Genomic DNA, 57,671 nt, shown 5'->3' with positions numbered 1-57,671 from the left:
GCGATTGCGACACGGGGTTCATGACGCGAAAGTACGGCGCGGCGTCGTAGCCGAGCGAGGAGCACCAGAGCCAGCCGCCGCGGTTCTGCGCATTGTCGTAATCGCTCAGATGCAGCCGGAAGTGCTGCTCGCCCAGCGTGAACGGGCATAGCAGGTTTTTCGTCAAAAACATCGCGACGATCATCCGCAGCCGGTTCGGCAGCTCGCCGGTCCGGTTCAGCTGCGTCATGGCCGCGTCGATAAGCGGAATGCCGGTCGAGCCGCTTGCCCACGCCTCGAAGTGGACGTCCGAGAGCGGCGAGAGATCCGTCAGATGCTCATAGCGGAAGAAATCCTCGTGATAGATCGCCTGGTAGAGGAAGAAGTCGCGCCACGCCAGCTGGCGAAGCCAATTCTCCGCACCAGGCAGTCCCTGCGTCGCCTCGTAGGCTTGCCGGACCGAGATCGAGCCGGCGTTCATAAATCGGGCCAGGCCGCTCGTAGCGTCCTCGGCGTAATTGTCCCGGTTGTAGGCGTAAGCGGCCAGCCGCTCGCGAATGAAGCGGTCGAGCTTCGCCGACGGCTTCGCGGTTCCTTCGACGCCGGAGCTCGCGCCGAGCGCGCAGGCGACCGGCTCGGGCAGAGCGAACGCCGCCGCGACGGCGGGATCGATCTCCCGGACGGTGGCGAGATCGTCGACGGCAATGTCGCTGGCCGGGCCGTAATGCTCTGCTATGTAGCGGTTCCACTTCCGGTAGAAGGGGGTGAATACTTTATAGGGCACGGAACCCGAACGACGGGCATAGGCCGGAAACGCCGTCATGTCGGCAAGCGGAGCGTCGGCGACGGGCGTCCAGCTCCGTCCGAGCTTGCGCGCAAGCTCGCGGAGCCGCTCGTCGCGGAGCCGGGCGTACGGCGTATAATCGTCGTGAACGACGACTTCCTCGATCGGATGCGCTTGCAGGAGCGCTTCGGTTACGCGCTCGGGCTCGCCGTACAGCACGTGCAGCTCTTTGCCGGCATCGGCGTAGCTCAGCAGCAGGGATGCGGCCTGGCCGATGAAGCTGCGACCGCTGTGGCTGGTGAGGCGGCCGCCGCCGACGAGGGCGGGATCCAGGATGAGCAGATGGATGCCGGCGTCATCCTTGCTTCGCAAGTAATCGAACGCTCGCATATCGGTCGTGCGCAAATCTTTGCGATGAATAAATAAATACATCGTAGTAGGCTCCTTTCCCAAAACGCGGCATTAACCCGTTTTCCTACAAGTCCGGCATGGAAACAGCAAAGCCGCATGCGGTTTGTCGAATGGCGGACAAACAACTGCGGCTTTGCCGGTTGAGCTTGCTCTTGCAGCCGCTCCCGTTCGGAGGCAGGCATCGGCGATGCTCTATTGTTCTTCAGCGAACTGTGTGAAAGCTTCCGAGTCCAGCACGCGACGCGAGGTCACGTAGCGTTTCTCGTAGTAGGAGGAGTTCAGTTTGTCCGTAACGACGCCCCTGCTGGAGGATGCGTGAGCAAACTTGCCGTCTCCGATGTAAATGCCTACGTGGGATACCGAGCCGTTGTTGCCGCCGGCCGTGTCGAAAAACACGAGATCTCCCGGGATCAGGTCGGCTTTCGCGACCTTCGTTCCTGCCTTTGCTTGCGATGCGGATGTACGCGGAAGGTCAATGCCCATTTTATCGAACACATAGGTCGTAAAACCGGAGCAATCAAAGCCTCTTGCCGTCGTTCCGCCGCTTTTGTACGGACTGCCGATGACGCCATCGATGAATCCGTTCAGTTTGGAATCCGCGAAAACGCTTCCCGCTTGAAAAGCGAGCATAATCGTCAGACCCAAAAGCAATGCGGTAACCTTTTTCAACTGAGTGGAACTCCTTCCAATGCCGACGAGGTTAGCTGTGGGGTTCGGTTGAAGGTCCCCTATGATTCCTCTGGCGCCGGCCGCGAGGCAGACGTCGGAATCAATTCACCCAAAGATGGTTCCCCCGTTTTCCGCTAGGAAATTAGGCAGTTTTTTCTTGCTTTAAAATACGGATTCGATTTTATTCACGGATCTCCTTCTTTAATTGGCAAATTCTAATAATTCTCATGTAACCTTTTGGCTAATTGATGCGTTTAACCGTTTTTTCTGTAATAATAACCGACTTTCATGTTGCTTTCTGCCTGAAATCTCGACTTAATTTCATTAATTATGTGCATGCGTTATAAAATATGCCGGACTATGCATGCCTAGTGACGGCGCAAGGACAAGCCGAACGGGCGAGAAACGGCCGTTTTTCGCGCTGCTCAGACACGATTATTAAAAAATACTCATGCAAAAAACAGGCTGTCCGACAAGGCTCTTGGCCTTCATGGACAGCCTGTTGCAATTTGGCAAATCGATGGCGAATGCCGCGGTTAAGCCTGCTTGGATTGCAAATAGTCGATTTGCGACGCGATGGTCCACACCTTCACCAGCGTACGCACGAGGTGGTAGCCTTGGTGGACGATAAGGGCGAGAAGGCCGGCCCAGATTAGCGAGAGGCCGGAGACGACGAGCCCGAGCGCCGCGCCGGCGGCCCAGAGAACGAGCGAGATCGCCGCGTACATCAGGAAGTTCCGCACGGCCTTCCATAAGGAGCGGAAGATTCCTTCGCCGGAAGCGGCGCCGAACTGCGCCGCCAGGGAGAGGAGGCGAAGAACCGTGGCCCATGCCAGCCATAGGGAAGCGCCGGGGAGGACGTCCGCGAGCAGCTCGGGGACGTTGCCGCTCGCCAGGAGCGAGTCGAGACCTCGGGGCAGCAGCCACCAGGCCGGCGCCAGCGCGAGCGCCGACTCCAGCCAGTACAGCAGCAGGACCGGCTTCCAGGTCTTGCGGATGCCTTCGAGGAACCGCGTGCCGCCGCCGCCGTCCCTCGTCTGCTGCAGCGAGTAGAACAAGCCGGCGTTGATGAGCGGCGTCAGCAGCATGCGGGCGGCCAGCAGTCCGCCGAGAATCCAGAGGTAAGGCGTGATGAGATCGGTCTTGAAGAGCCGGAACTGCGCTTCCGTCAGGAAGAGCTGCGCGGCCGACTCGGAAGGGAAGGAGCCCGGGTAGCGGCGGAGCAGCGGAGAAACGACCGAGTCGATGAAACGGTACAGGAAAAATCCGGCGACGAGCTGGTACAGAAACAGCAGAATGACGATGTAAAAGTGCTTGACCGCCAGCCGCCAGCCTTGCAGCAAATGTGTCTTCATGGTTTATCGCTCCTTGAACGCAGGTTGCTTGCCGTCTTACCAGCTCAGCGATCCGAGCAGCCCCTCGATCAGCTTCGCGGCGCCAAGGCTCCATCTCGCGCGCGAGCTCTCCGGAAGCTGCGCCTGCATAAAGTTGTTGATCACTTTGTTGTCGAGCACGTTGGTATGGTTCGGATCGACGACGGCCCACTCGAGCGGAGCGTCATGCACCTGCTTGTATTGAATGTGGGTTTCGCCCGCGGCCCAGTTCTTCGTCACTCTCGTCCCGTCCGTGAACTGCATGACGATCGGGATTTCGCCGTTCGTGCCGCCGTTGCGCTTGATCAGGACGACGGACTCGTACATCGGCTTGCCGTCCTCCTTCACCGGCCTTACGTGAATGGCTTCGACGGAGAAGTCGGCCATCTGGTCGTCGTATACGTACTGGCTGAAGTAATCATGCCACTTGGTCTTCGTCACCTGCTCGACGACGCGCTGAAAATCGGCGGTGGACGGGTGCTTGAATTTATATTTCTGGAAGTAGGTCCGCAATATTTTCTGCATCGTCCGGGTGCCGACCTGGTTCTCGATGCCGACCAGCACGAGCTTGGCCCGCATATAGACGTTCTCGGCGTATTGCGTATGGCTGCCGTAAGCCCAGGAGGGCTGCTTCAGCGGCGCCGGGTCCGTCATGTAGCTGGCTTCGAGCCGCAGGTTGGGCGTCAGCCCGTAGGCGGCCTCCATCACTTTGTCCTCCGCGTAGGAGGTGAAGCCTTCGTCGAGCCACGCTTCCTCGAACTCGTTCGAGGCGACCATGCCGTACCAGTACTGGTGGCCGATCTCGTGCACGACCGTCCGCTCGAGGTCGTAGCCGGGATTCGGCTTCTCGGCGCTGAAGGCGGTCACGAGCGTCGGGTACTCCATGCCTCCGGCGCCTCCGGCTCCCTTGGGCGGCACGACGATCGACAGCGTGGTGTACGGGTATTGGCCGTACCACTTCGCATAGTTGGACAAGGCGGACTTGGCCGCGTGCATATAGCGGTCCTTGAGCGCCGCATGGGACGGATCGAGGTAAAGCTTGATCCGGACGCCGGGGATGCCGGTATCGGAGTAGGCCGCTTCCTCGTAGACGAAATCGGGCGAAGCAGCCCAAGCAAAATCATGGACGTCGTCGGCGTAAAATTGATACACCTTCGCCTCGTTCTTCACCTCGATCGGCTTCGTCTGGAAGCCGGTCGCGGCGACGGTGTAAGCCTCCGGCACCTGGATTCGGACGCTGTAAATGCCGAAGTCGCTGTAAAACTCGGAGTTGCCGTGGTACTGATGCACGTTCCAGCCTTCGGACGTGCGGCCCCTCGTGCCGGCGGTCTCGTAAACGGCGACCTTCGGGAACCATTGGCCGGCCATGACGAAGCTGCCGGAGTAGCCCATCCGCGCGAACACCTCGGGCAGCTTGACCTCGTAGCTCATCCGAAGCGTAACCGACTTGCCGGGCTCGAGCGGCTCGGGCAGGCGGAGCTTGGCCAGCGTAAAGTCGTTCTCGTTGCCGTCGTCAGGCTGCACGTATTGCAGGCGGGGGAGCAGGCTCTCGCCCTCCAGCGTCTGCAGCGCATTCAGCTGCATGTGCCCCTGGCTTGCGGACGTAGCCTTGTCCTGCCGCAGCTGTCCGCCGGATTCCATCATGAAGGTGGTTTTGTCCGATTGGAAGGCGTTCGGATACAGGTGGAAGTAGAGCTCGGACACCGTTTTTTTGCCCGGATTGATCCAGGTCACGGTCTGTTCGCCGTCCAGGTGCCGCGCGTCCTCGCGCAGCGAGACGTTGATATGGTACTCAACGACGCGATTGCTGAGCGACTGCGGCTTCGGCGTCATGACCGTGTTCGGTTCCTGCACGGCGGGCGGCTTGGCCGTTTTTGGGGCAGGCGCGGGCGGCTGCTTGGATTTGGCGGCGGGAGCGATGGCGAACGTATATTGGGATTGCCAAGCAGTCCCGAAGCCGTACTGCACGGAAATGCCGAGCAGGACGACCGCGAGCGTTACGAGTATGATTCGTTTGACATTGCGTGGAGTCATGGACCGTTTCCCTCCCGTTGACAAGCATCTACAGCATGTATATGTTTGCTTTTGGAGGAATATTAGCTAAAATGGAATTATTGTATCGGGGAAGGTGTGAAGACGCGTGACGGAACAACAAGGCCAGGCGGAACAGCCGGAGAAGAAGGAAAAAAAATCGTTGTCGCTCAACGTGGTGAGCAGCAAAAAACATAAAGGCTTCGGCGCGGGGTCCATCGATTTGAGCGATGTGGCTTGCGTCATTATCGACGACGGAGAGGCTTACATCGACGTAGGGGCGATGCACGCGAAGAGCAAGATCGAGCGCGGCATCAAGTTCACGCCGAACAAGGAGGACACGCCGAACGGCCGTCAATGCTGGATCGTGTGGGTGGCGGTCGAGCGGACGGAGGAAGGCTCGCACTACGCGGGCGCGACGGCGTGCGAGATGCTGATCGACACGGAAGCCCGCCGCGGCTGGAAGATCCTTGCCGACCACGTGAACAAGCTGGACTACGCGATCAAGCGCCGCTTCATTCTCGGCGAGCTGGGCGACGTGGAGAAGGCCGCGCTTCGCAAGCTGCTGATCGAGCATAACGCGGAGTGGTGGGACCGCTCGCCGGAGGAGCTGAAGGAAGCACTTGGCGGGTAAGCGTCCCGGTTATGGAGGCAGATAAAGCCGAAGTTAATGCAATATTCCAGTATAGCAGAAGGACCGGTCATAATCGGCGCGTTCGCCGTGGCAGAAGAGAACCTCATTGCCGTCGCAATTGTCTTGCGGGCAATGAGGTCTTTTTTTTCCTTCATTTGTTTTCTTCGCAAACGTTATTGCGGGCATAAGAAAAGCACCATCGAATGACGGTGCTTGCGAGGGAGCTTGGCGTATGCGTCCTCCCCGACTAGAAGGATGGTGATTTATTGATCCTTTTTCATTTCATCATCATTTTGCATAGCCTGTTTGACCAAATTTTCCGCGGCTTCTTCATTTATGGAATGGTTTGCCGATACATCCTCTATCGCATTTTGCGCATAGCTAGTTGCCGAGTGATTCAGATTGGCAAAGGCAACCGGCTGCTTCTCCTTATTGGAGTTGCTCAGCTGATCTTGTTTCATCGGAATCCGCCCTCCATTCGATTTTTAAATTCAAGTTATTATGGATGAATTCGTTAAGACCTATACATGTTTAGCGTGTTGTAATCCCTCGTTTTGGACAAAACCATGTATAATCTAGAAAAAAGCTCCAGCCGCCACCTTACGATGGGGCCGAGGCTTTCTATATGAGGAATAAGCTTATGCATGACGCCGCGTTATACCAGATCGCAGGCTTCCGCGGGCATCCAGTGCGCGTCCTTGCCGTCCCATTTAACGTTGCAACCGATCGGATTTGTCACCTTCACGGTAATCTCTTGCCCCGATGCGAGTTCCGAAAGCGCGTTGTCGAGATCGTTGACGGTCATCTTGCCGACATCCCGCGGTTGATCGACGCCACGGCCGGTGTAAACCAGCTTGCGCTCTTCGTTGAAAACGTAAAAATGCGGCGTCCGCAGCGCGCCGTACGCGAGCGCGACTTCCTGCGATTCGTCGCGCAGATACACCCACGGGAATTCATGCTCCGCCATGTGAGCGACCATATGCTCAAAGGAATCTTCGGGCTTCGTATTCACGCTGTTCGCGTTGATGCCGACGAACTGCACGCCCTTCTCGATATAGCGGTTAGCGGTTTCGCGCGTAACTTCATTCGAACCGATGACAAAAGGACAATGATTGCAAGTGAAAAAGACGACCAGCGTCTTCGCGTTGCGAAAGTCGCTCAGCCCGTAAGTCTTCCCATCCGTTGCCGGCAGGGTAAAATCTGGCGCTGCGTCCCCAATCGATAAAGTAAAGGCGTCTGCCATTGCCATTCCCCTTTCTTCTCATGGATTTTATTACAGCCGATGGTCTCCCGTGCTTTGGAAAAACTCGATAATCTCACCGTTTAGTCCCTTTACGAAAGCGATGCGTACCGGTGTCGGCGGCGTGTTGCCGAGCACGGCCTCCTTCGGCGCTACCGTCACTGCAGCGCCTGCCGCAACGGCCGCCTCGACGGCGGCGTCCACGTTATCGGTGCGGAACGCTACGTGGAAGTAGCAGCCTTCCGGCTTCGGTTCGCCGGAGCCGCCTGCGAATACCTCCAAATAGTTGCCGTCGCCGGTATCCAGCAGCACAATGCGCTTGTCGCCTTCACCCCATGCCTGGCGCAGTTCAAAGCCTAAGCCCTCGGTATAAAATTTGACCGTCGCTTCAAAATCGTTCGCTCTCAGCGCGACATGATGAAAGCCGCCGCCGCCGATTTTGTTATTCGTGCCCACGTCACAATGCCTCCTTTGGTCTAAATACTTCCTGACTTCTCCAGTATACCTCATTGTCCATCAGCGGAAAACGAGGGATCCGGAGAAAACCGGAGTTACGCATTTGTTTCCGCGTTGCTGCAGGCCCCGACAACGGCCTTCGTCCTCCTAACGAGAACAATATAGGCACCGATGGCCGGCGATCCATTCGGGTCAATAAGGATTCAAAGGCGAGATTGACAGAGAACGCGGAAGAAATTCGGATCTCATGGATCTACGAACCTTAAGCAGCTACGCTTTCGCCGCATCCTCCCCGGCGCTTCTCTTGTACAGCGCCAGCAGCGCCATGCTCGCCGCGAACGACAGGACGATCAGGAGGATCGGCAGGTTCGGGTCCAGCTTATAGGCCCAGCCCCCGATAATCCCCGACGGCGAGATGACCAGCAGAATGAGCACGGACAGCATGGCGAAGATGCCGGCCCGGTTCTCGTCGTCGATGGCGTTCGCCACCGCCGCTTCCAGATACGGATACGTCATCATCGTGCCGACCGCGGCGAGAATCGTGCTGACGACGAGCCAGACCATCATGCCCGGCAGGGGCAGGATGAGCAGCAGGTTCGACGCGAGCGAGACGAAGAAGCCCCACATCATAACGGCATGCAGCCGGTTATCGCCGAGGCGAGGCAGCAGCAGCCACATCGAGAGCAGCATGAAGACGGAGGTGACGGCGGGAAAGATCGAGACAAGCCCGCTGTCCAGCTTCAGATGCTCGACGAAGAAGAGCGACAGGTAAGTCGTTTTCAGCGTGAGCTGGAATTGAAACAGGATATAAACGCCGAAAATAAGCAGCAGCGGCTTGTTCCCCGCCATCCCGCGGAGGATCCCTTTGTATTCGAGCAGGCCGGCCATGAGGCCGAGGCTGCGGGTTTCCTCCATTTTGCGCAGGCCGATGTCCGTCTCCCGGGTGGCGAAGTGGCGGCCGACGAATTGAATCGTCATGCATACGCACGCGAGCGCGTACATGATCCGCATGCCGGGGATGAGGCCGTAATGGGCGACGAGCAGCCCGCCGAGCGGCGCGAACAACCCTCCGAGCATCCCGACGAACTGGAGGACGGAGAAGACGAAGGTGCGGTCCTTCGGCTCGGTATCTTCAACTAGCAAGCAGTAGAACGCCGTATGCGGCACTCTTTGAAATCCGTTGACGACGGCCGCGACGATAAAAAACCATATATTTTGCGATACCGCCCACAGCAAGGTGCCTACCGTCCAGCTGAGGACGTCGAAATAAAGCAGCGCCCGCTTTCTCCCGAGCTTGTCGGTCAGAAAGCCGCTGATGAAGGACGAGAACACCTGTACGAGCAGCGTCAGCGTCGTCACCCAGCCGATCGCCGTCTCGCTCAGCCCCATCTCGAACATGTAAATCGTCGCATACGTGCTGAACATGCTGTACGGGATTAGGAACAGGGGCTCGTACAGCAGACAGCCGCGCGCGTTCTTGGGAAGCCTGGTTAAGCCGAACATCATGATCCTCCATTCGGGAAAGTTGCCTACAAGTCATACTAGTAGTTCGGGCATCAAATCGATTATTCCTCTATTGCGGATGTTAAGGGGCAAGATCGTGTTACACTAAAAAGCAGGTCATTCGACGAATAAAAAACTTTTTTCGAAAAAGCGCAGGGGAAGCGGGACGCGCCGTCGTCTATTGTTTCGGGAAGGAGGGGAGCGACATTCAAGACGAGGATTGGATCAAGGCGGCGCAAAAAGGCGGGCCCGAGCATTATCGACCTTTTGTGCGGGCTTACGGTCCGTATATCTACAGAACGGTAAACGCAGTGCTGCACTCGCCGCATGACGCGGAGGACGTGACGCAGGAAGTGCTGCTGCAAATTTATCGCTCCCTTCCGGAATGCCGATTGGACGGGCTGAAGACGTGGATTACGCGGATCGCCGTCAATCGCGCGATCGATTTCAAACGCGGCAAGGCGCGAAGGCCCGAGGAGCTTGCGGGCGAGGAGCGGATGTCCGAGCTAAGAAAGGACGACCTGGCGGAGATGCCCGCCGCGGAGGCCGAGGCGATGGAGCAGGAGGACAAGCGTCAGGTCAGGGCGCGGATCGAGTCGCTCCCGGATCGTTACCGCGAGGTCGTAACGGCCTTTTACATGGAAGATAAATCGTATGAGCAAATCGCGGCCGAGACGGGGCTGGAGCGCAAAAGCGTGGAATCCCGGCTGTACCGGGCGCGAAACTGGATGAAGCGGCATTGGCGGAAGGAGGATTTTGAATGAGTGAAGGGATCAAGCATGAACATGTGACCGCGGCCCAATTGGAGCGGTACGCGCAGGGCCGGATGACCGAGCCGGAACGGGAGCCGGTCGATCGGCAGCTGGAGGCGTGCGAGACTTGCCTTACGCGGTTCATGGCGGTGCTGGAGCGGGATGCGAAGACGATGGATGCCGGGCAGCCGGATTTGGAGCGGCTTGAGGGGCGAGTCGTGGCGCGGCTGCTCGAGGAGCGGCAGCCGGAGCGGGAAGTGCGGCAAGCTTCGGAGAAGAAGAAGGCCCCCGCTCAGGCAAAATCAAGCCGCCGGGCCTCGTGGCTGCAGCATCCGGCGTTCCATTATACGGTCGCGGCTTCGATCACGCTGCTGCTGCTCGGAAGCGGCACCTTCGCCGCCTTCTCGCAGCGGATGGCGGAGCGGGACAGCTGGGAGAGCCGGACGCATCGTCCGGTCGCGGACAGCCCGGTGACCGGGCAGGCGGAATCGTGGTCGGAGAGGATGGTCAGCCAGACCGGCTCGTGGCTCGACGGGCTGCAGGAGCTGCGCTTTAAATAAGGCTTCATTACGAACGTTAGAAAGGAAGGAACCATTTATGAACAAAAGCCCGTTGGCCGCTTTTTTTCTTTCATTGATACCGGGTGCAGGCCATGTTTACTTGGGCCGGCCCATTCGCACGATCCTTTACGGGGGAGCCTTTTTCGGATCGCTGGGACTGATTTTTTTGCTTCTCGTGTCGAATGGGGACGCCGATGAGGTCGCGATCTTTCTGCTGATCTTCGCGATTCTCGTATGGATCGTCAACATGCTGGATATGATCGTCACGTTATTGTCGGGCAAGCTGCAGGCGCCGGGCGCCGGAGGGGGCGCCTACGGCGGCTATCCGGATGCGTACGCCGTGGCGGACCGGTATTCTTACGAAGCACAGCGCGAGAAGACGCGCACGATTCTGCTGTCGTTCCTGCCCGGGCTTGGCCATATGAGCCTCGGTCTGATGCAGCGCGGCATTACGCTGCTGATCTCGTTCATCGGTTTGTTCGCGATCGTCGTTTTTCTAAGCATCGCGACGGGCTCCGGCGCGCTGCTTATCTTCCTGCTGGCGCTGCCGGTCATCTGGATTTACGGCATGTTCGACGCGATATCGCTTCAGCATGCGAAGCAGCGGGGCGAGACGATCGTCGACCGCGCCATCTTCGAGGATTTGGAGCGGAACATCGCTTCCGGGCGCAAAAACAAGGTGCTCGCGATCGCGCTGTCGATCTTCCCGGGCGCCGGACACCTGTACTTGGGGCTTCAGAAGCGCGGACTTCAGCTCATGGGCGGCTTCCTGCTGGCCATCTATATTATGGACAATTTGAGGTTGTCGCTGTTCTTCTTCCTGCTGCCGCTGTTCTGGTGCTTCGCCTTCTTCGACGCGCTGCAGCAGACGTCGCGCTACGAACGCCACGAGCTGACCGACGAGCCGGTCATGAAGCAGTTCGTCCCTTACCAGAAGTGGTTCGGCATCGCGTTGATCGGCTTCGGCGTCTATTACTTGTTGAACCGCGTCGTCACCAATTTCGTGCTCAATCATTTTACGCGGCAGGTGTATGAGGCGTATATGGATTTCATCTACATCATTCCGACGGTCGCCATTTCGTTCGTGCTGATCCTGCTCGGCGTACGGATGGTATTCGGCGGCAAGACGGCGGAATACAGGCATAATGCGCCGCCGGCGCCGGAGGAAGCCGGATTTGCTCCGACCTTCGACAAGAGGGAGGGCGAGCCTTATGAACGGGGCTAACGTTATGCCCGAAGCCGGACGCGCGGCGGGCATGCGCACTTGGCGCGTCGGCTCGCTGTCGATGGGCATTACGCTGATGCTGATGGGCACGGCGCTTGCGGTGTCGCTGTGGCAGGATATCGGGTCCTATGAGGTGCTGACGTGGGTGGCGCCCATCGTATTTATTATGCTCGGCGCGGAGCTGCTGCTCTATTTGAAGTTTTCCGGAAGCGACCGGGCGATCGTGCGCTACGACTGGATCAGCGTGTTTTTTGTCGGAGTGATCGGCACGGTCAGCCTGGGGCTTGCGCTGCTCATGTCGACGGGCCTGTTCGACGAGCTGAAGCGGGAGCTGAACATGACGCAGCGGACCGCTTACGTGGATTCGGCGGCTGCGACGGTTCCCCCGGCTGTTACGAAAATCGTCGTGCAGTCCATGAGCGGCGTGGAAGTGGATGAAGCCGACGCGCGGGAAGTGAAGCTGTTCGGCCAAATCCGCTATTGGTCGGACAAGAAGCTGGAGCGGCCGGACGACGGCCTGATGAGGACGCATGTCGCCGGCGCGACGATGTACGTCATGATCGGCGCGGTCGACCGTCGCGACGGCGGGTTTGCCGCGGAGACGGTCGATCCGCAGTTGACGCTGATCGTGCCAAAGGGAGTAGAAACCGTTCAGCGCGGTTTTTAGTCTACTCTCATGGACGACTGCCCGGCATCACTCCCCGATGCGGACACAGATAGCGCTACTATTCGCTAGTTTGATGATCGGCAAACGAGAAAAAGCATGGGAATACTTCCTCGAGAAGTCCCATGCTTTTTAGTTCGGCTCTATTCACAACCTCGCTCATATTCTGCTTTTATTCCTTCGTTGCCTCCTCTTCCGGATCTTGCCGCCAGATACGCGTTTTCTCGTATTGTGGCCTTGTGCAAGTCCCGTTGTTACGGCTTTGGCTCCTCCGAATGCGCTGAACAGACCGAATATAGGTTTAATTTGCTGAAATACGCCGATCATTTTCTGAACTTTGCCGATTGTCGACATAATTCCATCTAATCCGCCCATTGCGGAGAAGAGGCCTTGAAACGGACTTCTTCTTGAAGGAGGGGGAGTATCGGAAGACGGTCCGAATAGCCCGGGAACGGCGCCTTGATTCAGAAAAGGGGGCGACGGCAACTCTTCGGAGGGAACTTGGGAGACTTGAGGCTGCAAATAAGACAACTTGACTGCCGCTTTCTTCCTGTTGCGTTTTCGCTGCATATTCCTAATCTATCCTTTCTCGTCAGGCGGACATTTATAACAGAATATGTTCCGCCGCCTCTATACGTATAGGTTATCGTTTACATATAAAAAAAGGGCATCATTACCGTACAAATGCTTATGAATGATGGTTGCGGGAAGAGCGCTGGCAAGGTAGGAGAGAAGGAGGGGGCTGCCGCTGCCCGTACAGATGTCTGTGCGGCACATATGCTGCTGAATGATAGTAGCGATAAATAGTGAAACAACTAGTAACAATCACCCAATCAATAAGAACGCGGCGATCATAAGCTAAATTACTTACTGATCAAGGAGGTGCTGCAAATGTCCGGTTACGTTGGAGGAGCCTTTACTAACACAGGCACAATTCTTGTACTGTTTATCCTGTTGGTGATAATCGCTTGTAGTGTGTGTGGCTTCAACAAATACTAATCTGAAATAAGCGCCGCTACGGATACGGTCCAGATGTCCCAGGTATTGCAGTACTCACCATGAATTTTTATTTAAACGTATGAGCACCTACGGACCGTAGGTGCTCGTTACATATTTTTCATTATAATCACCATTTCGTTTGGATAACCTCTCGGTAAGGAAGACCGAGATAACGGTAAGCAATGCTGACTTGATGAATGCTTTCGTCATGGCCAATGGTGACCGCATAGACGGTGTCTTTGCCGGAAGCCTTGCCGCTCGCCTGTTCTTGGCGATCCGTATCGGTTTGTAGGCGGATGGCGTTCAAATCCTCGAAATGATAATTTTGCGCCTCTTCCGCTTCGGGATCATCCGATACGATGAATCCCTTTGACGGATCGCTCACCTGGATATTTACGTTTGACGGCCGGGTATTGTCATTGACAAGAACATCCTCGATTCGAATCTCGGCAAAGCGGCTCTTATTTCCGACCCCCACTAACAACACGCGTTTGTCGGACGATGATCCTATGCCGTAAGCATCCAGCGGGGGATTATATTTGACGTGAATAAGCGCTCCGGTTAAGGAGATCACAATAACGATAACAGCAAGCCGTAATAGTTTGATCAAACGTTTAATGTCAGCCGCCTCCTAGCCACACGATTGGAAAATGATCAGGTGTCCGCGCCAGGTTAGCGCTCGATCAAGCATTTGTTGAACAACAGCTCTAATGGGTCGCGATGTGCGAGTAACCATTCATCCCTTGTTCGGAATTGATCCAGAATGTAATGGAACGGCTTCTCGATCGTTACTCCCGAATAGTGCTGGCCGATGTAAATATGAAGGACGGCAATGTGGTAGATCCGGGTCAACAGCCGAAGCTGATTCCACTCAAGAGCCGAACTTTTTCTATATTGAGCGTAACCGTTAATAAACGCCTCGATCGGCTCCCACGCACCGTTTGTCATCTGAACGACATGATTAAAGGAAATGGCGAATTCCATAAATCCAATATCGAGCGATGTAAAGTCAAAATCCAAAACGCCATGGATGCGGTTATCTATTGAGAGCAGGTTATAAATTAACAAGTCATGATGGACAAGCTGCTTGGGCAAGTCCAGCCATTCCCGTTTACTTTGCTCCGCGTTGGCGACGGTCTCTTTATAGAAATGGAGGGAGTCTTGCGCAATTTCGAACGGCGGGTTATCGATAAATGCGGCAACGGCGCGACAATCGGCCAAAGGATGCAGATGGTAGATATCCGTAAACGGGGTCCCTTCGTCATTCCATTCCGGCTTATAACGTCGAAGCGCTGAAGAGAGCTCGCCGACAACTCTGCCTAGCTCAGCGGCTTGATCAGCGGTTGACAGGTCCGGGACGTGCCCTTCGACAAACGAAACGACGGCGCCAAGCGTTCCATCGGATAATTGTACATATGGCTTTCCGCCATTCGTATTCAGGAATACAGGGACCGTAAAGGAAAGCTCCTGATTCGTTAAATACGCCATCAGCCGGGCTTCGAATTGAATGCTTGCTGCATCTTTGGTGTGCCGGTTGTAGACCCGAATCACATATTTGCGACCATTAATCGTTAAAATCCGTGTGAGGTTTGTCAAACCAAATGGAACCGGATCGATATCGTATGCGGCATCATTAAAGTAATGGCGTATAATTTCGTCGATTTTGTTCTGCATCATACACTCCCAAACGATATCTTCTCAATACGCATTAATAGTAAGTCGTATCCATAGCGTAACATATCGAAGAGGTTTAGGGAATGTTTTCCATAACGTCGAACGATTGCAAAACGTGCTCGAGCGGAGCGACGATCCGGTACGCTCCGCGAAGCGGCTCATACCCGAGCTTACGATTGATTTTCAAAATCGGCTCGTTGAGCGAGTCGTTATCGGTCCGAATATAAGCGGCGCCCTTGTCTTGCGCCAGCCGCACCGCTCTCACCTTCAATGCGGAGCCGATGCCTCTTCCGCGATAATCCCGGCTTACGCCCGTATATTCGTGGTACATGCCTCCCGTCTGCGCGTTAAGCAGCACGTTCGTGAGCCCGACGAACCGGTCGCCGTCCGCGGCAATGATGACGCGTTCCGGGGCGTAACCGTCGACCTGCAAATACCATTTGCGCCACTCGTTGAAATCGGGCATGTCGCCCAGGAAGCTCGGAATGTCCCGCATCGATTCCTCGTATACCCGGAACAGCTTCCGCTCGCTATTCTCGCCGGGCTCGTCGGCCAGCGTCAGGAAGCGGATGCCCGGCGGCTCCGTGAAGCCCGACAACGCGCGCTCCAGCCGTTCGTTATCGCCGCCAAGACGAAGCAGCGATTGGTAGGCGTGCCGCTCGATGACGAACCCTCTTCTTCGCGCGAAACCGATTGCGGCTTCGTTGTCGTCCCATACTTCCGCCAGCATCGCGGAAGCGCCGAGGCCGGATGCCCATTCCGCCATGTGCCGGAGCAGCAGCTTCCCGGCGCCTCGGTTGCGGCAGGCTTCCGCCACGACGAGCGTGTTGCACAGGTAGCCCGGCTCGGTCCACGGCGCTCTCCACGACCAGGCGTATCCGATAATCTCGCCGTCCTCCGTCACGGCAACTCGCCGCTCCCGGTCGTAGCCGGCCAGCAGCCCGTTCTCGTCCATCCACGTATGCCCGACCTCATACAGCTTCTCGTCGGCTTCGTGCAGACTGTCGGCCGTCGACGGCTCGGACCAGACCGTATTCAGCAGCCGCGCGATGGCCTCGTAATCCTCCGGCAGCCGCAGCGCTCTAAGCGTAATGTTCATTCGTATCGCCTCCGTCTCGATGATCTTGCTTCTGTCTCCATGAGTATGTCATGCGCGGAGGCGGCAGCGGTAGGGAGAGTTTGCTTATAGTCGTTTTTTAAGCGTGACGAAAAAAAGGCTGCGCCGGGTCGTGTTATAACCCTGCGCAGCCTATGATCCATGCCGGTTTAAGTCGCTACGGCGTTGTACGTCATAATCCAGATGGAGCCGGCGACGATCGTCACCAGGATGACGAGGCCGAAGATGAGCGCCATCAGGTTGAAGCGCGGCTTCTCTTCGTCGCGAATGTGCATGAAGAAGAGCAGCTGCACGAGGAACTGTAGGACGGCCATGACGAGTATGACCGCAATCGTCGCCGTCTTGCTCAGCAGATCGTTCATGACGACGACGAGCGGAATAATCGTCAGAACGATCGAGAACAGGAAGCCGATGACGTAAGACTTCAGCGACCCGCCGTGCGAGCCGTGCCCATCGCGTGCTTGCGTGTTGTGCTTATCCATCCTACATCACCCCCATCAAGTAAACGATCGTGAAGACGAAGATCCATACGACGTCGAGGAAATGCCAGTACAAGCTGATGATGTTCACCTTGCGCGTCGTGACCGGCGTAATGCCGCGGCGGCTAAGCTGCAGCATCAGCGCGACCATCCAGACGAGGCCGACCGAGACGTGCAGCCCGTGCGTGCCGACCAAGGTGAAGAAGGCCGACCAATAAGCGCTTGTGCCGATCGTGGCGCCTTCGTGTACAAGGTGAATGAACTCGGTCACTTCCAGGTAGATGAACGCCGCTCCGAGCAGCGCGGTGATCGCGAGCCATAGAATAAGGCCGCGCTTGTTGCCCTTGTTCATCTCCAGGACGGCGACGCCGCTCGTGAAGCTGCTCGTGAGCAGGATGAACGTCGAGGCGATGATGCCGTTCAGCTCGATCAGCTCCGCGCCGGTCGGGCCGCCGTCCGTATTGAGACGGAGGACGACGAACGTCGCGAACAAGGTGCCGAACAAGATGACGTCGGTGATCAGGAACAGCCAGAAGCCGAACGTCTTGAGCGATTCCTGATCGTGATGCTCCTCATGATGCCCGCCGGCATGGCCGGCCCCGTGGCCGCCGCCATGCGCGCCGGCGGCGGACTTGGTCGTTGCATGTGCCATTATTTTGTCCCCCTTAACGCAGCTTCCGTCCGCTCGATCTCATCGACCGGAATATAGTAGTCGGTATCGTAAGAGAACGAGCGGGCGAGCATGCATGCGATGACGCCGGCCAGGCCGAGCACGATCATCCACTTCCAGTCCCATACGAACCCGAAGCCGGCCGTGAACCAGCAGACGGACATGATGAACGGAATGCCCGAGTTTTTCGGCATGTGGATCGGCTCGAGCGGCGCAAGCGGCTCTTCGGGCTCGCCCTTCGCCCGGCGCTGCTTTCTCTCCCACCAGTCGTCCTGGCTCGTCACCCGCGGCAGGCGGGCGAAGTTGTAGAGCGGCGCCGGCGACGGAATCGACCATTCGAGCGTACGGCCGTCCCATGCGTCCCCGTCCTTCTCTTTCTTGTAGAACTTGATGCTATGCGCGATTTGCCATACTTGAAAAATAAACGCGAGACCCATCAGGAAGGCGCCGACCGTGGACACCACGTTAAGCGGCTGCCAGCCCATGTCGAAGTCGTACGCATTGACACGTCGCGTCATGCCCATGAGGCCGAGCGCGTACTGCGGCATGAAGCATACGTAGAAGCCGATGTTCCAGAACCAGAACGCCCATTTGCCGATGCCTTCGTGCAGGCGGAAGCCGAACATTTTGGGCCACCAGTAGTAGAGACCCGCAAAGTAGCCGAACACGACGCCGCCGATCAGCACCTGGTGGAAGTGCGCGATCAGGAAGTAGCTGTTATGGAATTGGAAGTCCGCCGGCGCGACCGACAGCATGACCCCGGTCATCCCCCCGACGACGAAGCACGGGATGAAGGCGACCGCCCACATCATCGGCGTCGAGAACGTAATGCGGCCGCGGTACATCGTGAACAGCCAGTTGAACACCTTCACCCCGGTCGGGATCGCGATCAGCATCGTCGTGATGGCGAAGAACGCGTTCACGTCTGCGCCGGAGCCCATCGTGAAGAAGTGATGCGCCCAGGTGAAGAACGAGAAGAAGCTGATCGACATAAGCGCGAACACCATCGATTTGTAACCGAACAGCTTTTTCTTCGAGAAGGCCGACACGACCTCCGAGAAAATGCCGAACGCGGGCAAGACGACGATATAAACTTCCGGGTGCCCCCACATCCAGATGAGGTTGATGTACATCATCGGATTGCCGCCGCCATCGAGCGTGAAGAAGTGGGCGCCCAGGTAACGGTCGAGGAACAGCAGGAACAAAGTAACGGTCAGAATCGGGAATGCAAAAATAATGGTGATGCAGGACGACAATACCGACCAGACGAACATCGGCATTTGCATCAGCTTCATGCCCGGCGCGCGCATCTTCAGGATCGTCACGATGAAGTTGATCCCCGTCGCCAAGGAGCCGATGCCGGATATCTGTATGCCCCAAATATAGAAGTCCTGCCCGAGGCCCGGGCTGCCCGACAGCTCGGAGAGCGGCGGGTAAGCGAGCCAGCCCGCGTCCGGCGAGCCGCCGATGACGAACGATACGTTGAACAGCATCGCTCCGAAGAAGAACATCCAGAAGCTGAGCGAGTTCAGGAACGGGAAGGCGACGTCGCGCGCCCCGATCTGCAGCGGGACGACGATGTTGAACAAGCCGAACATGAGCGGCATCGCCATGAACAGGATCATGATGACGCCGTGCGTCGTGAAGATCTGGTTATAGTGCTCGGCGTGCAGGAAGTCCAGCTGCGGAGCGGCAAGCTGCACGCGCATGAGCAGCGCGTCGACGCCGCCCCGGAACAGCATAAGAATAGAAGCGATAATATACATGATGCCGATTTTTTTATGGTCGACGCTGGTGAGCCATTCGGTCCAAAGCCATTTCCATTTTTTGAAGAAAGTGAGCGCGAAAATAATCGCGACGATCGATAATCCGATCGATACTTGAGCCCCTAGAACAAGCGGATCGCCGGTAACGAAAAACTCGGAAGCGAAATCTTTTATTTTATCTAGCATGGGGGGTCTCCTTTCGTTATGGGCTAATGACCCGCATGATTGCCCGCGTTATGATCGGAATGACTCTCTTCGCCGCCGTCTTCCGCCGCCGCTTCGTCTTCATGGCCGGCCGGCTCCGATGCCGCGCCGCCGTGATGCTGATGGGCGCCGCCGTCGCCGTTCACGTACTGCCGGACGACCTGGTCGAACAGCCCTTCCGGGAAGCTGGAGAACATCATCGTGTCCGACGAGCCCGGCTCGGTCAGCTCCTCGTAGCCGGCCAACGTCAGCGCGGGAGACGTTCCTTTCACTTCCTCGATCCACGCCTTGTAATCCGATTCCGACGTCGCGTCCACCTCGAACGTCATCTTCGCGAAGTCCTTGCCGTTGAAGTTCGCGCCGGAGCCGTAGTAGGTGCCCGGTTCGTCGGCTTGCAGAAACAGCGTCATCGCCATGCCGGACATCGTGTAAATTTGGCCGCCGAGCTGCGGGATCCAGAACGAGTTCATCGCGGTGTCCGACGTCAGCTGGAATTTCACCGGCACGTCCTCCGGTATTTTAATGTAATTGACCGTTGCGATGCCTTCCTCCGGATATTTGAACAGCCACTTCCAGTCGAGCGAAGTTACTTGTATCGTTATCGGCTCCTTCTCGGAAGCGATCGGCTTCGAAGGCTCCAGGTCGTACGTGTATTTGATCGTAATGCCCCCAAGAATGAGGATGATGACGATTGGGATGCCCCACCAGATCACCTCGAGCTTCGTGCTGTGCTCCCATTCCGGCTTGTAGGAGGCTTTGCTGCCGGGTCTGTCTCGGTAGCGCCAGATGATGATCGCCGACAGGATGAGCACGGGCACGATGATCACCGCGCACAGCAGCGTCGTGATATAGATCAGATCCTTCTGCGCTTCGCCGATCGGACCTTTCGGGTCGAGGACGATGAATTGTTCGCCGCAGCCGGAAAGCGTCAAGGCCATTAGCAAAAGTACTACGGGTGTCATTATACGGATATACGGTCTCATATTTCGTTTCACTCCTCAAAATGACTGCTTACGATTACAATAGCAGATCCTTCGCGCGATAACTGCCCGGTTAACAATTACGTCAACAATTTTTCTTAATTCCGCCAAAGTTTGTTCACCGCTTCGACAACAGTTATTTTTTGCATGCCTCCGCGTCTTCGAATGCATCCGCAAGTATTTCCGATCCGCAAGCTTCCGACCGTCAAAAACGCTTTGTACGCATTCCGCCATATTTGATTTTCGCCCATGCAGCCTGCCGAATCCGGTCCTACCGAGCGAAAAAAGATATGAGACAAATATACTAGATACGAATATAATTTGATCAATATTTACTAGATAAATAGTCTCATATTCTTGCAGTAAAAGTCGGGGGTCGTCAGGAGAATGAAAAAGATCATATTGGGAATGCTGGCGCTGCAGCTTGCATGGCTTCACTTGTTTGCAGCCGGCGCGTCGGCGGCGGCGAATCGCCATGAAGCCGAAGCGCGGCTGCTGAACGAGCTGGGATTGTTCGAGGGGACGGAGGCGGGACTCGAGCTTGACCGAAGGCTCACGCGGGCCGAGGGGGCGGTGATGCTCGTTCGGCTGATCGGCAAGGAGAAGGCCTCCCTGACCGTAACGGAACCGCTGCCTTATCGCGACGTGCCCCAATGGGCGTATCCGGCGGTCGCCTATTTGCACGCGAGCGGACTGATCAACGGCATATCGGCCGGACAGTTCGGTTCAAGCACGTACATAACCGCTTCGCAATACGCGACCATGATGGCGCGCGCGCTCGGGTACCGGGAGGATCGGGGGGATTTCAAGCCGAATCAGGCGCTCGGCAAGCTGGTGCAGCTGAATGTCATCCCGGACGAGAAGAACAAGGAGCTGTCGGCGCGAACGTTCACCAGAGGCGACGTCGCCTGGCTCTCGTATCATGCGCTGCAAGCGCCCTTGAAGGAGACGGGAAAGACGCTGGCGCAGCAGCTGATCGAGCAAGGCGTCATTGCTTACGAGGCGGCGATGGAAGCCGGACTCATCGATCACGCACCGGTCCTGCTGGAGGATTCCGGCGGCATACGGGTCACCCGGCCGAGCTACGGAACGCTGAATGTCGTCATCCGCCGCGGGGAACTATACGCTCCGCTTGCCGCTGAATACGCATCCGCCGCGCTTCGGACGTACGACGAGACGGTCCGTTACGAGCAAGCGGCGGCGGCGTTGAAGAACGGAAGCTTCGATTACGGGGAGCTGCTCCGGACGGGCAGGCTGACGGACGAGCATCCGGTGCCTGGCGATCAATCGGCGAACCGGTTCTACTCGCGGCCGCTAACGCTCGGAGCGTCACCTTTGCTGGACCGGGATACGCAGAGACAGTTCGGTTACGTCCTCGTCTTCTACGACGATCGCCGGAAGCCGGTCTACTACATGCACGAGAAGCTTCCATTATTAGAAACGAAGCTCAGCTCGTCCCCGAAGATCGCCGCGCTTATGTATCATCACTTCTCCGAGAAGGAGGAGCAGAGCAGCGTGACCGTTCATCCGGAGAGGCTGAGAAGCCAGCTGCGCGCGCTGAAGGCCGAAGGCTACGTGCCCATCCGGCAGCAGGATCTTCTGGCGTTTCTGCAGGGGGATCAGCAGGTGAAGCTTCCGGAGAAGTCGGTCATCCTTACCATCGACGACGGTTACGAAAGCAATTACGAGCTGGCCTATCCCATACTCGCCGAGGAAGGCTTCTATGCGACGATATTCGTCATCTCCTCGTTCAGGGGCAGGACGCCCGGCGTCATCCCGCATTTCTCGTGGGAGAAGGCGCTGGAGATGTACCGGTCGGGCTTCATCGACATCCATAACCATACGTTCGACGCCCATTTCTACGGCAGGACGGCAGGAGGGAAGGGACCGGCATTGACGTCGCGCCTCTATGTGAACGACCGGTTGGAGACGAAGGCGGAATACGAGAAGCGGATTTTCGAAGATTTGCGGCAATCCCGTTCCATGATCGAGAAGAACGTAGGCAACCGGGTATTCGCGCTCTCCTATCCGTATGGCAGCTATAACCGCTCGGTCATCGCGGCCGCGGTGTCGACCGGGCATTCGCTTATGTACACGACGCGGGAAGGCTTGATTCGGAAAGGGACGGACCCGTACGCGCTTCCGCGGATTAACGTGGACGGCGGCTATTCGGCGGAGGACTTATTGCATCATATTCAATCGTTTCATTAGACAACAAAAAACGACGCAGCTGCCTGCGAGGCGGATGCGTCGTTTTTTTGTGATTTGTCAAATCCGGTTACTCGTCACCCTGGTCGATCTTCGGCGTCTCCTGGTGAAGCCGCGCATGCACGAGTCCGATCGCGGTTCCGATCACGTAAATATGAACGCTGCCGATAAGAAAGCCGATGCCGACCATAAGTCCGACGTTCTGATCGCTGAAATGGCTGAGGTTGGCTACGCAAAGCACAACGCCGACGATCAGGACGGCCCACGCGATGGCGGTCATCGCTTTGACCAGCCGCTTGACATCCGACTTCGTCGGTCCCGTCTGGCTGATTGTTGCTGTTTTCGTCGTCATAATGAACACTCCCGATGAATTGTAAGTGTTTTCTTATGTTTACTATATCACATTTTTTCGAATTTGTTCAAAGAAAATTCACTTTCTGATCATAATTCGGACAAAAATCGGCGCTTGACCGGGAAGGAGGCGAAGAGGGAGGCGATTGTCCCGGCGTTAATGGGCCACGTCAATTTCGGCGATTCTCATGGAATCGGCACGAAAAAAACCTCCGGCTTGCGCGCTTTCGTTCCGATCGAAAGCGCGCGCCGGAGGTTTCTTAATACCGGGCTATTCGTTAATCCGTCCACCAGCGCTTGAAGTCGTCCCACCAAGAACGCCGCGCCTTGGGCGAGCCTTCCTTGCCGTTCGTACCGGATGGGTCCGCCGCCGGCTCGCCGCATACCTCCTTCGGCTCGGTGCCGATGAGGAATGTCTCCGGCCGCCTGTCCGGGCAAGTCGCCGCGGCCAGCCTGCCGCTGGCCGGATCAACGTCGACGGTGACGACGCCTTGGGGTACCGGGAACATCTTCGGAGGCACGGTGGCGAGCGCCTTCTCCGTGAAGCGCGCGAAGATCGGCGCCGCTCGGTAAGCCTCCGCGACCGTCAGCTTGCGGTCCTTGTCGTAGCCGACCCATACGGCCGTCGCCAGCTCCGGCGTGTAGCCGACGAGCCAGGCGTCGGACGGGGTCGTGCCCGTCTTCCCGGCGACGGGCCGCTTAATCGCCGAGGAGACGCGGTGGGCGGTGCCGCCCTCCTCGAAGACGCTCTGCATCAGGCTCGTCATGACGTAAGCCTCGGCGGGCGAGATGACTTGCTCGGCTTCGCGGCTCGCTTCATATAAGACTTGGCCTTTGCGGTCTTCGATCCGGGTAATCGCGATCGGCTCGACCCGTACGCCGCCGGCGGCGAACGTGCCGAACGCGGAAGCCATCTCGAACGGGCTGACCGGCGATGCGCCGAGCGCGAGCGACGGAACCGGCTGCAGCGGGCTGTCGATGCCCAGCTTGCGCGCGGTGTCGATGACGGCGTCGGCGCCGACGGTCATGATCGTGTTGACCGCGTAAATGTTATCCGAGCTCGCGAGCGCTTTGCGCATGTCGATGTAGTCGTTCGCGTACTTGTCGCCGTAATTGCTCGGCTCGTACGTCTTGCGCCCTTCGTCGTACGTGAAGACGGTCGGCTCGCTCTTGAAGCGCGTGACGGGCGTCATGTAGCCGCTGCGCAGCGCGGTCAGGTACAGGAACGCCTTGAAGGAGGAGCCGGGCTGGCGCGTGCTCGCGAAGACGCGGTTGTATTGGTTCTTCTTGTAGTCCCGTCCGCCGACCATCGCCTTGATGTAGCCGCTGCGCGGATCGATCGCGACCAGCGCGGCCTGCTGCTCCGAGCTCTCGGGAACGCCTTTCGCGATCACTTCCTCCGCCACTGCCTGCATGGCGGGATCGAGCGTCGTATGGATCGTAATGCCGCCCTCGTTCAGCAGCTGCTCGTTGATGCCGAGCTTGTCGACCGCGACGTAGCGGATATAGTCCCGGAAGTAAGGGGCAAAGCCCTCTTGCTGCCCGGCGCCGAGCGGCCGGAAGTCGAGCATCTCCGCATAGGCGGCGTCGGCTTGCTCCGCCGTGATCGAGCCGCCCTCCAGCATCGCCTGCAAGATCGTCAGCTGCCGGTCCTTCGCCGCTTTCATGTTCAAGTAAGGGGAATAATATTTCGGCCCCTTCGGAATGCCGGCGAGCATGGCGCTCTCCGCCAGCGTAAGCTCGGAGGCGTGCTTGCCGAAGTACATCATCGCCGCCGCCTCGATGCCGTACGAGCCGTGGCCGTAATAGATCTGGTTCAAGTACATGCCGAGAATTTCGTCCTTGGAATAATTCATCTCCAGCTGGACGGTGTACATCGCTTCCTTCAGCTTGCGCTGCCATGTCCGCTCGTGCGTCAAATACAAATTGCGCGCCAGCTGCTGCGTGAGCGTGCTTGCCCCCTGCCTCGCGGACATGCTCTGGACGTTGACCATGACGGCGCGCGCCATTCCCTTCATGTCGAAGCCTCGATGCTCGTAGAAGCGGCGGTCTTCGATCGCCAGCGTCGCGTCGACGACGTAATGGGAGATCGAGGAGAGCGGCACGGAGCGGCGGTTCTCCCCGGCATGGAACGTATCGATAACGTTGCCGTGCAGATCGAGCATTTGGGACGTCTGGCTGATGGAAGCGGCGGGCAGCGACTGCGTCCTTAAATAGATAAGGGTGCCGGCCAGAACGAGCACGACGACCGCGAACGCGGCGGCCGCCAGCTTCAGCCATTTTTTCATATGGAGAACATGGGATAGAAACCTCTCGGCTATAATAGGAAAAGCGGGCCGGCGCCTCGTCTTTCCTTGCCGCCTGGAAGGCTTGTTCATGGAGTCGTGCTCCCTTCGGGTGACAAAAATTCGCAATTGATCGGCTTTTCCTTAGTATGGAAAAAGCGGATACCCGCTATTCACGGGGACGCGGCGGCGGCCTATTAATTTTTTGCGGAGGGGCTTGGAAAAGGTTGCTTTTTTGAAGCAATTCACTATAATACAGGTTGAACCATTGAAGGAAAGAAGGGATATATCGACATGGAATTGTGGTATACGGAGAAACAGACCGAGAGCTTCGGCATTACGGCGAAGATTACGAAAACTTATGTAAACGAACAAACGGACTTTCAACAGCTCGATATGATCGAGACGGAAGAGTTCGGAACGATGCTGGTGCTCGACGGCATGGTCATGACCACGGTGAAGGACGAGTTTGTCTACCATGAGATGGTTGCTCATCCGGTTCTGTTCACGCATCCGAATCCCGAGCACGTGCTCGTAGTGGGCGGCGGCGACGGCGGCGTTATCCGCGAAGTCATGAAGCACCCTAAGGTGAAGAAAGCCGTTCTTGTCGATATCGACGGAAAAGTCATCGAGTATTCCAAAAAATATTTGCCTACGATTGCCGGCGAGCTCGACAACCCCCGCGTTGAGGTGCTCGTAAACGACGGCTTCATGCATATTCATGATCACAAAAACACGTACGACGTCATTATGGTCGATTCCACCGAGCCGGTAGGCCCTGCGGCGAACCTGTTCACGCGCGGCTTCTACCAAGGCATCTACGAAGCGCTGAAGGAGGACGGCATCTTCGTCGCGCAGACGGACAACCCTTGGTTCAAGGCCGACCTGATCCAAAGCGTGAACAAGGACGTGAAGGAAGTGTTCCCGATCGTGCGCGTGTACGGCGCGAACATCCCGACGTACCCGAGCGGCCTTTGGACGTTCACGATGGGCAGCAAGAAGCACGACCCGCTCGCCGTCGACGAATCGTCCATTCCGGAGATCGAAACGAAATATTATACGCCGCGCCTTCACAAGGCCGCATTCGTGCTGCCGAAGTTCGTCGAAGACCTCGTGAAATAAGGACGGCTACGCCATAGAAAGAGAGGACAAGCCTCATGAAATTGGATCAAAAATATTCCGGCAACGTCTTCATCCTGAGCTCCGACGACTACGAAGCGTCCAAAGCGGTCATCTACGGCATGCCGATGGACTTCACGGTCAGCTTTCGCCCGGGCTCGCGCTTCGGTCCTCCGCGCATCCGCGAGGTATCGATCGGGCTTGAAGAGTACAGCCCTTACCTCGACCGCAGCCTTGAGGACATCGACTATTTCGATGCCGGCGATCTGCTGCTGCCGTTCGGCAACGCGCAGCGCAGCCTCGACATAATCGGCGATTTCGTGCGCGGCGTCCTGGCGGACGGCAAGATGCCGCTCGGCCTCGGCGGCGAGCACTTGGTATCCTGGCCGATATTCCAGGAAGTCTACAAGAAATATCCGGATCTCGCGATCATCCACTTCGACGCTCACGCCGACCTGCGCGAGCAGTACGAAGGAGAGCCGCTGTCGCACTCGACGCCGCTTCGCAAGGCGGCCGGCCTGATGGGCGGCAAGAACATTTACCAGTTCGGCATCCGTTCCGGCTCCCGCGAGGAATGGGCGTATGCGCGCGAGAACATCAACTTCCACCCGTTCGAGGTGCTGGAGCCGCTGAAGAAGGTGCTTCCGGAGCTGGCCGGGCGCCCGGTTTACCTGACGATCGACATCGACGTGCTGGATCCGTCGGCGGCGCCGGGCACGGGCACGGCGGAAGCGGGCGGCATTACATCGAAGGAGCTGATCGAAGCGGTTCACGCCATCGCGCGTTCCGGCGTGAACGTGGTCGGCTGCGACCTCGTCGAGGTGGCGCCGGCTTACGATCCGACGGAGCAGACGCAGATCGTGGCGGCGAAGGTCATCCGCGAGATGCTGCTCGGCTTTTTGAAGTAATACGCAATCGAACAATGAGCCCGATTCCGGCCGAGCGCCGGGGTCGGGCTCTTCGTGCTGCGCCGGCGGCCGCTCCGCGAGAGCGACGGCCGTTTTACACATGCGGGGCCGGACAGGATATACTAAAGCTACTTTCATGTAGGTTGCCGGGAGGGATCGTCCGAGATGACGTTACAATATTGCAAGGTGCTGATCGTGGATGACGAAGTGTTGATCAGGCAGGGCATCAAGCATTTCATGAACTGGGAGCAGGAAGGCTTCCATATCGTCGGCGAAGCGTCGAACGGGAAGGAAGCGCTGGAGCGGATCCGCGAGCTGCGGCCGCATATCGTCCTGACCGATATCGTCATGCCCGTCATGGACGGGGAGGAGCTGACCAAGCAGATTAAGCTGCTCTACCCCGAGATCGAAGTGATCGTGCTGAGCAGCTTCGGGGAATTCGACTACGTCCGGTCAACGTTCCAGAGCGGCGTCGCCGATTATATCCTGAAGCCGAAGCTGGACATGCAGCATCTGCTGGCGGTGCTGAAGCTGACGGCGGACAAAATTCCGGGCCTGCGGCCGGTCGAAGCGGAGAGCGGCTACCGCTTCTCGCCGGACAGGCTGATGGAGAGCATGCTGTCCGGTTATACGGCGGAATACGAGGAGGAAGAAATCAGGGCCGTATTTCCGCATCCGTGGTTTTGCCTGTTCGGCGTGAGCCTGCAGGGCTTGCGGGAGAGATGGCTGGCCGGTTACGAGAGCTTGACGCAGCAGGTCGAGAAGAAGATCGAAAGCCGGCTGCCGGGGGCCGCGTACCGCCTGCTGCCTACGGGCGAGAACGTAGCGGCGCTGCTGCTGAACGTCGAGCGCGGCGGCCTGGACGGGCTGCCCGGGCTGGCAAGGGAAATCGCCGGCATCGCGGCGAACGCCGCTCCGGAGACCGCCCTTGCCGTCAGCGAGCCGTTCGCCGAATTTTCGCGGCTCGGCGCGGTTTACAGAGACAGCTTGCTGAAGCTGCTGGATTACGCGTTTTTTTTGCCGGGGAAGCGCGTTCTGATCGATAATGAGCTGCCCGAACCGCAGCCGGCTCCCGAGAGCTTTCATTTGAACCGGTTCACCGACGAGTTCAAGCGGGAGCGCTTCGGGCAAGCGTTCGCCGATTTGCGCGGGCATGTCCGGGCGATGGCCGGCAATTACAAAACCGACGTGTTCGAGTTCAAGTCGTTTCTGGGCAATCTTATTTTCAACATGACCGTGCTGCTCAGCAACATGGGCTATGACGTCAAGGAGCTGGAGAAGAACAAATACGCATATTTCAAAGCGATCGAGGATGCCCGAAGCGCGGACGAAGCGATCGCGAAGCTGGAGGCGTTCATTGCCGAGGCGGGCCGAAGCATCGAGGGCAGGGCCGCCCATGCCGGCAACGCGAACATGAAGCGGCTGCTCGACTATATCGACGAGCATTACGCGGAGCCGCTGAGCCTGACGGAGATGGCGAAGCATTTTCATTTTAACCCGTCGTATCTGTCCAGCTACTTCTCCACCCATCATGACGAAGGCTTCATCGATTACTTGCACCGGGTACGGACGGAGAAGGCGGCGGAGCTGCTCCGCAGCGGGGAAGCGACGATATCGGAAATCAGCGGCATGGTCGGGTATTCGGATCACAGCTACTTCACGAAGGTGTTCAAGAAGCTGACGGGCCTGTCTCCGAGCCGCTACCGCAGACAATATATGAAATAGAGAAGAGATGGTTATGAGACGATTACTGGATCGCTTTAAATATAACGGGCTGTTCGTCAAAATGTTCGTCATCATGGTCGTCAGTCTCGTAACCGTATCGGTCACGACGACGTGGACGACGATCAATACGTCGGAGCGCGTCTTCATGGAGACGTTCAGCATTACGAATTCCAAAGTCATCGAGCAGATCAAGAGCAATATGGATTCTTTCAATTACTCGATCGTCATCGCTTCCAACAACATGTCGCAGAGCGGCTCGATCCGGGGCTTCCTTACGGAAGGGGACGGCGACTCGATTTCCCGCAACAAAGCCTATTACAGCATGAGCCAGCAGATGAAAAGGTTCATCTCAGGCGTAGACGCCTACGACGTCGGCATTACGATCACGGGCGTGAACGGCCGCAGCTACGCGACGGACCGCTCGTATTGGCCGCTGACCGACGACGAAATCCGCAAGCATCCGATCACGGCCAGGACGCTGGAGGAGCCCAGAAGGCTTATGTATCAGTACGACGACGCGCAGCGCTCCGACAATCCGGAAGCCGGTCCGACGATCGTGGCAAGCAAGGCGCTTATCGACCGGACGACGGATTTCGTATACGGCACGATGTACTTCTCGATCCCGGAGCGGGAGTTCAGGCGATTCTACGAAAGCTTCACGAGCCTCGGCAACGACGTCGTCGTCCTCGACGGGGAGGGAACGATCGTGTCGGCTAACCGGCCGGAGCGGATCGGGATGCCCGCGGCCGATTTGCTGGGGTATGCCAAGCAAATCGAAGACGAGCGGCTTCCTTACAAAGACGCTGACATTATGGGCCACGAACAAATCGTTCTGTCCGAGCACCTTTCCTCCTTCGATTTGTACGTGGTGAACCTGATCGACAAGGAGACGGCGATCGGGCAGCTGATCGACACGAAGACGATCGCGCTGAGCGTCATGGCCATCACGCTCGCGGCGGTCATTATCGTGTTCGTCATCTCGCGCCGGATGACGAAGTCGCTGTCGCGGCTGGTCAAGCAAATTTCGACGATCTCGAAATACGAGTTCGACCATCACGTGACCGTGGGAGGGAGCTACGAAACCCGGCAGCTGGCGCGGGCGTTCAACGACATGCTCGACGAGCTGCAGGAGTACGTGAAGGAGCTCGTTCAGACGCAGAAGCAGCAGCGGAACGCGGAGCTCGAGGCGCTTCAGCAGCAGATCAATCCCCATTTTCTGTACAATACGCTCGCATCGGTGAAATTCATGGTCCAGCAGGGCAGCAAGGAGAAGGCGGCCGAGACGATCAACGCGCTCATCTCGCTGCTGCAGAACGCGATCGGCAATATTAGCGAGACGATACCGCTCAGCCAGGAGCTCGTCAATTTGAAAAACTACGTATTCATCAATCACGTCCGTTACGGAGACCGGATCAAAGTGAACTATTTCATCGCGCCCGATTGCATGGGCTGCCACGTGCCGAAGCTGATCATCCAGCCGTTCATCGAGAACGCTTTTTTCCATGCGTTTAACCGCAAGCCGGAGGGCCATATTTACATTATGGTCGCCCGAGAGGCGGATGCGCTGCAATGCGAGGTCGTCGATAACGGGGACGGGATGGCGGACGCCGTGTCCGGCAGCCCGCTGCCGAGCCCGAAGAGCAAACGGCAATTATTTACGGGTATCGGCGTTCGGAACGTGCACGACCGGATCAAGCTGCTGTACGGGGAAGCGTACGGGGTGACGGTGACCAGCGAGCCGGGAGAAGGAACGAAGGTCAAAATCCGCCTTCCGGCGCTAAAAGAATAAAAATCGTACCAATATCCAAAAATCGTCCAAAATTCGAAAAAGCCGAGAGAGCAATCGATAATAATTTGACAAGTGAAGGTAAAGATAATCCTAACGTCCTAAATCCTCCGAATGCTAAGATGATGGGGTAGGCGGGGAAACGCTTACAGGACAGATAAACAGAGATGGAGGTCTAGACATGAAGAAAATGTTTGCCCTGCTGCTTGCCAGCGTCATGATCCTCTCGGCTTGCGGCAACAACGCCGCGAACAACGGCGGCGCAGATACCGGAGGCGAGGCGCCGGATACGAGCAAAATTACGATTTGGGCTTGGGATCCGAACTTCAACATCAAAGCGATGAACCTCGCGAAGGAAGCTTACGCGGCCGACCACCCGGACGTGACCGTCGACATTATCGAGAACGCGCAGAACGATATCGTGCAGAAGCTGAATACCGGCCTTAGCTCCGGAACGACGAAAGGCTTGCCGAATATCGTGCTGATCGAGGACTACCGCGCCCAGAGCTTCCTGCAAGCTTACCCGGACGCGTTCTATCCGCTGACGGACAGCTTCAAGGCGGCGGATTTCGCGGATTACAAAATCGGGCCTACGAGCGTCGACGGCAAAAACTACGGTCTTCCGTTCGATTCCGGCGTAACCGGGCTGTACGTAAGAACGGATTACTTGGAGCAGGCCGGCTACAAAATGGAAGATCTGCAGGACATCACTTGGGACGAGTACATCGAAATCGGCAAAGCCGTGAAGGAAAAAACGGGCAAGGACTGGATTTCCCTCGATCCGAACGATATGGGCATCCTTCGCGTGATGATCCAATCGGCCGGTTCCTGGTACCTCGCCGAAGACGGCAAAGCCGCCAACCTGGAAGGCAACGAAGCGCTCAAGGAAGCCTTCGAGACCTACAAAAAAATGATGGAAGCCAACATCGTGAAGATTCATGCGGACTGGAGCCAATACGTGGCGAACTACAACAGCGGCGACGTCGCTTCCGTTCCAACGGGCAACTGGTTCACGCCATCGATTACGGCTGCCGCGGACCAGTCCGGCAAATGGGCGATCGCCCCGCTGCCGAAGCTTAGCAAGAACGCCGAATCGGTTCACGCGTCGAGCCTTGGCGGAAGCTCCTGGTACGTACTGAACGTGGACGGCAAAGAAAAGGCCGCCGAATTCCTCGGCGCCACGCTGGGCTCGAACGTCGACCTGTACCAAAAGCTGATTACGGACGTCGGCGCCATCGGCACGTATAAGCCGGCTGCGGAAGGCGACGCGTACAAAGCGCCGAACGAGTTCTTCGGCGGGCAGAATATCGTAGCCGACTTCGCGAAATGGACGGCCGAAATTCCGAACGTGAATTACGGCATGCATACGTACGCGGTCGAGGATATTATCGTCGTGGAAATGCAAAACTATTTGAACGGCAAGGCCATCGACCAAGTGCTGGCCGACGCCCAGAAGCAAGCGGACGCTCAAATCAAGTAAGAACGATTAGACAAAGAAGAACCTTGGAACAGCCGTTTGCCGATGCTTGATGAAGGCGGCAAGCGGCCGGTTTCAAGGTTTATTTTAAAATTGGAGAAGAGAGGAGCTGACCTTGATTGTGAGAGAAGCCAGGGCCATGAACATAAAAGCGAAGACGAACGCCATCAGCTGGGCTTTTATTGCGGTGGCGGTCATCATGATTTGCGCCTTCTATTTCTACCCGATGATTCAGGCGCTTATTATGTCGTTCCAATCGGGAACGGGCACGAACCTGTCGTTCGTCGGCATCGACAACTATACCCGCCTGCTTACGGATTCCACGTTTATCGCGGCTTTAAAAAACACGTTTCTATACCTGATCGTCCAAGTTCCGATCATGATCGTGCTCGCTTTGTTTATTTCGGTGCTGCTCAACGACAAGGACTTGAAGCTTAAGGGCTTCTTCCGCACGGCGATCTTCCTGCCCGCGGTGACGTCGCTGGTCGCTTACTCGGTTATTTTCAAATATTTGTTCGGCACGGACGGCCTGATTAACCTCATGCTGCTGAAGCTGAACCTCATTGCGGCTCCGATTCAATGGATCACGGACCCGTTCTGGGCTAAAATTACGATCATTATCGCCATTACGTGGCGTTGGACCGGATATAATATGATTTTTTATTTATCTGCGCTTCAAAATATCGACGGCTCGATCTATGAGGCCGCCCGCATCGACGGCGCTTCCTCCATTACGCAGTTCACCCGGATAACGGTGCCGCTGCTGAAGCCGATCATCCTGTTCACGTCCATTACGTCGACGATCGGCACGCTGCAGCTGTTCGACGAGGTCATGAACATTACGAAGGGCGGACCGGGCAACGCGACGATGACGCTGTCGCAGTATATTTACAACCTGTCGTTCAAATATACGCCGGATTTCGGCTATGCCGCGACCGTCTCGTATGCCATCGTCATCCTGATCGTCATCTTCTCGATCCTTCAGTTCAAATTGGCAGGTGATAAGAATGGCTAAGCGGATATTTATCTACGTTTTCTTGAGCATCGCGGCTATCGTGTCGATCTTCCCGTTCTTGTGGATGATCGTCAGCTCGACGAACAAGTCCGTCGACGTCACGCAGGGGAGGCTCCTTCCCGGCGGCGCGCTCGGCGAGAACTTGTCGAAAGTGTTCGAATCCGTCGATCTCGTCCCGGCGCTGCTTAATTCGGCCTATATATCGGTCACGACGACGCTGCTCGCGATGCTGATCGCGTCGCTGGCCGGGTACGGCTTTGAAATTTTCAGAACGAAGGCGAAGGATACGGTGTTCAGCATTCTGCTGCTGTCCATGATGATTCCGTTCGCCGCGCTGATGGTGCCGCTGTACCGGATGTTCGGCAGCATTTCGCAGACGGTGCCGGTCATCGGCATCGACACGATCTCGTCGGTCATCCTGCCGACGGTGACGACGGCCTTCCTGATCTTCTTCTTCCGGCAGAGCACGAAGATGTTCCCGAAGGACATGCTGGAAGCGGGACGCATCGACGGCCTTAGCGAGCTCGGCGTCTTCTTCCGCATTTACGTGCCGACGATGAAGACGACGTACGCGGCGGCCGCGATCATCACGTTCATGTCGAGCTGGAACAACTACCTGTGGCCGCTCGTCGTGCTGCAGTCGCCGGAGAAGCGTACGATTCCGCTGCTTATTTCAAACCTCGGCTCGAGCTACTCGCCGGATTACGGCGTCATTATGACCGTTATCCTGATCGCGACGCTGCCGACGGCGCTTGTCTTTTTCCTGATGCAGAAGCATTTCGTTGCGGGCATGACCGGATCGGTGAAGTAGGGGCGCGGGGAAAACAGTGCGAAAAGCGGGAGCGGTGAAGGGCTGCCGCTGCGCGGGCCGTTTGATCCTGCGATCGCATTGAAACCCCACTCTTTTTCGAATAAACGTTTAGAGGTGAAGAATGGGGATTTCAAAAGCGACCGCTGGCGCTTCTTCGGATTCAAACGGCCCTCTCCGCTCCGTTTCATCGCGCTTGAGTGGGGAAGAATAGCGGTGAAGGGCTGCCGCTGCGCGGGCCGTTTGATCCTGCGATCGCATTGAAACCCCACTCTTTTTCGAATAAACGTTTAGAGGTGAAGAATGGGGATTTCAAAAGCGACCGCTGGCGCTTCTTCGGATTCAAACGGCCCTCTCCGCTCCGTTTCATCGCGCTTGGTGGGGAGCGGCTGAGCAGGAGCAAATCCGGTGAAATAGATCCATCAAATCCCGTTATTTTGACCGAGTGAGCTCTTTATTGAAAAAATAAAAGCATATATAGAGTGGGAGAGAACGCAATGAAAGCAACAGTGCCGAGCCTGGACTGGCTTAGCGACGTCGGCGTCTACGAGGTAAACCGGCTGCCGGCCCATTCCGACCACGTGTTCTATGAAACGCTGGAGGAGGCCAAGCGGCGGGGGCCGATGGCGATGCGCCATACGCTGAACGGCGCTTGGAAATTCAACTACGCGGTAAATCCGGCCAGCCGGCCGGTTGATTTTTATAAGGAAGAATTCAGCTGCGCGGGATGGAACGACATCACGGTGCCCGGCCATATTCAGCTGCAAGGCTACGACCGTCCGCAATATGTCAATACGATGTATCCGTGGGACGGGCACGAGGAGCTGCGTCCCCCGCAAGTTTCCGAGGACCATAATCCGGTCGGCAGCTACGTGAAAGCCTTTTTCGTGCCGGAATCGATGAAGGGAAAGCCTGTTTACATTTCCTTTCAAGGCGTCGAGACCGCGTTTTACGTATGGCTGAACGGCAGCTTCGTCGGCTATGGAGAGGACAGCTTTACGCCATCCGAATACGAGCTGACGCCGTATTTGCGGGAGGGCGAGAACAAGCTGGCGGTGGAGGTCTATCAGCGGAGCACGGGAAGCTGGCTGGAGGATCAGGATTTTTGGCGGTTTTCGGGCATTTTCCGCGATGTTTACTTGTATACGGTGCCTGACGTGCACGTTTACGACCTCAGCGTTCGCGCCGAGCTCGACGATACGTTCCAGGCGGGCACCCTACAGGCGGGACTCTCGTTTCGCAGCGCTCCCGAAGCCGGTGCGAAGGCAACCTTATCGCTTTACGATGCCGAAGGCAACCTGGCCGCTTCTTCTTCGACGGAGCTCGGCGGCGTCATGAACGCCACGCTTCGGGTGGTAGTGGAATTGCCTAAGCTTTGGAGCGCCGAGCTTCCGTATTTGTACCGGCTTTATATCGAGATCACGGACGGGTCCGGGCGTACGGTCGAAGCGATTCCGCAGCAGGTCGGCTTCCGCCGCTTCGAAATGGTCGACAAAATCATGCGCATCAACGGCGTGCGCATCGTGTTCAAGGGCGTCAACCGCCACGAGTTCAACTGCCGCAAGGGCCGGGCGATCACGAAGGAAGACATGCTGTGGGACATCAAAACGCTTAAGCGGAACAACCTGAACGCCGTCCGGACGTCGCATTATCCGAATCAGAGCTACTGGTACGAGCTGTGCGACGAATACGGGATTTACGTGATCGACGAGATGAATTTGGAAACGCACGGCTCTTGGCAGAAGATGGGTGCCGTCGAGCCTTCCTGGAACATCCCGGGCAGCAAGCCGGAATGGCGCGATATCGTTATGGACCGGGCGATTTCGATGTACGAGCGGGATAAAAACCATCCGTCCATCCTGATTTGGTCCCTCGGCAACGAATCGTACGTCGGCGATGTGCTGGTGGACGTTGCCCGTTATTTCCGGTCGGTCGACGGCAGCCGCCTCGTTCATTACGAAGGCGTGTTCTACGACCGCAAGTTCACCGAAGCGAGCGACATGGAGAGCCGCATGTACGCCAAGGTGGCGGATATCGAGCAGTATTTGGACAATGACCCGGACAAGCCGTATATCAGCTGCGAATATATGCACGCGATGGGCAATTCGCTCGGCGGCATGAGCAAATATACCGATCTGGAGCGGAAATATCCGATGTACCAGGGCGGCTTCATCTGGGATTACATCGATCAGGCGATCGTGAAGAAGGACCGCTACGGGAAGGAGTTTCTCGCGTACGGCGGCGATTTCGGCGACCGGGCCACCGATTACGGGTTCTGCACGAACGGGATCGTCTATGCCGACCGGAGGCTGTCGCCGAAGATGCAGGAAGTGAAATTCCTATATCAGAACATTAAGCTGATCACGGACCGGAACGGCATTACGGTGCGCAACGAAAATCTGTTCGCGGACACGTCCGGGCTCGTGCTGGAATATACGCTTTACCGCGACGGCCTGAAGCAGGAGCTGCACCTGGTGGAAGCGGTCGTGGCGCCGAAGAGCGAGCTGCGCGTAGCAATCGAGCTGCCGGCTGCGCTGCCGGCGGGCGAATACGCCATTCATGCCGCCTATAAGCTGAGGGAGGGCACGCCGTGGGCGGATGCGGGACACGAGGTTGCGTTCGGGCAGCACGTGTTCCGGGTCGGCGCGGTCGCTTTGAATCCGGAAGGTGGAACGGGCGCAAGCCCGGCCGGCAAAGTAAAGGTCGTGCACGGCGACGTGAACGTCGGCGTTAAGGGAAATGACTTCAGCATCCTGTTCTCGAAGCAGGCGATGAGCCTGATCTCGCTGAGCTATGCCGGCCGGGAGATGATCGCCTCCCCTCCCGCGCCGCTGTTCTGGCGGGCGACGACGGACAATGATCGGGGCTACGCCCAGGGGTATGACGCGGGCGCCTGGTTCGCGGCGAGCTTGACGCGCAAATGCACCGGCATCGAAGTGACGGAAGCCGAAGACGGCGGAAGCGCGACGGTCGCGTATCGCTACGCCTTCTCGATCAGCGACAAGATCGAGGCTCGAGTCGCTTATACGGTGCGCGGCGACGGAAGCGTTCGTGTCAAAGCGGATTACAAGGGAGCCGAAGGGCTGCCGCGCCTGCCGATCTTCGCCGTATCGTTCAAGGTGCCGGCGGATTACGATCGACTGGAATGGCTGGCGATGGGACCCGAGGAGAACTACGCGGACCGCGCGAGCGGCGCCCGGCTGGGCTTATTCCGCGGCACGGCGGCAGGCAACGTGTCCGGCTACGTCGTCCCGCAGGAATCGGGCAACCGCACCGGCGTACGCCGCGTAACCGTGCTCGACGGGGAGGGCAAGGGCATCCGCGTCAGCGCGGCGAACGAGCCCGTGGAGTGCGGCATTTCCCCGTACACGGCGTTCGAGCTCGAGAACGCGCAGCATCATTACGAGCTGCCGGACGTGCACTATACCGTCATCACGGTGGCGGGCCGTCAGATGGGCGTCGGCGGCGACGACAGCTGGGGCGCCCCGGTGCATGAGGAGTATACGATAAAAGCCGGAGAGGATTTGTCGTTCGAGTTTATTATCGAGCGCGTCTAGCCGGGCGAAGACGAAATAAGGCTGACCTGAGCGGATCGGATACGATCCCTTCGGGTCAGCCTTTTGGGCGTTCTATTACCTACTGCGCAGCGTTATTCGACAACATCCCTGACGAGTTTACAAAATCATCGAATGACAAATCGGATTCATTAAATTACGATAATATGGTAATGAATGGGACATCGCGTGTTTGCAGCATCGCTATTTTTAATAGAACAAACTAAGGAGGAGTTGTTTTGGCGAAACCGTACAAACCGATCTGGAGGGCCGCGCTCGCGCTGGCGGTCGGCCTTGCCGCGCTGCCGCTTGCCGCTTCCGCGGAGACGGGCGGCGCGGGCACCGTGCAGCTGCGGATTATGGAAACGTCGGACCTGCACGTGAACATGGTGAATTACGATTATTTTGCGGACAAGCCTACGGACGAATACGGTCTGGCGAAGACCGCGACGCTGATCAAGAAAGCGCGGGAGGAAGCGCCGAACAGCCTTCTGTTCGATAATGGCGATTTGATTCAGGGCAATCCGCTCGGCGATTACGTCGCGACGATCGACCCGCTGCAGCAGGGCGAGACTCACCCGGTGTATAAGGCAATGAACCTGCTCGATTACGATGCGGGCAACCTCGGCAATCATGAATTCAATTACGGCCTGGAATTTCTCGAAACGTCGCTCGCAGGCGCGGACTTCCCCTATATTAACGCAAACATCTATAAAGCGGACGGAGACGCGGACGAGACGAACGACGAGAACCTGTTCACGCCGTACCTGATTCTGGACAAGGAAGTGACGGACGGAGCCGGAGCGAAGCATCGGCTCAAGGTCGGCGTCATCGGCTTCGTGCCGCCGCAAATTACGCAGTGGGACAAAGCCCATCTGGAAGGCAAAGTAACCGTTAAGGATATCGTGGCGACGGCCGAGAAGTTCGTGCCGGAGATGAAGGAGAAGGGGGCGGACCTGATCGTCGCGATCCCGCATTCCGGCTTCGAGGACATTCCGCAGACCCCGCTGATGGAGAACTCGGTGCTGTACCTGAGCAAAGTGGAGGGTATCGACGCGATTTTGTTCGGCCACGCGCATAAAGTATTCCCCGACAAATCGTTCGAGGGCAAAAGCGGCGTCGACCTGGCCAAAGGCACGATCAACGGCGTTCCGTCCGTCGAGCCGGGCTATTGGGGCAACAACCTCGGCATCATCGATTTGACGCTGCAGCTGAAGGACGGCGAATGGGCGGTCGCCGATTCGGCGTCGAGCGTGAGGCCGATTTACGATGCCGCTAACAAGCAGCCGCTCGTCGAAGCGGACGAATCGATCGTCGAAGCCGTGAAGGAAGATCACGAGCATACGCTGGAGTACGTTCGCGGGCCGGTCGGCAAGACGACCGCGCCGATCAACAGCTGGTTCGCGCTCATTCAGGACGACCCTTCGATTCAGATCGTGAACAACGCGCAAACATGGTACGTCGAGAAGCATCTGCAAGGGACCGAATACGAAGGCATCCCGGTATTGTCGGCGGGGGCGCCGTTCAAAGCCGGCGGGCGCCAGGGCCCCGGCTACTATACGAACATCGCCGCCGGCGATATCGCGATCAAGAACGTGGCCGACTTGTACCTGTACTCCAATACGCTCAACGCCGTGCTTGTAACGGGAGCCGAGGTCAAGGAGTGGCTCGAGTGGTCGGCCGGCCAGTTCAAGCAAATCGATCCGGCGAGCGCGGAGAAGCAGGAGCTGATCAACTATGATTTTCCAACGTATAACTTCGACGTGATCGACGGCGTGACTTATCAGATCGACGTCGCGCAGCCGCCGAAGTATGACGCCGCCGGCAAGCTTTTGAACGAAGGCGCAAGCCGCATCGTCAATTTGCAATTCGAAGGAGACGCGATCGCGGCCGACCGGAAGTTCGTTGTCGCATCGAATAACTACCGGGCCTCCTCCAGCAAGTTCGCCAACCCCGACGGCAAACGGATTATTCTTGCCGCTCCGGACGAGAACCGGCAAGTCGTGATCGACTACATCCGCTCCTTCCAGACGATCAACCCGTCGGCGGACGGCAACTGGTCGCTGGCGCCGATTAACGATACCGTCAACGTGGCTTACAAGACGTCGCCTGACGCGAAGGCCGCCGACGAGGCGAACGAAGCGATTGCGTTCACGGCCGATACGGAGGACGGTTACGCGGAATTCAGGCTGAGTCTGGGAAGCAAGGAGACGAACGCGCCGGAACAACCGGGTCAGCCGGAGCCTGCCGGGCCGTCCGAGCCCGAGAAGCCTGTGGAGCCGGCAGGGCCTGCCGCGCCTCAGGAGAAGGTCTATACCGTCAAATCGGGCGACACGCTGTATGCCATTGCGCTGAAGCACGGTACGACATGGCAGAAGCTTGCGAGCTACAACAAGCTGCGCAACCCGCATCTTATTTATCCGGGGCAAAAAATAAAAATTCCGGCGAAGTGACGTCGCCCGAACAAGGTTACGCGATCCGCGCATGAAGCAGCGGATCGCGTTTTTTTGCTTGCCGCGGAGGATTCGATCGCCTCATCTAGGCTAGACTTATAGTAGAATGAAGCCATAGCGAGCTTACAGGAGCAGGAGGAGGGGCCGATGCGCATTTATTCTTTTCCGCCGGTTATCGACGAGCGCGCGCGCGTGCTGGTGCTCGGCACGGCGCCGAGCGTGAAGTCACTCGAGCATAAGCAATTTTACGGACATACCCAAAACTTCATGTGGCGCATCATGTACCGGCTGTTCGCCGATACGGATCCGGATCCCGTCTACGAGAACCGTCTCGCCTTCCTGAAGGAGCATCGGATCGCGCTGTGGGACGTGATGGAATCGTGCGAGCGGGAGGGCAGTCTCGACGTGAACATCCGGGCGGAGGTGCCGCAAAATTTGCCTTGGCTCCTCTCCGAATATCCCGGCCTGCGCTGCTTTGCCTTTAATGGAAGCAAAGCGTACGACACGTTTCGGAAGCATTTCGGCGGGGACGGACGCTTCCGGGACGTCGCGCTGCTCAAGCTGCCTTCCACGAGCCCGATCCCGACGCCGCGCATGCGGACGCTGGAAGACCGCGTCGGGGCATGGCGCGCCATTGTGCCGTATACGGCACGCTAGCGTTGAAATTCGCGGACTTCCTGTATATAGTAGTTACATATGCAGACTGATAACAGGAGCAAGGCTATGGGACAAAGCGGTAAGGTGCGGATCGCGCTCGAGAGCGTGCAGGACGGAAGCTCGCATGTTCACACGTATGCGGGGGAATGGTTCCGCAAGGAGCTGTCGGTGTTCGTACGATATGTCGAGCCCGCGCAGGAGGAAGAGCCGGGTGCGGGCGAAGTCCGCACGCTCGTGCGGTACCGGCCGGGCGAGCTGTCCATCGTAAGGCGCGGGGCGGTCGAATCGGAGCAGCTGTTCGCGCCCGGTATGCGGCGCACCGGATACTACCGGTCGAGGGCGGCGTCGTTCCCGCTCGAGACGGATACGAAGCTGCTGCGGCTGGCGGCTGGGCAGGGCGAAGGCGCGGACGGGCTGCCGGGAGCGCTCCCTTTTACATTGGAATGGCAGTACGAGCTGCTTGTGGGCGAACAAATGTCGGGCCGGTTCCATATCCGGCTCCATATACGGGAGGAACAGGATTAATGAGCGCAAATGTACTTGAGAACATGTATGAGCAGCTGAAGGCGGCGATTGCCGATGCCGCGGTAGCGGCCGGCCTGGCGGCTAGGGAGGAGCTTCCCGCCATCGTGCTGGAGGTGCCGAAGGATAAGGCGCACGGAGACCTGGCGACGAACGCCGCCATGCAATTAACGAAGCTGGCCAAGAAGAACCCGCGCCAAATCGCGGAAGCGCTGCTGGAGCATCTGGATGCGAAGAAGGCTTCGGTTCAATCGGCCGAAATCGCGGGTCCGGGCTTTATCAATTTCCGGCTGGACAAGAGCTACCTTTACCCGGTTATCGGCGCGGCGCTGCAGGCGGGCAGCGAATACGGCCGCACGGCGGAAGGCGGCGGCAAGCGCGTGCAGGTGGAGTTCGTCAGCGCCAACCCGACGGGCAGCCTTCATCTCGGCCACGCGCGGGGAGCGGCGGTAGGCGACGCGCTTTGCAACTTGCTTGATTTTGCCGGCTACGACGTGACGAGGGAATACTATATTAACGACGCTGGCAAGCAGGTCGAGAATTTGGCCGTGTCGATCGAAGCCCGTTACCGCCAGGCGCTCGGACAAGCCGCGGAGATGCCGGAGGACGGCTATTACGGAGAGGATATCGTCGGCTTCGCGAAGCAGCTCGTCGAGCAAGAGGGGGACAAGCTGCTGTCGATGCCGGATCGGGAGCGGTTCGCGTTCTTCCGCCGATACGGCCTGGAGCGGGAGCTGGACAAGATCAAGCGCGATCTGGGGCGGTTCCGCGTCGGCTTCGACGTATGGTACAGCGAGACGTCGCTGTACGAGAGCGGCCTGGTCGAGGAAGGGCTCGCGGCGCTTAAGGCTTCCGGCCACGTGTACGAAGAAGAGGGCGCGACCTGGCTGTCCACGATGCCGTTCGGCGACGACAAAAACCGCGTGCTCGTGAAGAACGACGGCTCGTACACCTATTTGACTCCGGACATCGCGTACCACCGCGACAAATACGGCCGCGGCTTCGACCAAATGATCAATATTTGGGGAGCCGACCACCACGGCTACATTCCGCGCGTGAAGGCGGCGATGGAGGCGCTCGGCAACGATCCGAAGAAGCTGACCGTTCTAATCGCGCAGATGGTCAGTCTGTACCAGAACGGCGAGAAAATGAAAATGTCGAAGCGTACCGGCAAAGCCGTTACGATGGAGGATCTGATGGACGAGGTCGGCGTCGACGCGATCCGTTATTTCTTCTCGATGCGCAGCATGGATTCGCATCTGGATTTCGACATGGACCTTGCGATTTCGACGTCCAACGAGAACCCGGTCTTCTACGTCCAGTACGCCCATGCCCGGATTTGCAGCGTCTTCCGGCAGGCGGAGGAGCAAGGCGTCGCGCTGAAGGAAACGCAGGCGATCGATTTCGGCAAGCTGTCCGCCGAGCAGGAATTCGACCTGCTTCGCAAGGTCGGCGAGCTGCCGCAGGAAATATCCGAAGCCGCAGCCCAATATGCGCCGCATCGGCTGATCCGTTACGTCTACGAGCTGGCGTCGCAGTTCCACAGCTACTACCGGGCCGAGCGCGTCATCACCGAGGACGCGGAGCAGACGCAGGCCCGCTTGGCCCTGCTCGCGGCGGTTCGGATCGCGATCGCGAACGTTCTGCGACTCGTCGGCGTATCGGCGCCGGAGCGGATGTAGCCGCGCGCTTCGCGATCGAAATAAAAACAAGCCGTGGCGCTAGGTTTTGTCCACGACTTGCATCATTCGCATCACATCGAGCTCGCCGACCGTCCGGCGGGCTCTTCTTCCTCTTAACGGCTGAACGGAGCGCTTAATGATCGTTTTGATTTCGGCGGGCGTCAGGCCCGGTCTGTGCGCGAGCAGCAAAGCGATGGCGCCGCTCACATGCGAGGTGGCCATCGAGGTGCCGCTCATTTCGTTATATTTGCCGCGAATCCACGACGAGACGATTTTGTCTCCGGGAGCGTACACGTCGATATAGATGCCGCGGTTGCTGAAGGGCGCGATACGGCGGAGCTTGTTGGTGGCGCCGACCGATATCGTCTGGGGATACCTTGCGGGATAGTCGACGGAACGCCGCTTGCCGTCGTTTCCGGAGGAAGCGACGATGATCACGCCCGCGTTGTAAGCGTTGATGACCGCGCCGAGCAGCGCTTTGCTTTTGGTCTTCATCCCGAAGCTCATGTTGATGACGTCCATGCGATTGCGGATGCACCATTCGATGCCGAGAATGATGTCGGACACGAAGGCGCTGCCGTTGTGGTCGAAGGCTTTGACCGGGGAGATCAAGGCGCGGGGCGCAACGCCGATCATGCCCTGCGGCTGATTGGCCGCGGCGATCGTTCCGGCGATGTGCGTGCCGTGGCCGTTGTCGTCGTGCGGCAGCATGCTTCGGTTCAGCAGGTTGATGCCTCTCGACAATGATTGACGCAGATCGGGATGGCTGAAGTCGACGCCGGTGTCGATGACGCCGACCTTCACGCGGAGGCCTGTCGTCGTGCTCCATGCCTGCGGAGCTTTAATCTGGTTCACGCCCCACGGGATGCCTCGGTCGACCATGGCCGACTTATGCACCTGGGAGCCGTGGTGCACGCTGATTTTGCAATCCTTCTCAATCCATATTCGCCCGCCGAACCGCTCCAGCGTTTCGTCTGCCGGCAGCCGGCACGAGACGGCTCGGATGATGGGCATTTGCCTGATTTTCTTGCGGGGCGATGACGACGGTTCGATTGCAGGCAGCTGCTGTAGGAAGTGCCGGTAGTCGCTCGCATGCTGAAAGCGAACTATTCGCTTAACGGTCGCTGTGTCCGTGCAAGCCATCGTATCCTGCAGCAAGCGGATAAAAGCGGCGGTGTCCAAAGTTGGCTTCCCCTCCCGACGGACCATGCTGAACTATTGTATGAGCGAACGCTTCGTCCCGCATGAGCAACTTGCCCTTTTTCATATAATTAGGCGCCAAACCGTGTCAAAAAGCGATATTGGACATAGGATGAACAAAGAGTTCTCCGGAGCTCTTACGTCCATGGTGCGCCGGGAAACGCATCGCGGCCGGAAGGATACAGTCAGGCGGAGGGTTTATCCCTTCGCTTTTTGTCATTGCGTCCAAGCTCTGCCGCAGGAGCGGCCCTCCGCTTGCTTTTTTGCAGGAAATAGGTTTTACTATACTGTGACTAGCACAAAAAAGGGAAAAACCGATTACATAATTTCGATTGGCAAGAGAGGATGTGTCCGTATGAGCGGCGGCAATTACACGTTGAAGCTTGATCCTGAGCGCGTGAAGGAAATGCCTATGGTCGATTTGGCGTTTGAGGTGCTGAAAGCGGCAAATACGCCTTATTATTACCGCGATCTCATGATGGAGATCGCTAAGATACGCGGACTTTCCGCGGAAGATGTCAACCAGTTCATCGCGCAGGTGTACACGGAGATCAACATTGACGGACGCTTTGCGTGCGTGGGCAGCAACATGTGGGGACTGAAGCGGTGGTATCCGGTAGAGCGCTCCGAGGATCCGGTCGGCAACGCGAAGCGCACCCGCATTATCAACGACGACGACGATCTGGAAGACGACGACATGTTCACGGACGAGGAAGAAGACACATACGCGGATCAGGAAGAGGATTACGACGTATTCGACGAAGACCGCGAAGACTTCGACGAAGCCGACGAGGACGCGGAGGTCGACGAGGAAGTGGATCTGGACGACGAAGAGATCGACGAGGAAGACGTGGAAGGCGACATGGACGGCGAAGACGAGGAATCGGACGACGAAGACGATTTCGAAGACGAAGAAGACGACGAAGACAAATAGGTTGCTCGCCGCGCCGGTCAGGATGTCGGTTTCGCTTGACAGGTCCTATTGGCGCAGAGTAAACTATTGCATGGGCTTAAGATTCGGTTAACAAATACGCATACGAGCGGCATCCTTCGGCAGCGAAGGATTGCCGCGTGAAATATAGGCAGAGCGTAAGTTTTGGCGATTTATGCTTTCTTATATTTTTTTATATGCCAAGAAAAGGAAAAGTGCCCCGTGGCTACGGGTGTCACTTTTTTTGTTTGTGGGGGACGGTTCCGAGGGAATGATTCCCACAAACTGGATGGACGGGCCATGGCTCTGCATCCATGTTTATCGAGGAAATGGGCAAACCTAATTCTAACCATAGGAGCTTGGAGGGTATCATCACAGTGACCAAATATATATTTGTAACCGGCGGCGTCGTATCGTCCCTGGGCAAGGGGATTACAGCAGCCTCGCTCGGCAGATTGCTGAAGAACAGGGGTCTTAAAGTAACGATTCAAAAATTCGATCCCTACATTAACGTAGACCCGGGAACGATGAGTCCCTACCAGCACGGAGAAGTATTCGTCACGGACGACGGCGCCGAAACGGACCTCGACCTCGGCCACTATGAACGCTTCATCGATATCAACCTGTCGAAGAACAGCAACGTGACGTCGGGCAAAATCTACTCCAACGTCATTACCAAGGAGCGCCGGGGCGATTATTTGGGAGGCACGGTTCAGGTGATCCCGCATATTACGAACGAGATCAAGGACCGCGTATTCCGCGCCGGCAAGGAAGCCGGATCCGACGTCGTCATTACGGAAATCGGCGGCACGGTCGGCGATATCGAGAGCTTGCCGTTCCTCGAAGCGATTCGCCAGATCAAGAGCGACATCGGCCGGGACAATGTGATGTACATCCATGTTACGCTAATTCCATACATCAAAGCGGCGGGCGAAGTGAAGACGAAGCCGACGCAGCACAGCGTGAAGGAGCTGCGGAGCATCGGCATCCAGCCGAACGTCATCGTGTGCCGCACGGAGTATCCTCTCGCCGAGGACATGAAGCGGAAGATCGGCCTATTCTGCGACATCGACGCCAGCGCGGTCGTCGAATGCCGCGACGCCTCGACCCTGTATGAAGTGCCGCTCATGCTCCGCGAGGAGGGCCTCGACGAGATCGTCGTCAACCATCTGAAGCTGACGACGAACCAGCCGGACATGCGCGAGTGGGAAGGCTTGGTCGATCGCGTGAAGTCGCTTCACAAAACGACCGAAATCGCCATCGTCGGCAAGTACGTCGCGCTGCACGACGCGTACCTCAGCATCGTGGAATCGCTTGGCCATGCGGGCATCGCGGCCGATTCCGAGGTGAAAATCCGCTGGGTGAACGCCGAGGAGCTGACGGAGCAGAACGTTTCGGACGAGCTTCGGGGCGTGCAGGGCATCCTCGTGCCGGGCGGCTTCGGCGACCGCGGCATCGAAGGAAAGATTACGGCGATCAAACACGCGCGCGAGAACAAAATTCCGTTCTTCGGCATTTGCCTCGGCATGCAGGTTGCCGTCATCGAGTATGCGCGCAACGTGGCCGGGCTTGCGGACGCGAACAGCTCGGAGATCAACCCGTCCACGCCTTATCCGGTCATCGACCTTCTTCCGGACCAGAAGGACGTGGAAGACATGGGCGGCACGATGCGCCTGGGCCTTTACCCGTGCAAGCTCGCGCCGGGCACGCTCGCGTCGAAGGAATACGGCGAGGAGCTTGTCTACGAGCGTCACCGCCACCGTTACGAATTCAACAACGAATACCGCGAGGCGATCGAGTCGGCGGGCTTGCGCTTCTCCGGCACGTCGCCGGACGGCCGTCTGGTCGAAATGATCGAGATTGTCGACCATCCTTGGTTTCTGGCGGTGCAGTTCCATCCGGAATTCACGTCGCGTCCGAACCGTCCGCAGCCGTTGTTCCGCGGGTTCGTGCAGGCGGCGCTCGGCTATTCGGCAAAATAAGAGGCATTCGCGGGCGGCCGCGCATTTTGCGGCACCGTTTGATAAGTTTTTCTCCGGACGAGAAGGATTATATAACCTCCTGCGCGAATATATTAACGATTATGGAAGAGTTGGCCATTTATCTGGGTGAAGCTCAGTCGCGGGAGGTATATGACGTTGGAGAAGAAGAAAGTATTGATCGTGGATGATCAGAACGGTATCCGCGTACTGCTCATGGAGGTATTTAGCAGCGAAGGCTACAATACGTTCCAGGCGTCCAATGGCAAGCTGGCTTTGGAAATCGTGAAGAGCGAAGCTCCCGATCTTGTTCTGCTGGACATGAAGATCCCCGGTATGGACGGTCTGGAGATTCTGAAGCATGTGAAGGCCATCGACCGCAATATCAAAGTCATCATGATGACGGCGTACGGCGAATTGGATATGATCAAAGAAGCGACCGATTTGGGCGCGCTGATGCATTTTACGAAGCCTTTCGACATCGACGAGATGCGGATCGCGGTAAACATGCAGCTGCGAGGCGGCAATTCGACCAACCGGTTCGCGATCGGCTCTTAACCGGGTTTGACTGACGGCATCGTCGCATATGAAGCGGCGGTGCCGTTTTTGTTAGAATTAACACAGAGTAAAACAAGCTTTACTATTTCAAGGCTCGATATGTTATAATGACTCAGAATGACAAGTCGGAACGGGCTTGAAAACGAAAGAATAAGATCCAGGAGGAAACAACTATGCCTTTAGTGTCTATGAACGAGTTTTTGCCGAGAGCAAAAGCAAACAAATTTGCGGTAGGTCAGTTCAACATGAACAACCTGGAATTCGCCCAGGCGACCGTCGAAGCCGCCATGGAAGAAAATTCGCCTTTTATTTACGGGGTCAGCGAAGGCGCCTTGAAATATATGGGGATCGAATTCACGGTTGCGATGGCCGAGGCCGCTGCCAAAAAATCCGGACTTCCGATCGCCCTGCATCTTGACCACGGCAGCTCGTTCGAAGTCGCGATGAAATGTATCCGCGCCGGCTTCTCTTCCGTTATGTTCGACGGCTCCCACTACGGGCTCGAAGAGAACATCGCGCTTACGAAAGAGGTTGTAAAAGCCGCTCGCGCCATGGGCGTATCCGTCGAAGGCGAGCTCGGCACGATCGGCGGCGTCGAGGACGACCTGAGCGTCGACGAGGAAGACGCAACGCTGGCTAAGCCTGAAGAAGCGATCCGCTTCTATGAAGAGACGGGCGTAGACTGCCTCGCCATCGCGGTAGGCACCGCTCACGGCATGTACAAGGGCGAGCCTAAGATCCACTACGATATTATCCAAAAAGTAGCCGATGCGATTCCTGTACCGGTTGTTTTGCATGGCGGTTCCGGCGTTCCGGACGAAGCGATTCGCCTGTCCATCCAAGCGGGCGTAGGCAAAATCAACGTGAACACGGAGAACCAAGTGGCTTGCACGAACGCGATCCGCGAAGTTCTTGGCGCCAACGCGGAAGTATTTGACCCGCGCAAATACCTCACGCCTGCGCGCAGCGCGATGAAAGCCGTTATTCAAGAGAAAATCCGTTTGTTCGGAAGCAACAACCAAGCTTAAGCAACCAGGAGCAAAGGATAACGAACCGCCTTATAGCGGCAAGCGCGGACGGCGTCTCTGTGGCGTCTCTCGCTTCTGCGCTTGCCTTGGCGGTTTTTCCTTTATTCTCTTCCAATACACGGGAGGAACAATGACGAAATGGAGAAATTGATGATACGCGGCGGACGTCCTCTTCGCGGCACCGTTCAAATCAGCGGGGCGAAGAACAGCGCGGTCGCGCTCGTACCGGCTGCCATTTTGGCTGAATCCGAAGTCGTGCTCGACAATTTGCCGAGGATAAGCGACGTAGCGGTATACAGCGAGATCTTGCAAGAACTCGGTGCCGTCGTTAAGCGCGACGGCGATTTGATGCGCATCGATCCAACCAAACTGGTTTCCAAGGCGATGCCGAACGGCAAAGTAAAGCTCCTTCGCGCCTCGTATTATTTGATGGGCGCCATGCTGGGCAGGTTTGGGGAAGCGACGATCGGGATGCCCGGCGGCTGCAACTTCGAACCGCGGCCGATCGACCAGCATATTAAAGGGTTTGAAGCGCTCGGCGCCACGGTAACGAACGAACACGGTTCCATCCGAATCGCCGCAAAGCAGCTGCGCGGCGCGAAAATTTATCTCGACGTGGCAAGCGTCGGCGCAACGATCAACATCATGCTCGCGGCATCGCGGGCCAAAGGGTTAACGATTATCGAAAATGCGGCAAAAGAGCCTGAAATTATAGATGTAGCTACTCTCCTAAGCGCCATGGGCGCAAAAATCAAAGGCGCCGGAACCGAGACGATCCGGATCGAGGGCGTCGAACGGTTGCATGGATGCCGCCATTCCATTATTCCCGATCGCATTCAAGCAGGTACTTATATGATTGCCGCCGCGGCAACTCGCGGAGACGTTCTTATTGATAATGTTATTCCGAAGCACTTGGAGGCCATGACGGCCAAGCTGGAAGAGATGGGCGTGCAGGTCGTCGAAATGGACGAATCGATCCGTATTATCGGCGGCGGGAACTATTCGCCGATCGACGTGAAAGCGCTCGTCTATCCCGGATTCGCGACCGATTTGCAGTCTCCGATGACGACGCTGCTCACGCAGGCGGCGGGCGTCAGCATTTTGACCGATTACGTCTACGGCACGAGATTCAAGCATGTTCCCGAGCTCAATCGAATGGGCGCGAACATCCGCGTCGAGGGCCGCTCAGCCGTAATCGAGGGCGGCAAGCTGAACGCGGCGAAGGTGCGCGCGGCCGATTTGCGCGCCGGCGCGGCGCTTGTCGTGGCGGCTTTGACCGTCGAGGAAGGCGTGACGGAAATTTCGGGCGTCGAATATATCGACCGGGGCTACGACAACCTGGTGGAGAACTTAAGCAGACTCGGCGCCGAAGTATGGCGGGAGGCGGAATCCTCTTAAATGGGGGTCCGGCGGCCGCGGGTCGGAATAGACGGCGGCGTATCCGGCAATGATGATTAATCAGGCCATCCTTTCTAGCAGAATGATTTATGAAAATCGAATAAAGTGGTGAGAACATGACAGACCTTCAGATCGCCGATCTGGAAGAGATGAAGCTTACCGAGTTATATAAGCTGGCGAAGCAATATCAGATCGCTTATTACGGTACGCTGAAGAAGAAAGAGCTTATTTTTGCAATTTTGCGCGCGCAGGCCGAGAAGAGCGGCCTTATGTTCATGGAGGGCGTGCTCGATATTTTACCGGAAGGCTTCGGGTTTCTGCGGCCGATCAACTATTTGCCGAGCAAGGAAGATATCTACATCTCCGCTTCGCAAATCCGCAGATTCGACCTGAGGAACGGCGACCTCGTCTCGGGCAAATGCCGGCCTCCGAAAGAAAACGAACGTTACTTCGGCCTGCTGCAGGTGAACGCCGTCAACGGCGAGAATCCGGAAACCGCGTCCGAACGCCTTCATTTTCCTGCGCTTACCCCTCTTTATCCGGAAAAGAAGCTGGTGCTCGAGACCGCCCAGCCGAAGCTTTCCACCCGAATCATGGATTTGCTCGCGCCGGTGGGGCTCGGGCAGCGCGGCTTGATCGTGGCGCCTCCGAAAACCGGCAAAACCTTGCTCCTGAAAGAAATCGCGCACAGCATCGCTGAAAATCGTCCCGATATCGAATTGTTCGTCCTGCTCATCGACGAGCGTCCCGAGGAAGTCACGGATATGCAGCGCTCCGTCAAGGGCGAGGTCATCGCTTCGACGTTCGACGAGCTGCCGGAAAATCATATTAAAGTGGCGGAGCTCGTGCTGGAGCGGGCGCTTCGGCTTGTCGAGCATAAGAAGGACGTCGTCATTCTGATGGACAGCATCACGCGTCTGGCAAGGGCGTACAACCTCGTCGTGCCTCCGTCCGGCCGTACGCTGAGCGGCGGCATCGACCCGGCTTCGTTCCACCGGCCGAAGCGGTTCTTCGGTTCCGCCCGCAACGTGGAAGAAGGCGGCAGCTTGACGATTCTCGCAACCGCCTTGATCGAAACCGGATCGCGCATGGACGACATCATTTACGAGGAATTTAAAGGTACGGGCAACATGGAGCTTCACCTTGACCGCAAGCTCTCCGAACGCCGCATCTTCCCTGCGCTCGACATGCGCAGATCGGGAACCCGGCGCGAGGAGATGCTTCTGACGAAGGAAGAGCTCGATAAAGTGTGGGCCATTCGCCGCAACATGAACGATTCGCTGGAATTTGTCGATAACTTCTTGAAGAAGCTGAAGGAAAGCGAGAACAACGAGCAGTTCCTTATGTCTCTCGACACGTCGGCGGAAGCGAGGCCGGATAGACCGGCCATCAAGAGCGGCGCGCAGACGACCGGAAGACGGCCTACGCCGCGCACGACGCACGGGTCGTAGAACTGCGGGAAGGAGGACATCATGAATCTCGTATACGCGGACGCGCAAGGCAACGTATTCGATCATCCCGATTATACCGCTCTAGGTCGCAGCGGGGACATGATCATTGAAATCATGGAAGAGGAGCTTGTACCGCTTCCGAACGGAGCGACGCTGGTCAGCCTGCCTTTCACGCGGCCCGTCGGGCTTCATCCGGATACGGGAGAGATGCAGGTGCTGCCCGGCGACGTACAGGCGGTCGGCGCTTTGCTGCCGCAAGGCTTTACCCGCTTGTGTCTGCCCGGCTACGTGAAGGCCGACAAGAACGAGAAGCTGCCGTTGTTCGGCTATACGGCCGTCGTCTGGAAGGATGGCGGATTCTACGTTACGGCCGAGAGGTGCGACGATCCGGAGCGGTGGGACCCGCTCAATTGCGACCGCAAGGAGCTGGCCGTCGAGGTGGAGCGCATGCTTGCCAAGTATCCGGAGAACCGGGTGTACAAGCATTTGTCCAACTGCGCGCTCGGCTACGAATGCCTGACGTCGTCCAACACGTTTCTGGGACGCTGGGAGGGCGCGGTGCCGGTATCGTACTCCTGCAACGCGGGATGCTTCGGCTGCATCTCCGAGCAGCCGGACGACAGCGGGTTCGTCGCGCCGCAGACGCGGATGAACTTCAAGCCCACCGTTGATGAGATCGTGGAGATCATGCTCGAGCATTTGCGCGGGCCGGACTCGATCATCAGCTTCGGGCAAGGGTGCGAAGGCGAGCCTTCCACGCAGGCGAGAATTATCGTCGAAGCGATGAAGCAAGTGCGAAGCCGGACTTCGCAAGGCTACATCAACATTAATACGAACGCGGGCTTGACCGACTTCATGCGGGCGATCGTCGACGCGGGCCTTGATTTGATGCGCGTCAGCACGATCAGCGCCATTGACGAGCATTACGATGCTTACTACAAGCCGCGCGGCTACACGCTGAAGAACGTTGAGAAGTCGCTCAAATACGCGTCCGACCAAGGCGTGTACACGTCAATCAATTATTTGATCTTCCCGGGTGTTACGGACCGCGAGGAGGAGATCGAGGCGATGATCGGCTTCGCGAAGCGGACCGGGCTTAAGCTGATCCAAATGCGCAACCTGAACATCGATCCGGAGAGCTATCTCGCGCTCATTCCGAAGGCGAAGGGCGAAATTTACGGCATGAAGCAAATGCTGGAGATATTCCGGGAGGAGCTGCCGGAGGTCGTCATCGGTTCCTATACGCATGTCCCGCCGGCGGCGATGCGCCGTTAAGCCGCGCGGCTAAAGCCGTATTTTCCAGCATGGGCATGCGGGATCATGCATTGCAACCTCAGACGGGTCGTGCTATAATCCGTATTGTGTGATTTTAACTCTGGGTCCGCATGCGATCCAGGGCAGAAAGAGGTGAACGTGATGAAACAAGGTATTCATCCGACATACCACGTCGTTACAGCAACTTGCGCTTGCGGCAACTCGTTCGAGACAGGTTCGATCAAGCAGAACCTTCGCGTAGAGGTTTGTTCCCAATGCCACCCGTTCTATACGGGCAAGCAGAAGTTCCTGGATGCCGGCGGCCGCGTCGATCGTTTCAAGAAGAAATACGGCATTTAATATCCGGAATGTTCCGCCTTTATTTGGCAGAATACAAGAACCTCCCTCAGCCATCCTATTGGATAGAAGGGAGGTTTTTTGATTGCAACAAGGACGGTTATCGGGACTGCGGAAATGGATTGCCGCCTTTGCGGTGTGCTTGATCGTGCTGCTATTCGGCGGCTGCGCCAACCAGAGCAGCGACCGCGTCAAGACATACGGGCACGACGGCTATATGGGTCTTTCCAACAGCAATCCGAATATGCCGGGTCGGCATATGGCTTTGAATTATGAGTCGGACGGCAATCTGGTCGAGCAGGTGCTCAGGCCGCTCAAGGGGATCAAGAACACGCAAATCGTGTTTAACGGTACCGATTTGCACGTGAACCTGAAGGTGGATCGGAGCTTATCGGACACGGAAGTACGGAAGCTGCGGTCTAAAGCCCAGTTCATCGTGCAAAAAAATATGCCAAGGTACGATGTTCATGTCGAAACGGCGAGGTGAGCTGTCATTCCGGCTCCCACTTTTCTCCGTGTTGCGCTTTGGGACGAGATGGGCTATACTTATTTTTGCCGTGCTAGACGGGGAGGTAGCGGTGCCCTGTAACTCGCAATCCGCTGTAGCGAGGTTGAATTCCTGCTTGAGGTTATGCCGATGCAGGGCCTTGGCACTTGCGAGCAGTGTTGACAGTCGGGTCCTCCGCAATGGACGTTTGTGAACCCGGTCAGGTCCGGAAGGAAGCAGCCGTAAGCAAATAAGTTCATGTGCCGGGGGAGTGCCTGGCTCGAGCTGTAGTGCAAGGATGCCGCCTGGGTCGCATTTATCGGGAGCAGGTGCGCGGTACCAACGTTATTTTTGAATTCCATACCTTTTTTAATGGCAGCACCTGTGATCGCATTACGATTTTATGAATCGTAAATGGCGGAAGCGGGTGTTTTTGTTTGCAAGCTTTTGCGGAACGCAGGGCGATATGGGGGAAAAGAAAGTTTTTCTTGCCAGTCAGTTGTTGTATAATAGAGGAATCAGAATCGTTGCCGGGCGAATGCCGCTTGGCCGATTACGAACAGGCAAGTCGAAAGGAAAGGTCTGCGTGTCACATATCGCTCTATACCGCGCCTGGCGTCCGCAGACGTTTCAGGACATGGTCGGACAACAGCATATTATTCAGACGCTGCAGAACGCGATTCGCGAGAACCGCGTATCGCACGCGTATTTATTTAACGGGCCGCGGGGAACCGGCAAGACGAGCGCGGCGAAGATTTTGGCGAAAGCGGTTAACTGCGAGCGGGGACCCGCGGCCGAGCCTTGCAACGAATGCGATGCCTGCATCGGGATTACCGCAGGACATATTATGGACGTGGTCGAGATCGATGCCGCCTCCAACCGGGGCATTGACGAAATTCGGGATATCCGCGACAAAGTCAGGTACGCGCCTTCCGAGGTGCGGTTCAAAGTTTATATCATAGACGAAGTGCATATGCTTACGGCCGAGGCTTTCAATGCCCTGCTGAAGACGCTGGAGGAGCCGCCGGGGCATGTGATCTTCATTCTGGCTACGACCGAGCCGCATAAGCTGCCGGCGACGATTATCTCGCGCTGCCAGCGCTTCGATTTCCGTCAAGTGTCGCTCGAAGAGCAGACGGAACGGCTGCTCGAAATTTGCCGGGCGGAAGGCATCGAGGCGGACGAGGACACCATCGGCTATATCGCCCGTCTATCCGAAGGCGGCATGCGCGACGCGATCAGCCTGCTCGAGCAGGTGTCCGCGTTCGGAGGCGACCGCATTACGCTGGAAGCGGCCGTAGACGTGACGGGCGGCATGGCGGCCGACCATTTCTACCAGCTCGCGGAGGCGGTCAAGGACCGCAACGTTGCGGCGGTCATGCCGCTGGTCGAACGTCTGATGCAGGCCGGCAAGAGCGCGGACAAATGCCTGGAAAATTTAATTTACTATTTCCGGGACCTGCTCGTCCTGAAGCTGGCGCCTCAAGGCGGAGCGGTAACCGAGCGCGTCATCGATCCGGATCGGTTCCGGACGATGGCGGACGCTTTCACGCCGGGGCGGCTGTTCGCGATGATCGATACGCTCAACCGGTATCAGGCCGAGCTGAAGCATGCTTCCCAGCCGCAGACGCTCTTCGAAGTCGCTCTGATGAAGCTTTGCACGCTGAGCGAGGAACGTTCAGCAGGCGAAGGTTCCGAACGGGGCGCTTCCGCCGGCGAAGCCTCGGGCGCGCCGGCCGCCGAGATCGGCCGGATGCGCCAGCAGATCGAAGCGCTCGAGCGGAAGCTCGAGCAGGCGCTTCGCGCCGGGGTAGCGGCGGGAGGCGGCCAGCCGTCGGATGGCGCCGCTTCCAGGCAGCCGCCGGCCGGCGGGCGTTCGAGCGCCGTCAGGAGCGCTTTTGGCGGAAGCGCTGGCGGCGCAGCCCGCTCATCTGTTAAGCTTGATAAGTACGTTGCCGCGGCCAAGGAGCCGGAATTCAACATGATCCGGATGAAGTGGAACGACGTGCTTCAGGGCGTGAAGGATGCGAAGATTACCGTGCATGCTTGGCTCAAGGACGGCGAACCCGTATCCGCTGCCGAAGGCGCCGTGCTCGTCGCTTTCAAGAATACGATGCACAGGGAGACGACCGAGAAGCCGGCCAACCGGGAAATTATCGAGAAGGTCATTCACGATACGCTCGGCGGACATTCCCGGCTCGTCACCGTCATGCTGAAGGATTGGCAGGCGGCGGCCGAAGGAGCGGGCGAGCAGAAGGGCGAGGCGTTACAGCTCGAACCGGAGTCGGCGGCTCCCCCCGAACCGGCGGGAAGGCCGGAATGGGTCGAGGAAGCGGTGAAGTTGTTCGGCGAGGATTTGGTTGTCGTGAAGGACAAGGAATAAATTTAATTCTAACGATGAGGTGAATACGAATGAACAATATGAACCAAATGATGAAGCAAGTGAAGAAGATGCAGGATCAAATGATGAAGGCGCAGGAAGAGCTTGAATCCAAAACCGTTGAAGGCACGGCGGGCGGCGGCGTCGTAACCGTAACGTCGAACGGCCACAAAAAAATTCTGAACATTACGATCAAGCCCGAGGCCGTCGATCCGGAAGACGTGGAAATGCTGCAGGACCTCGTGCTGACGGCAATTAACGACGCGCTCGCGAAGGTAGACGAGTTGGCGAACAAGGATATGGGCAAATTCACCGGCGGCATGAAGATCCCGGGATTGTTCTAAGAGACGGCCCTCGCTTTTTTGCGATTTGAAAGGAGCTGTACCCCGTTTGCACTATCCCGAACCGATCGCGAAATTAATTGACGCTTTTACGCGACTGCCGGGCATCGGCCCCAAGACGGCGGCCCGGCTTGCGTTCCATGTGCTTCGAATGAAGGAAGACGATGTCATCGATTTTGCGAAAGCGCTGGTAAGCGTGAAGCGCAATTTGTTCTACTGCTCGGTTTGCTGCAATATTACGGACACCGATCCGTGCAAAATATGTCAGGACAAATCGCGGGATCAGTCGGTCATTTGCGTCGTGCAGGAAACGAAAGACCTCGTTGCCATCGAACGGATGAAGGATTTTCAAGGACAGTACCACGTGCTTCAAGGTGCAATCTCGCCTATGGAGGGAATCGGTCCCGACGAGATCCGCATTGCCGAGCTGTTAAGGCGGCTGAGCGACGAGCGGGTTCAGGAGCTGATTCTGGCCACGAACCCGAATATCGAAGGCGAAGCGACCGCGATGTATTTATCGCGGCTCGTCAAGCCGTTCGGTATTAAAGTCACGCGCATCGCGCACGGGTTGCCGGTCGGCGGCGACCTGGAATATGCGGATGAAGTAACGCTGTCCAAGGCGCTTGAAGGCAGGCGCGAACTGAGCTAGTTGAAGAAAAGAACGGCTGAGCGGCTATAAGGCTCGGTCGTTTTTTTTATGCGGCTTCGTGGAGTCGATGACCCGTAAATCCCTCGTTCTAATCACGGGCCAAGGTTTATACATATAGTATATGCCGTCAGGTAGACCGGACAAGCGGGAGGGGTTGGATTTGTCGAATCAGAAGCAAGACGTTGATGCCGAACCAATCGATAAGATGGAGCAGCTGCGGAGGGAAATCGCGGAGGCGCTTAAGGAGTGGGAGAATGCCAACCGGTATTTCGATCACGCCGTAGGCAAGGATCAAGTCGATTACGCGATCTATGCAATCATTTCGGCGGAGAAGCGTTACGAGATGCTGCTTCGCGCGGCGAAGCAAATACAGGGCACGTGGCCGGCTTGGAGAGGAGCGTTGGAATGAGGACGTTTTGGTTGACCGTTTTTATTGTTTCGTCGGTGCTGCTGGTAGCGGTTGTTTTGCGAAATAAGCTTTCTTGGGGATGGGTTCGCGGCTTTGCCTTGCATCTAATACTGGCGGCCGTTCTGTTGTACGTTCTGAATTACTCGGGCCTTGTGACGGGCATGTATATTCCGCTTAATCCGATTACGATCGGTACCGTCGTCGCGCTTGGCGTGCCGGGGATAGCCCTGATTATGGGCTTGCAATGGACGGTCGGTTGAAAGCAGGCGGAAATCGGCTGGAGTTAAAGGTTGACTGGAGCGACGGATCTGTGCTACATTAATTTTCGCCCAAGATGGAGCAGAGAGGTTTCAAAAAAGGTTTTTCAAAAAAAATACTTGCATTAACTTGGGCGTCTGTGATATATTATAAAAGTCGCCGCTGAGACATAGCGCTGACGCGAAAGAAAAGCTTGTTCTTTGAAAACTGAACAACGAGTGAAACTGCCCCGTTAATCCGCATGGATTAATGGAAAAGCGATACAACGAAA

General features: G+C 57.3%; 51 protein-coding genes, 1 other RNA gene and 1 riboswitch (1 of these 53 running past the window's edge). Of the genes, 34 read left to right on the top strand and 18 right to left on the bottom strand.

The annotated features are described in order from the left end of the window. From IDH41_RS23875 to IDH41_RS23860, 4 genes are all read right to left on the bottom strand, one after another. Positions 1-1,195, bottom strand: the 5' portion of a protein-coding gene (locus tag IDH41_RS23875; RefSeq protein ID WP_190865602.1) for a cryptochrome/photolyase family protein. The gene continues 194 nt to the left of window position 1, outside the view; the window shows 1,195 of its 1,389 coding nt (coding positions 1-1,195); it begins with the start codon at positions 1,193-1,195; the stop codon falls past the left edge of the window. A gap of 171 nt (positions 1,196-1,366) precedes the next feature. Further along, complete coding sequence (locus IDH41_RS23870; protein WP_223830009.1) at positions 1,367-1,843, bottom strand: C40 family peptidase; 477 nt, start codon at positions 1,841-1,843, stop codon at positions 1,367-1,369. A 5-nt stretch (positions 1,844-1,848) separates the two neighbouring features. After that, positions 1,849-2,002: riboswitch (cyclic di-AMP (ydaO/yuaA leader) on the bottom strand. Positions 2,003-2,379: 377 nt separating this feature from the next. Then, complete coding sequence (locus tag IDH41_RS23865; RefSeq protein WP_190865600.1) at positions 2,380-3,198, bottom strand: hypothetical protein; 819 nt, start codon at positions 3,196-3,198, stop codon at positions 2,380-2,382. Between the two features lie 36 nt (positions 3,199-3,234). Beyond that, positions 3,235-5,250: a M1 family metallopeptidase gene (locus IDH41_RS23860; RefSeq protein ID WP_190865598.1), complete on the bottom strand. Its 2,016-nt coding sequence runs from the start codon at positions 5,248-5,250 to the stop codon at positions 3,235-3,237. A gap of 106 nt (positions 5,251-5,356) precedes the next feature. Between IDH41_RS23860 and IDH41_RS23855 the strand changes: the two genes are divergently transcribed. Then, a complete protein-coding gene (locus IDH41_RS23855; RefSeq protein ID WP_190865597.1) occupies positions 5,357-5,881 on the top strand; it encodes a YwhD family protein in 525 nt (174 codons plus the stop codon). A gap of 263 nt (positions 5,882-6,144) precedes the next feature. Here the strand turns inward: IDH41_RS23855 and IDH41_RS23850 are convergent, their stop codons facing one another. The 4 genes from IDH41_RS23850 to IDH41_RS23835 form a co-directional block, all read right to left on the bottom strand. Next, complete coding sequence (locus IDH41_RS23850; protein ID WP_190865595.1) at positions 6,145-6,342, bottom strand: hypothetical protein; 198 nt, start codon at positions 6,340-6,342, stop codon at positions 6,145-6,147. A gap of 194 nt (positions 6,343-6,536) precedes the next feature. Next, positions 6,537-7,130 (bottom strand): thioredoxin family protein, encoded by a 594-nt coding sequence (locus IDH41_RS23845; RefSeq protein ID WP_223830008.1) that lies wholly within the window; start codon positions 7,128-7,130, stop codon positions 6,537-6,539. Positions 7,131-7,154: 24 nt separating this feature from the next. Beyond that, on the bottom strand, positions 7,155-7,577 hold the full coding sequence (locus IDH41_RS23840; protein WP_190865593.1) for a VOC family protein: 423 nt from the start codon (positions 7,575-7,577) through the stop codon (positions 7,155-7,157). 270 nt (positions 7,578-7,847) lie between these two features. Further along, positions 7,848-9,080 (bottom strand): MFS transporter, encoded by a 1,233-nt coding sequence (locus IDH41_RS23835; protein WP_190865591.1) that lies wholly within the window; start codon positions 9,078-9,080, stop codon positions 7,848-7,850. 269 nt (positions 9,081-9,349) lie between these two features. On the opposite strand from IDH41_RS23835, the gene IDH41_RS23830 reads away from it, so the two are divergent. The 5 genes from IDH41_RS23830 (at position 9,350) to IDH41_RS31540 (ending at position 13,280) form a co-directional block, all read left to right on the top strand. Continuing rightward, positions 9,350-9,844: a sigma-70 family RNA polymerase sigma factor gene (locus IDH41_RS23830; protein ID WP_190865589.1), complete on the top strand. Its 495-nt coding sequence runs from the start codon at positions 9,350-9,352 to the stop codon at positions 9,842-9,844. Then, positions 9,841-10,392 carry a hypothetical protein gene (locus IDH41_RS23825; RefSeq protein ID WP_190865587.1) on the top strand — a complete coding sequence of 184 codons (552 nt, stop codon included), beginning with the start codon at positions 9,841-9,843 and terminating at the stop codon, positions 10,390-10,392. Before IDH41_RS23830 ends, IDH41_RS23825 begins: the two co-directional genes overlap by 4 nt. Positions 10,393-10,429: 37 nt before the next feature. Continuing rightward, positions 10,430-11,617 carry a hypothetical protein gene (locus IDH41_RS23820; protein ID WP_190865586.1) on the top strand — a complete coding sequence of 396 codons (1,188 nt, stop codon included), beginning with the start codon at positions 10,430-10,432 and terminating at the stop codon, positions 11,615-11,617. After that, complete coding sequence (locus IDH41_RS23815) at positions 11,604-12,284, top strand: hypothetical protein (RefSeq protein ID WP_190865584.1); 681 nt, start codon at positions 11,604-11,606, stop codon at positions 12,282-12,284. Before IDH41_RS23820 ends, IDH41_RS23815 begins: the two co-directional genes overlap by 14 nt. 888 nt (positions 12,285-13,172) lie before the next feature. After that, on the top strand, positions 13,173-13,280 hold the full coding sequence (locus tag IDH41_RS31540; protein WP_223830007.1) for a YjcZ family sporulation protein: 108 nt from the start codon (positions 13,173-13,175) through the stop codon (positions 13,278-13,280). Between the two features lie 127 nt (positions 13,281-13,407). On the opposite strand, the gene IDH41_RS23810 is transcribed toward IDH41_RS31540, so the two are convergent. From IDH41_RS23810 to cyoA, 7 genes are all read right to left on the bottom strand, one after another. Then, the gene (locus IDH41_RS23810) at positions 13,408-13,890 is read right to left on the bottom strand and encodes a hypothetical protein (RefSeq protein WP_190865582.1); all 483 of its coding nucleotides are present in this window, start codon (positions 13,888-13,890) and stop codon (positions 13,408-13,410) included. 62 nt (positions 13,891-13,952) lie between these two features. Next, positions 13,953-14,954, bottom strand: coding sequence for a phosphotransferase (locus IDH41_RS23805; RefSeq protein ID WP_190865580.1), 1,002 nt, complete (start codon positions 14,952-14,954; stop codon positions 13,953-13,955). A gap of 76 nt (positions 14,955-15,030) precedes the next feature. Further along, the gene (locus IDH41_RS23800; RefSeq protein ID WP_190865578.1) at positions 15,031-16,053 is read right to left on the bottom strand and encodes a GNAT family N-acetyltransferase; all 1,023 of its coding nucleotides are present in this window, start codon (positions 16,051-16,053) and stop codon (positions 15,031-15,033) included. A gap of 167 nt (positions 16,054-16,220) precedes the next feature. Continuing rightward, a complete protein-coding gene (cyoD, locus tag IDH41_RS23795; protein ID WP_190865576.1) occupies positions 16,221-16,553 on the bottom strand; it encodes a cytochrome o ubiquinol oxidase subunit IV in 333 nt (110 codons plus the stop codon). 1 nt (position 16,554) lies between these two features. Next, on the bottom strand, positions 16,555-17,202 hold the full coding sequence (cyoC, locus tag IDH41_RS23790) for a cytochrome o ubiquinol oxidase subunit III (RefSeq protein WP_190865574.1): 648 nt from the start codon (positions 17,200-17,202) through the stop codon (positions 16,555-16,557). Then, positions 17,202-19,172, bottom strand: a complete 1,971-nt coding sequence (locus IDH41_RS23785; protein ID WP_190865572.1) for a cbb3-type cytochrome c oxidase subunit I — start codon at positions 19,170-19,172, stop codon at positions 17,202-17,204. The genes cyoC and IDH41_RS23785 overlap by 1 nt, the downstream gene beginning before the upstream one ends. 23 nt (positions 19,173-19,195) lie before the next feature. Then, the gene (gene cyoA, locus IDH41_RS23780; RefSeq protein ID WP_190865570.1) at positions 19,196-20,173 is read right to left on the bottom strand and encodes a ubiquinol oxidase subunit II; all 978 of its coding nucleotides are present in this window, start codon (positions 20,171-20,173) and stop codon (positions 19,196-19,198) included. 384 nt (positions 20,174-20,557) lie between these two features. Between cyoA and IDH41_RS23775 the strand changes: the two genes are divergently transcribed. Further along, the gene (locus IDH41_RS23775) at positions 20,558-22,381 is read left to right on the top strand and encodes a polysaccharide deacetylase family protein (protein WP_190865568.1); all 1,824 of its coding nucleotides are present in this window, start codon (positions 20,558-20,560) and stop codon (positions 22,379-22,381) included. A gap of 67 nt (positions 22,382-22,448) precedes the next feature. Here IDH41_RS23775 and IDH41_RS23770 read toward each other — a convergent pair whose 3' ends face one another. Together IDH41_RS23770 and IDH41_RS23765 are read right to left on the bottom strand one after the other, a co-directional pair. Next, a complete protein-coding gene (locus IDH41_RS23770; protein WP_190865566.1) occupies positions 22,449-22,730 on the bottom strand; it encodes a hypothetical protein in 282 nt (93 codons plus the stop codon). A 277-nt stretch (positions 22,731-23,007) separates the two neighbouring features. Beyond that, positions 23,008-25,107, bottom strand: coding sequence for a transglycosylase domain-containing protein (locus IDH41_RS23765; RefSeq protein ID WP_190865564.1), 2,100 nt, complete (start codon positions 25,105-25,107; stop codon positions 23,008-23,010). A 201-nt stretch (positions 25,108-25,308) separates the two neighbouring features. Between IDH41_RS23765 and speE the strand changes: the two genes are divergently transcribed. From speE to argS, 12 genes are all read left to right on the top strand, one after another. Next, positions 25,309-26,136, top strand: a complete 828-nt coding sequence (gene speE, locus IDH41_RS23760; protein ID WP_190865562.1) for a polyamine aminopropyltransferase — start codon at positions 25,309-25,311, stop codon at positions 26,134-26,136. Between the two features lie 35 nt (positions 26,137-26,171). Next, positions 26,172-27,041 (top strand): agmatinase, encoded by an 870-nt coding sequence (gene speB, locus IDH41_RS23755; protein WP_190865560.1) that lies wholly within the window; start codon positions 26,172-26,174, stop codon positions 27,039-27,041. A 165-nt stretch (positions 27,042-27,206) separates the two neighbouring features. Next, positions 27,207-28,766 carry a response regulator transcription factor gene (locus tag IDH41_RS23750; RefSeq protein ID WP_190865558.1) on the top strand — a complete coding sequence of 520 codons (1,560 nt, stop codon included), beginning with the start codon at positions 27,207-27,209 and terminating at the stop codon, positions 28,764-28,766. 13 nt (positions 28,767-28,779) lie between these two features. After that, a complete protein-coding gene (locus IDH41_RS23745; protein ID WP_190865556.1) occupies positions 28,780-30,555 on the top strand; it encodes a sensor histidine kinase in 1,776 nt (591 codons plus the stop codon). A 178-nt stretch (positions 30,556-30,733) separates the two neighbouring features. Continuing rightward, positions 30,734-32,032: an ABC transporter substrate-binding protein gene (locus IDH41_RS23740; protein WP_190865553.1), complete on the top strand. Its 1,299-nt coding sequence runs from the start codon at positions 30,734-30,736 to the stop codon at positions 32,030-32,032. Between the two features lie 136 nt (positions 32,033-32,168). Beyond that, positions 32,169-33,044, top strand: a complete 876-nt coding sequence (locus IDH41_RS23735) for a carbohydrate ABC transporter permease (protein ID WP_190865551.1) — start codon at positions 32,169-32,171, stop codon at positions 33,042-33,044. After that, positions 33,037-33,855 carry a carbohydrate ABC transporter permease gene (locus IDH41_RS23730; RefSeq protein ID WP_190865549.1) on the top strand — a complete coding sequence of 273 codons (819 nt, stop codon included), beginning with the start codon at positions 33,037-33,039 and terminating at the stop codon, positions 33,853-33,855. Before IDH41_RS23735 ends, IDH41_RS23730 begins: the two co-directional genes overlap by 8 nt. Before the next feature lie 494 nt (positions 33,856-34,349). Beyond that, positions 34,350-37,409 (top strand): glycoside hydrolase family 2 TIM barrel-domain containing protein, encoded by a 3,060-nt coding sequence (locus tag IDH41_RS23725; protein ID WP_190865547.1) that lies wholly within the window; start codon positions 34,350-34,352, stop codon positions 37,407-37,409. Positions 37,410-37,645: 236 nt separating this feature from the next. Beyond that, complete coding sequence (locus tag IDH41_RS23720; protein WP_190865545.1) at positions 37,646-39,859, top strand: bifunctional 2',3'-cyclic-nucleotide 2'-phosphodiesterase/3'-nucleotidase; 2,214 nt, start codon at positions 37,646-37,648, stop codon at positions 39,857-39,859. A 147-nt stretch (positions 39,860-40,006) separates the two neighbouring features. Further along, positions 40,007-40,516 carry a DNA-deoxyinosine glycosylase gene (locus tag IDH41_RS23715; protein ID WP_190865543.1) on the top strand — a complete coding sequence of 170 codons (510 nt, stop codon included), beginning with the start codon at positions 40,007-40,009 and terminating at the stop codon, positions 40,514-40,516. Positions 40,517-40,582: 66 nt separating this feature from the next. Continuing rightward, the gene (locus IDH41_RS23710) at positions 40,583-41,041 is read left to right on the top strand and encodes a DUF1934 domain-containing protein (protein WP_190865542.1); all 459 of its coding nucleotides are present in this window, start codon (positions 40,583-40,585) and stop codon (positions 41,039-41,041) included. Then, positions 41,041-42,720 (top strand): arginine--tRNA ligase, encoded by a 1,680-nt coding sequence (gene argS / locus IDH41_RS23705; RefSeq protein ID WP_190865540.1) that lies wholly within the window; start codon positions 41,041-41,043, stop codon positions 42,718-42,720. The genes IDH41_RS23710 and argS overlap by 1 nt, the downstream gene beginning before the upstream one ends. 39 nt (positions 42,721-42,759) lie before the next feature. On the opposite strand, the gene IDH41_RS23700 is transcribed toward argS, so the two are convergent. Continuing rightward, complete coding sequence (locus IDH41_RS23700; RefSeq protein WP_223830006.1) at positions 42,760-43,902, bottom strand: S8 family peptidase; 1,143 nt, start codon at positions 43,900-43,902, stop codon at positions 42,760-42,762. A 373-nt stretch (positions 43,903-44,275) separates the two neighbouring features. Between IDH41_RS23700 and rpoE the strand changes: the two genes are divergently transcribed. The 15 genes from rpoE to IDH41_RS23625 all read left to right on the top strand — a co-directional run bounded on the left by rpoE (position 44,276) and on the right by IDH41_RS23625 (position 57,402). Then, positions 44,276-44,854, top strand: a complete 579-nt coding sequence (gene rpoE, locus IDH41_RS23695) for a DNA-directed RNA polymerase subunit delta (RefSeq protein WP_190865538.1) — start codon at positions 44,276-44,278, stop codon at positions 44,852-44,854. A gap of 374 nt (positions 44,855-45,228) precedes the next feature. Continuing rightward, on the top strand, positions 45,229-46,833 hold the full coding sequence (locus IDH41_RS23690; protein ID WP_190865536.1) for a CTP synthase: 1,605 nt from the start codon (positions 45,229-45,231) through the stop codon (positions 46,831-46,833). A gap of 156 nt (positions 46,834-46,989) precedes the next feature. Further along, the gene (locus IDH41_RS23685; RefSeq protein WP_223830004.1) at positions 46,990-47,388 is read left to right on the top strand and encodes a response regulator; all 399 of its coding nucleotides are present in this window, start codon (positions 46,990-46,992) and stop codon (positions 47,386-47,388) included. Positions 47,389-47,561: 173 nt separating this feature from the next. Continuing rightward, a complete protein-coding gene (gene fba, locus IDH41_RS23680) occupies positions 47,562-48,416 on the top strand; it encodes a class II fructose-1,6-bisphosphate aldolase (RefSeq protein ID WP_190865532.1) in 855 nt (284 codons plus the stop codon). Positions 48,417-48,554: 138 nt separating this feature from the next. Next, positions 48,555-49,814 (top strand): UDP-N-acetylglucosamine 1-carboxyvinyltransferase, encoded by a 1,260-nt coding sequence (locus tag IDH41_RS23675; RefSeq protein WP_190865530.1) that lies wholly within the window; start codon positions 48,555-48,557, stop codon positions 49,812-49,814. Positions 49,815-49,930: 116 nt separating this feature from the next. Then, complete coding sequence (rho, locus tag IDH41_RS23670) at positions 49,931-51,265, top strand: transcription termination factor Rho (RefSeq protein WP_190865529.1); 1,335 nt, start codon at positions 49,931-49,933, stop codon at positions 51,263-51,265. Positions 51,266-51,286: 21 nt separating this feature from the next. Then, entirely contained in the window at positions 51,287-52,540 is a 1,254-nt protein-coding gene (locus IDH41_RS23665) for a radical SAM protein (protein WP_190865527.1), read from the top strand. A gap of 141 nt (positions 52,541-52,681) precedes the next feature. Next, positions 52,682-52,879 carry a 50S ribosomal protein L31 gene (gene rpmE, locus IDH41_RS23660; RefSeq protein ID WP_190865524.1) on the top strand — a complete coding sequence of 66 codons (198 nt, stop codon included), beginning with the start codon at positions 52,682-52,684 and terminating at the stop codon, positions 52,877-52,879. An 82-nt stretch (positions 52,880-52,961) separates the two neighbouring features. Continuing rightward, complete coding sequence (locus IDH41_RS23655) at positions 52,962-53,363, top strand: hypothetical protein (protein WP_190865522.1); 402 nt, start codon at positions 52,962-52,964, stop codon at positions 53,361-53,363. Between the two features lie 68 nt (positions 53,364-53,431). After that, positions 53,432-53,700, top strand: an RNA gene (gene ffs / locus IDH41_RS23650) — signal recognition particle sRNA large type. 249 nt (positions 53,701-53,949) lie between these two features. Further along, positions 53,950-55,746 (top strand): DNA polymerase III subunit gamma/tau, encoded by a 1,797-nt coding sequence (dnaX, locus tag IDH41_RS23645; protein ID WP_190865520.1) that lies wholly within the window; start codon positions 53,950-53,952, stop codon positions 55,744-55,746. Positions 55,747-55,775: 29 nt separating this feature from the next. Beyond that, the gene (locus IDH41_RS23640) at positions 55,776-56,087 is read left to right on the top strand and encodes a YbaB/EbfC family nucleoid-associated protein (protein ID WP_190865519.1); all 312 of its coding nucleotides are present in this window, start codon (positions 55,776-55,778) and stop codon (positions 56,085-56,087) included. A 46-nt stretch (positions 56,088-56,133) separates the two neighbouring features. Beyond that, positions 56,134-56,733 (top strand): recombination mediator RecR, encoded by a 600-nt coding sequence (gene recR, locus IDH41_RS23635; RefSeq protein WP_190865517.1) that lies wholly within the window; start codon positions 56,134-56,136, stop codon positions 56,731-56,733. A 160-nt stretch (positions 56,734-56,893) separates the two neighbouring features. Then, complete coding sequence (locus IDH41_RS23630; RefSeq protein WP_223830003.1) at positions 56,894-57,142, top strand: DUF2508 family protein; 249 nt, start codon at positions 56,894-56,896, stop codon at positions 57,140-57,142. Then, positions 57,139-57,402 carry a pro-sigmaK processing inhibitor BofA family protein gene (locus tag IDH41_RS23625; protein WP_190865513.1) on the top strand — a complete coding sequence of 88 codons (264 nt, stop codon included), beginning with the start codon at positions 57,139-57,141 and terminating at the stop codon, positions 57,400-57,402. Before IDH41_RS23630 ends, IDH41_RS23625 begins: the two co-directional genes overlap by 4 nt. Positions 57,403-57,671 lie beyond the last annotated feature (269 nt).

Source organism: Paenibacillus arenilitoris (assembly GCF_014705655.1).
Lineage (GTDB): Bacteria > Bacillota > Bacilli > Paenibacillales > Paenibacillaceae > Pristimantibacillus > Pristimantibacillus arenilitoris.
The sequence above is the reverse complement of the archived record's forward strand: the minus strand, read 5'-3'. Positions and strand labels throughout refer to the sequence as shown.

Coding starts and splice junctions, on each gene's coding strand:
- IDH41_RS23865 (WP_190865600.1), bottom strand. CDS start 3,198: ATGAAGACACATTTGCTGCAAGGCTGGCGGCTGGCGGTCAAGCACTTT.
- IDH41_RS23860 (WP_190865598.1), bottom strand. CDS start 5,250: ATGACTCCACGCAATGTCAAACGAATCATACTCGTAACGCTCGCGGTC.
- IDH41_RS23850 (WP_190865595.1), bottom strand. CDS start 6,342: ATGAAACAAGATCAGCTGAGCAACTCCAATAAGGAGAAGCAGCCGGTT.
- IDH41_RS23845 (WP_223830008.1), bottom strand. CDS start 7,130: ATGGCAATGGCAGACGCCTTTACTTTATCGATTGGGGACGCAGCGCCA.
- IDH41_RS23835 (WP_190865591.1), bottom strand. CDS start 9,080: ATGTTCGGCTTAACCAGGCTTCCCAAGAACGCGCGCGGCTGTCTGCTG.
- IDH41_RS23825 (WP_190865587.1), top strand. CDS start 9,841: ATGAGTGAAGGGATCAAGCATGAACATGTGACCGCGGCCCAATTGGAG.
- IDH41_RS23820 (WP_190865586.1), top strand. CDS start 10,430: ATGAACAAAAGCCCGTTGGCCGCTTTTTTTCTTTCATTGATACCGGGT.
- IDH41_RS23815 (WP_190865584.1), top strand. CDS start 11,604: ATGAACGGGGCTAACGTTATGCCCGAAGCCGGACGCGCGGCGGGCATG.
- IDH41_RS31540 (WP_223830007.1), top strand. CDS start 13,173: ATGTCCGGTTACGTTGGAGGAGCCTTTACTAACACAGGCACAATTCTT.
- IDH41_RS23805 (WP_190865580.1), bottom strand. CDS start 14,954: ATGCAGAACAAAATCGACGAAATTATACGCCATTACTTTAATGATGCC.
- IDH41_RS23800 (WP_190865578.1), bottom strand. CDS start 16,053: ATGAACATTACGCTTAGAGCGCTGCGGCTGCCGGAGGATTACGAGGCC.
- cyoD (WP_190865576.1), bottom strand. CDS start 16,553: ATGGATAAGCACAACACGCAAGCACGCGATGGGCACGGCTCGCACGGC.
- cyoC (WP_190865574.1), bottom strand. CDS start 17,202: ATGGCACATGCAACGACCAAGTCCGCCGCCGGCGCGCATGGCGGCGGC.
- IDH41_RS23785 (WP_190865572.1), bottom strand. CDS start 19,172: ATGCTAGATAAAATAAAAGATTTCGCTTCCGAGTTTTTCGTTACCGGC.
- cyoA (WP_190865570.1), bottom strand. CDS start 20,173: ATGAGACCGTATATCCGTATAATGACACCCGTAGTACTTTTGCTAATG.
- IDH41_RS23775 (WP_190865568.1), top strand. CDS start 20,558: ATGAAAAAGATCATATTGGGAATGCTGGCGCTGCAGCTTGCATGGCTT.
- IDH41_RS23770 (WP_190865566.1), bottom strand. CDS start 22,730: ATGACGACGAAAACAGCAACAATCAGCCAGACGGGACCGACGAAGTCG.
- IDH41_RS23765 (WP_190865564.1), bottom strand. CDS start 25,107: ATGAACAAGCCTTCCAGGCGGCAAGGAAAGACGAGGCGCCGGCCCGCT.
- speE (WP_190865562.1), top strand. CDS start 25,309: ATGGAATTGTGGTATACGGAGAAACAGACCGAGAGCTTCGGCATTACG.
- speB (WP_190865560.1), top strand. CDS start 26,172: ATGAAATTGGATCAAAAATATTCCGGCAACGTCTTCATCCTGAGCTCC.
- IDH41_RS23750 (WP_190865558.1), top strand. CDS start 27,207: ATGACGTTACAATATTGCAAGGTGCTGATCGTGGATGACGAAGTGTTG.
- IDH41_RS23745 (WP_190865556.1), top strand. CDS start 28,780: ATGAGACGATTACTGGATCGCTTTAAATATAACGGGCTGTTCGTCAAA.
- IDH41_RS23740 (WP_190865553.1), top strand. CDS start 30,734: ATGAAGAAAATGTTTGCCCTGCTGCTTGCCAGCGTCATGATCCTCTCG.
- IDH41_RS23735 (WP_190865551.1), top strand. CDS start 32,169: ATGAACATAAAAGCGAAGACGAACGCCATCAGCTGGGCTTTTATTGCG.
- IDH41_RS23730 (WP_190865549.1), top strand. CDS start 33,037: ATGGCTAAGCGGATATTTATCTACGTTTTCTTGAGCATCGCGGCTATC.
- IDH41_RS23725 (WP_190865547.1), top strand. CDS start 34,350: ATGAAAGCAACAGTGCCGAGCCTGGACTGGCTTAGCGACGTCGGCGTC.
- IDH41_RS23715 (WP_190865543.1), top strand. CDS start 40,007: ATGCGCATTTATTCTTTTCCGCCGGTTATCGACGAGCGCGCGCGCGTG.
- IDH41_RS23710 (WP_190865542.1), top strand. CDS start 40,583: ATGGGACAAAGCGGTAAGGTGCGGATCGCGCTCGAGAGCGTGCAGGAC.
- argS (WP_190865540.1), top strand. CDS start 41,041: ATGAGCGCAAATGTACTTGAGAACATGTATGAGCAGCTGAAGGCGGCG.
- rpoE (WP_190865538.1), top strand. CDS start 44,276: ATGAGCGGCGGCAATTACACGTTGAAGCTTGATCCTGAGCGCGTGAAG.
- fba (WP_190865532.1), top strand. CDS start 47,562: ATGCCTTTAGTGTCTATGAACGAGTTTTTGCCGAGAGCAAAAGCAAAC.
- IDH41_RS23675 (WP_190865530.1), top strand. CDS start 48,555: ATGGAGAAATTGATGATACGCGGCGGACGTCCTCTTCGCGGCACCGTT.
- rho (WP_190865529.1), top strand. CDS start 49,931: ATGACAGACCTTCAGATCGCCGATCTGGAAGAGATGAAGCTTACCGAG.
- IDH41_RS23665 (WP_190865527.1), top strand. CDS start 51,287: ATGAATCTCGTATACGCGGACGCGCAAGGCAACGTATTCGATCATCCC.
- rpmE (WP_190865524.1), top strand. CDS start 52,682: ATGAAACAAGGTATTCATCCGACATACCACGTCGTTACAGCAACTTGC.
- IDH41_RS23640 (WP_190865519.1), top strand. CDS start 55,776: ATGAACAATATGAACCAAATGATGAAGCAAGTGAAGAAGATGCAGGAT.
- IDH41_RS23625 (WP_190865513.1), top strand. CDS start 57,139: ATGAGGACGTTTTGGTTGACCGTTTTTATTGTTTCGTCGGTGCTGCTG.